This window comes from Leucobacter chironomi DSM 19883, assembly GCF_000421845.1.
Classification (GTDB): Bacteria; Actinomycetota; Actinomycetes; order Actinomycetales; family Microbacteriaceae; genus Leucobacter; species Leucobacter chironomi.
In genome coordinates, this window is the sequence record NZ_ATXU01000002.1 from 284,986 (window position 1) to 341,460 (window position 56,475).

53 protein-coding genes, 4 tRNA genes, 2 pseudogenes and 1 other annotated feature (2 of these 60 cut by a window edge) are annotated in these 56,475 nt (G+C 65.5%); of the genes and pseudogenes, 43 read left to right on the plus strand and 16 right to left on the minus strand.

The window, feature by feature from the left end; all coding sequences use genetic code 11:
* On the minus strand, positions 1-352 hold the 5' portion of the coding sequence (gene recO / locus H629_RS0103195) for a DNA repair protein RecO (protein WP_024355911.1). 371 nt of this gene lie to the left of the window's left edge; only the first 352 of its 723 coding nucleotides appear in the window; its start codon is at positions 350-352; its stop codon lies off the left edge, out of view.
* A 27-nt stretch (positions 353-379) separates the two neighbouring features.
* Between recO and H629_RS15770 the strand changes: the two are divergent.
* A pseudogene (locus tag H629_RS15770) lies at positions 380-706 on the plus strand (TRIC cation channel family protein); the annotation flags it as partial.
* Positions 707-796: 90 nt separating this feature from the next.
* Positions 797-1,336: pseudogene (locus tag H629_RS0103200) on the plus strand (trimeric intracellular cation channel family protein); the annotation flags it as partial.
* 85 nt (positions 1,337-1,421) lie between these two features.
* Here H629_RS0103200 and H629_RS0103205 read toward each other — a convergent pair.
* From H629_RS0103205 to thrS, 5 genes are all read right to left on the minus strand, one after another.
* A complete protein-coding gene (locus tag H629_RS0103205) occupies positions 1,422-2,477 on the minus strand; it encodes a 2,3-butanediol dehydrogenase (RefSeq protein ID WP_024355913.1) in 1,056 nt (351 codons plus the stop codon).
* A gap of 219 nt (positions 2,478-2,696) precedes the next feature.
* Positions 2,697-3,299 (minus strand): crossover junction endodeoxyribonuclease RuvC, encoded by a 603-nt coding sequence (gene ruvC, locus H629_RS0103210; RefSeq protein ID WP_024355914.1) that lies wholly within the window; start codon positions 3,297-3,299, stop codon positions 2,697-2,699.
* A 98-nt stretch (positions 3,300-3,397) separates the two neighbouring features.
* Complete coding sequence (locus H629_RS0103215) at positions 3,398-4,162, minus strand: YebC/PmpR family DNA-binding transcriptional regulator (RefSeq protein ID WP_024355915.1); 765 nt, start codon at positions 4,160-4,162, stop codon at positions 3,398-3,400.
* A gap of 274 nt (positions 4,163-4,436) precedes the next feature.
* The gene (locus tag H629_RS0103220; RefSeq protein ID WP_240471023.1) at positions 4,437-4,940 is read right to left on the minus strand and encodes an HIT family protein; all 504 of its coding nucleotides are present in this window, start codon (positions 4,938-4,940) and stop codon (positions 4,437-4,439) included.
* A gap of 41 nt (positions 4,941-4,981) precedes the next feature.
* Entirely contained in the window at positions 4,982-6,949 is a 1,968-nt protein-coding gene (thrS, locus tag H629_RS0103225) for a threonine--tRNA ligase (protein WP_024355917.1), read from the minus strand.
* A gap of 273 nt (positions 6,950-7,222) precedes the next feature.
* Here thrS and H629_RS15060 point away from each other — a divergent pair, with 273 nt between their 5' ends.
* The 6 genes from H629_RS15060 (at position 7,223) to H629_RS14710 (ending at position 11,458) form a co-directional block, all read left to right on the plus strand.
* Positions 7,223-7,528 (plus strand): helix-turn-helix domain-containing protein, encoded by a 306-nt coding sequence (locus H629_RS15060; protein WP_076623875.1) that lies wholly within the window; start codon positions 7,223-7,225, stop codon positions 7,526-7,528.
* Positions 7,529-7,649: 121 nt separating this feature from the next.
* On the plus strand, positions 7,650-8,432 hold the full coding sequence (locus tag H629_RS15065; protein WP_152485628.1) for a hypothetical protein: 783 nt from the start codon (positions 7,650-7,652) through the stop codon (positions 8,430-8,432).
* Complete coding sequence (locus H629_RS0103235) at positions 8,419-9,573, plus strand: XRE family transcriptional regulator (RefSeq protein WP_051137793.1); 1,155 nt, start codon at positions 8,419-8,421, stop codon at positions 9,571-9,573. Before H629_RS15065 ends, H629_RS0103235 begins: the two co-directional genes overlap by 14 nt.
* Positions 9,574-9,653: 80 nt before the next feature.
* Positions 9,654-10,163 carry a TIR domain-containing protein gene (locus tag H629_RS14705; RefSeq protein WP_076623878.1) on the plus strand — a complete coding sequence of 170 codons (510 nt, stop codon included), beginning with the start codon at positions 9,654-9,656 and terminating at the stop codon, positions 10,161-10,163.
* Complete coding sequence (locus H629_RS0103240) at positions 10,164-11,015, plus strand: macro domain-containing protein (protein ID WP_024355919.1); 852 nt, start codon at positions 10,164-10,166, stop codon at positions 11,013-11,015.
* The gene (locus H629_RS14710; RefSeq protein ID WP_076623882.1) at positions 11,012-11,458 is read left to right on the plus strand and encodes an HIT family protein; all 447 of its coding nucleotides are present in this window, start codon (positions 11,012-11,014) and stop codon (positions 11,456-11,458) included. Before H629_RS0103240 ends, H629_RS14710 begins: the two co-directional genes overlap by 4 nt.
* Before the next feature lie 84 nt (positions 11,459-11,542).
* Here H629_RS14710 and H629_RS15070 read toward each other — a convergent pair whose 3' ends face one another.
* The 3 genes from H629_RS15070 to mobF form a co-directional block, all read right to left on the minus strand.
* Positions 11,543-12,211, minus strand: a complete 669-nt coding sequence (locus H629_RS15070) for a hypothetical protein (protein ID WP_152485629.1) — start codon at positions 12,209-12,211, stop codon at positions 11,543-11,545.
* A gap of 1,397 nt (positions 12,212-13,608) precedes the next feature.
* On the minus strand, positions 13,609-13,965 hold the full coding sequence (locus H629_RS0103245; protein WP_024355920.1) for a hypothetical protein: 357 nt from the start codon (positions 13,963-13,965) through the stop codon (positions 13,609-13,611).
* A gap of 153 nt (positions 13,966-14,118) precedes the next feature.
* Positions 14,119-17,655, minus strand: a complete 3,537-nt coding sequence (gene mobF, locus H629_RS0103250) for a MobF family relaxase (protein WP_036084271.1) — start codon at positions 17,653-17,655, stop codon at positions 14,119-14,121.
* A 289-nt stretch (positions 17,656-17,944) separates the two neighbouring features.
* On the opposite strand from mobF, the gene H629_RS14715 reads away from it, so the two are divergent.
* Positions 17,945-19,141: a DNA cytosine methyltransferase gene (locus tag H629_RS14715; protein WP_076623885.1), complete on the plus strand. Its 1,197-nt coding sequence runs from the start codon at positions 17,945-17,947 to the stop codon at positions 19,139-19,141.
* On the opposite strand, the gene H629_RS15775 is transcribed toward H629_RS14715, so the two are convergent.
* Positions 19,090-19,314: an ABC transporter ATP-binding protein gene (locus H629_RS15775; protein WP_076623888.1), complete on the minus strand. Its 225-nt coding sequence runs from the start codon at positions 19,312-19,314 to the stop codon at positions 19,090-19,092. The two genes, H629_RS14715 and H629_RS15775, sit on opposite strands and share 52 nt — an antisense overlap.
* A gap of 99 nt (positions 19,315-19,413) precedes the next feature.
* Between H629_RS15775 and H629_RS0103260 the strand changes: the two genes are divergently transcribed.
* The 16 genes from H629_RS0103260 (at position 19,414) to H629_RS0103335 (ending at position 34,540) form a co-directional block, all read left to right on the plus strand.
* Positions 19,414-19,746, plus strand: coding sequence for a transposase (locus H629_RS0103260; protein ID WP_024355923.1), 333 nt, complete (start codon positions 19,414-19,416; stop codon positions 19,744-19,746).
* Positions 19,701-19,832 (plus strand) — a sequence feature (AL1L pseudoknot). (Overlaps the previous gene by 46 nt.)
* Positions 19,743-20,576, plus strand: coding sequence for a DDE-type integrase/transposase/recombinase (locus tag H629_RS15075; RefSeq protein WP_152485630.1), 834 nt, complete (start codon positions 19,743-19,745; stop codon positions 20,574-20,576). It overlaps the preceding feature by 90 nt. Before H629_RS0103260 ends, H629_RS15075 begins: the two co-directional genes overlap by 4 nt.
* Positions 20,516-21,865, plus strand: a complete 1,350-nt coding sequence (locus tag H629_RS0103270; protein WP_420835245.1) for an IS30 family transposase — start codon at positions 20,516-20,518, stop codon at positions 21,863-21,865. Before H629_RS15075 ends, H629_RS0103270 begins: the two co-directional genes overlap by 61 nt.
* On the plus strand, positions 21,846-22,181 hold the full coding sequence (locus H629_RS0103275) for an integrase core domain-containing protein (RefSeq protein WP_024355925.1): 336 nt from the start codon (positions 21,846-21,848) through the stop codon (positions 22,179-22,181). The genes H629_RS0103270 and H629_RS0103275 overlap by 20 nt, the downstream gene beginning before the upstream one ends.
* 199 nt (positions 22,182-22,380) lie before the next feature.
* Positions 22,381-22,956, plus strand: coding sequence for a TetR family transcriptional regulator (locus H629_RS14425; RefSeq protein WP_084705335.1), 576 nt, complete (start codon positions 22,381-22,383; stop codon positions 22,954-22,956).
* A 202-nt stretch (positions 22,957-23,158) separates the two neighbouring features.
* On the plus strand, positions 23,159-24,814 hold the full coding sequence (locus H629_RS0103285) for an ABC-F family ATP-binding cassette domain-containing protein (protein WP_024355927.1): 1,656 nt from the start codon (positions 23,159-23,161) through the stop codon (positions 24,812-24,814).
* On the plus strand, positions 24,811-26,073 hold the full coding sequence (locus H629_RS0103290; RefSeq protein ID WP_029746528.1) for an MFS transporter: 1,263 nt from the start codon (positions 24,811-24,813) through the stop codon (positions 26,071-26,073). The genes H629_RS0103285 and H629_RS0103290 overlap by 4 nt, the downstream gene beginning before the upstream one ends.
* A gap of 5 nt (positions 26,074-26,078) precedes the next feature.
* Positions 26,079-26,969 (plus strand): helix-turn-helix transcriptional regulator, encoded by an 891-nt coding sequence (locus tag H629_RS14730; RefSeq protein ID WP_076623895.1) that lies wholly within the window; start codon positions 26,079-26,081, stop codon positions 26,967-26,969.
* Between the two features lie 226 nt (positions 26,970-27,195).
* A complete protein-coding gene (locus H629_RS0103295; RefSeq protein WP_024355930.1) occupies positions 27,196-28,278 on the plus strand; it encodes an ArdC-like ssDNA-binding domain-containing protein in 1,083 nt (360 codons plus the stop codon).
* Positions 28,278-29,186: a bifunctional DNA primase/polymerase gene (locus H629_RS0103300; RefSeq protein ID WP_024355931.1), complete on the plus strand. Its 909-nt coding sequence runs from the start codon at positions 28,278-28,280 to the stop codon at positions 29,184-29,186. The genes H629_RS0103295 and H629_RS0103300 overlap by 1 nt, the downstream gene beginning before the upstream one ends.
* A complete protein-coding gene (locus H629_RS0103305) occupies positions 29,183-29,866 on the plus strand; it encodes a DUF2637 domain-containing protein (RefSeq protein ID WP_205547987.1) in 684 nt (227 codons plus the stop codon). The genes H629_RS0103300 and H629_RS0103305 overlap by 4 nt, the downstream gene beginning before the upstream one ends.
* 509 nt (positions 29,867-30,375) lie before the next feature.
* Entirely contained in the window at positions 30,376-31,245 is an 870-nt protein-coding gene (locus H629_RS0103315; protein WP_024355934.1) for a hypothetical protein, read from the plus strand.
* On the plus strand, positions 31,242-32,318 hold the full coding sequence (locus H629_RS0103320) for a ParB N-terminal domain-containing protein (RefSeq protein ID WP_024355935.1): 1,077 nt from the start codon (positions 31,242-31,244) through the stop codon (positions 32,316-32,318). Before H629_RS0103315 ends, H629_RS0103320 begins: the two co-directional genes overlap by 4 nt.
* A 78-nt stretch (positions 32,319-32,396) precedes the next feature.
* A complete protein-coding gene (locus H629_RS0103325; protein ID WP_024355936.1) occupies positions 32,397-33,089 on the plus strand; it encodes a hypothetical protein in 693 nt (230 codons plus the stop codon).
* A gap of 6 nt (positions 33,090-33,095) precedes the next feature.
* Positions 33,096-34,274, plus strand: a complete 1,179-nt coding sequence (locus H629_RS0103330; RefSeq protein ID WP_024355937.1) for a M23 family metallopeptidase — start codon at positions 33,096-33,098, stop codon at positions 34,272-34,274.
* The gene (locus H629_RS0103335; protein ID WP_024355938.1) at positions 34,274-34,540 is read left to right on the plus strand and encodes a DUF6112 family protein; all 267 of its coding nucleotides are present in this window, start codon (positions 34,274-34,276) and stop codon (positions 34,538-34,540) included. Before H629_RS0103330 ends, H629_RS0103335 begins: the two co-directional genes overlap by 1 nt.
* A gap of 34 nt (positions 34,541-34,574) precedes the next feature.
* Here H629_RS0103335 and H629_RS15080 read toward each other — a convergent pair whose 3' ends face one another.
* A complete protein-coding gene (locus H629_RS15080; RefSeq protein WP_152485631.1) occupies positions 34,575-35,684 on the minus strand; it encodes a hypothetical protein in 1,110 nt (369 codons plus the stop codon).
* A gap of 65 nt (positions 35,685-35,749) precedes the next feature.
* Here H629_RS15080 and H629_RS0103345 point away from each other — a divergent pair, with 65 nt between their 5' ends.
* From H629_RS0103345 to H629_RS14735, 12 genes are all read left to right on the plus strand, one after another.
* Entirely contained in the window at positions 35,750-36,040 is a 291-nt protein-coding gene (locus tag H629_RS0103345; protein WP_029746532.1) for a DUF6112 family protein, read from the plus strand.
* A gap of 30 nt (positions 36,041-36,070) precedes the next feature.
* Positions 36,071-37,471 (plus strand): conjugal transfer protein TrbL, encoded by a 1,401-nt coding sequence (locus tag H629_RS0103350; protein ID WP_024355941.1) that lies wholly within the window; start codon positions 36,071-36,073, stop codon positions 37,469-37,471.
* Between the two features lie 6 nt (positions 37,472-37,477).
* On the plus strand, positions 37,478-38,947 hold the full coding sequence (locus tag H629_RS0103355; protein WP_024355942.1) for an SCO6880 family protein: 1,470 nt from the start codon (positions 37,478-37,480) through the stop codon (positions 38,945-38,947).
* Between the two features lie 16 nt (positions 38,948-38,963).
* Positions 38,964-39,752, plus strand: a complete 789-nt coding sequence (locus H629_RS0103360) for a hypothetical protein (protein ID WP_024355943.1) — start codon at positions 38,964-38,966, stop codon at positions 39,750-39,752.
* Positions 39,749-41,227, plus strand: coding sequence for an ATP-binding protein (locus H629_RS0103365; RefSeq protein WP_024355944.1), 1,479 nt, complete (start codon positions 39,749-39,751; stop codon positions 41,225-41,227). Before H629_RS0103360 ends, H629_RS0103365 begins: the two co-directional genes overlap by 4 nt.
* A 181-nt stretch (positions 41,228-41,408) precedes the next feature.
* A complete protein-coding gene (gene dprA, locus H629_RS0103370; RefSeq protein WP_024355945.1) occupies positions 41,409-42,422 on the plus strand; it encodes a DNA-processing protein DprA in 1,014 nt (337 codons plus the stop codon).
* A 496-nt stretch (positions 42,423-42,918) separates the two neighbouring features.
* Entirely contained in the window at positions 42,919-45,507 is a 2,589-nt protein-coding gene (locus tag H629_RS0103375) for a hypothetical protein (RefSeq protein WP_152485632.1), read from the plus strand.
* 260 nt (positions 45,508-45,767) lie between these two features.
* Positions 45,768-46,250, plus strand: coding sequence for a hypothetical protein (locus H629_RS0103380; protein ID WP_240471009.1), 483 nt, complete (start codon positions 45,768-45,770; stop codon positions 46,248-46,250).
* Positions 46,247-48,031, plus strand: coding sequence for a type IV secretory system conjugative DNA transfer family protein (locus tag H629_RS0103385; RefSeq protein ID WP_024355948.1), 1,785 nt, complete (start codon positions 46,247-46,249; stop codon positions 48,029-48,031). Before H629_RS0103380 ends, H629_RS0103385 begins: the two co-directional genes overlap by 4 nt.
* A gap of 78 nt (positions 48,032-48,109) precedes the next feature.
* Complete coding sequence (locus H629_RS0103390; protein ID WP_024355949.1) at positions 48,110-48,574, plus strand: single-stranded DNA-binding protein; 465 nt, start codon at positions 48,110-48,112, stop codon at positions 48,572-48,574.
* 9 nt (positions 48,575-48,583) lie between these two features.
* Complete coding sequence (locus H629_RS0103395) at positions 48,584-49,189, plus strand: hypothetical protein (protein WP_024355950.1); 606 nt, start codon at positions 48,584-48,586, stop codon at positions 49,187-49,189.
* Positions 49,190-49,538: 349 nt separating this feature from the next.
* On the plus strand, positions 49,539-51,239 hold the full coding sequence (locus tag H629_RS14735; RefSeq protein ID WP_076623904.1) for a recombinase family protein: 1,701 nt from the start codon (positions 49,539-49,541) through the stop codon (positions 51,237-51,239).
* On the opposite strand, the gene H629_RS0103405 is transcribed toward H629_RS14735, so the two are convergent.
* From H629_RS0103405 to H629_RS15085, 3 genes are all read right to left on the minus strand, one after another.
* A tRNA-Val gene (locus tag H629_RS0103405) sits at positions 51,199-51,271 on the minus strand. The genes H629_RS14735 and H629_RS0103405 overlap by 41 nt on opposite strands.
* A 116-nt stretch (positions 51,272-51,387) precedes the next feature.
* Complete coding sequence (locus tag H629_RS0103410) at positions 51,388-52,407, minus strand: hypothetical protein (protein ID WP_024355952.1); 1,020 nt, start codon at positions 52,405-52,407, stop codon at positions 51,388-51,390.
* A 10-nt stretch (positions 52,408-52,417) separates the two neighbouring features.
* Complete coding sequence (locus tag H629_RS15085; RefSeq protein ID WP_152485633.1) at positions 52,418-52,636, minus strand: hypothetical protein; 219 nt, start codon at positions 52,634-52,636, stop codon at positions 52,418-52,420.
* On the opposite strand from H629_RS15085, the gene H629_RS0103415 reads away from it, so the two are divergent.
* The 3 genes from H629_RS0103415 (at position 52,607) to H629_RS0103425 (ending at position 52,896) form a co-directional block, all read left to right on the plus strand.
* Positions 52,607-52,679: transfer RNA gene (locus H629_RS0103415), tRNA-Gly, on the plus strand. The genes H629_RS15085 and H629_RS0103415 overlap by 30 nt on opposite strands.
* A gap of 47 nt (positions 52,680-52,726) precedes the next feature.
* Positions 52,727-52,797 (plus strand) — tRNA-Cys (locus H629_RS0103420).
* A 27-nt stretch (positions 52,798-52,824) separates the two neighbouring features.
* Positions 52,825-52,896 (plus strand) — tRNA-Val (locus H629_RS0103425).
* 212 nt (positions 52,897-53,108) lie between these two features.
* On the opposite strand, the gene H629_RS0103430 is transcribed toward H629_RS0103425, so the two are convergent.
* Positions 53,109-54,140, minus strand: coding sequence for a hypothetical protein (locus H629_RS0103430; RefSeq protein WP_024355953.1), 1,032 nt, complete (start codon positions 54,138-54,140; stop codon positions 53,109-53,111).
* A gap of 129 nt (positions 54,141-54,269) precedes the next feature.
* The gene (locus tag H629_RS0103435; protein ID WP_024355954.1) at positions 54,270-54,455 is read right to left on the minus strand and encodes a CsbD family protein; all 186 of its coding nucleotides are present in this window, start codon (positions 54,453-54,455) and stop codon (positions 54,270-54,272) included.
* Between the two features lie 155 nt (positions 54,456-54,610).
* On the opposite strand from H629_RS0103435, the gene H629_RS0103440 reads away from it, so the two are divergent.
* The 3 genes from H629_RS0103440 to H629_RS0103450 all read left to right on the plus strand — a co-directional run.
* Entirely contained in the window at positions 54,611-55,414 is an 804-nt protein-coding gene (locus H629_RS0103440) for a DUF1206 domain-containing protein (RefSeq protein ID WP_240471011.1), read from the plus strand.
* Positions 55,415-55,515: 101 nt separating this feature from the next.
* Complete coding sequence (locus H629_RS0103445) at positions 55,516-56,130, plus strand: flavodoxin family protein (RefSeq protein WP_024355956.1); 615 nt, start codon at positions 55,516-55,518, stop codon at positions 56,128-56,130.
* Positions 56,131-56,175: 45 nt separating this feature from the next.
* Positions 56,176-56,475, plus strand: the beginning of a protein-coding gene (locus H629_RS0103450; RefSeq protein ID WP_240471013.1) for a Pr6Pr family membrane protein. The gene runs 399 nt beyond the window's last position; the window shows 300 of its 699 coding nt (coding positions 1-300); the start codon lies at positions 56,176-56,178; the stop codon falls past the right edge of the window.

A 56,475-nucleotide genomic window follows, 5' to 3' on the forward strand; every position in this document is an offset into this window, starting at 1 on the left:
CCACGAGCAGGGCGTACTGCTCGCGCGACGGCGCACCCTCCGCGAGGCGCTCAGCGGTCTCCACCATGACGCTGCCGGCGCGGTAGCGATCGTAGTCGGCGCTGATCGCGGGACCGTAGGCGCCCAGCGTCTCGGCCTGCGTGATGGTGTCGAGACTGCGCCCCTCGAAGCACTGGATGTCGGCCACCATGAAGGGCTCGAGCCGCGCACCGAACTTCGACGAGGTGCGGCGCACGCCCTTCGCGACGGCGCGCAGCAGCCCGCGCCCGCGCGTGAGCAGCGTGACGATGCGGTCGGCCTCGCCCAGCTTGTGGGTGCGCAGCACGACGCCTTCTTCGCGGTAGAGGGGCACCCGACCATTCTCGCATTCGGCGGCCGCATGCCGGGTGCCGCGGGCTCGGGCTCGCCCCCCCCGGCGCATCCGCGATCCGCGATCCGCCGGGATCCCCGCCCCTCCCCGACTCCCGCCGAGGACGCCCTGCGCCGGTCCGGGCGAGTGCGCGAGAATGGACGGGTGCTCGACCAGACGTTCCAGACCCCGCTCGCCGCCGACCTCGTCGCGGTGGCCGCCGGCAGTCTGCAGGGCGCCCTCTTCGCGGCGGGATTCAAGCGCATCGACCTGCTCGGCGTCGCGTTCATCGGCGTGGCGACCGGCATCGGGGGCGGCCTGCTGCGCGATATGCTGCTCGGCACGACGCCCGCCGCGTTCTCGAACAACCTCTACCTGATCGTGGCGATCGGCGCCGCGCTGCTCGGCATGCTGCTGCCCCGCGTGTTCCGCCGCCTCGACCCGTTCATCTCGCTGCTCGACGCGATCGGCATCGGCATGTTCGGCGCCATCGGCACCACGAAGGCGCTCGCGATGGGGTTGCCGATCGTGCCCTCCCTCTTCATCGGCGTGGTCTCCGCCGTCGGCGGCGGCGCGCTGCGCGACGTGATGCTCAACCTGCCGATCGCCGTGATGCACGTTGGGTCGCTCTACGCGGTCGCGAGCCTGGTGGGGGTCTCGGTGCTCACCGTCCTGCTGGCCTTCGACGTGCCGGTCGTGATCTGCGGCGTCGTGTGCGTGGTCGTGACGACGGCCGTGCGGCTGCTCGCCGTGCGCTTCGGGTGGAGCCTGCCCGAGCAGCGCGCTCTCAGCCGGGTCAAGCTGCGCCGCCAGCGCCAGGTCGAGCAGGTCATCGACGAGGCCCTGCAGACGGGAGCCATCACGCTGCCGATCGTGCTTCCCGATCCCGCTGCCGCCCACGACACCGACGACGCTCCGTCCGACGTCGACGACGCCGGCGATGACGCCGAAGCCGGCGGGCCGCGGCCCCGCCGACCCCGCCGGTAGGCGCCCCGATGCGGCGAGGGGGCGGCACCGCCTCCGCGATGCCGCCCCCTCGCCCGCGGCGGGCTCCGCCGCGGATATCGTCGCCCTACGGGTGCACGATGATCTTCACCGCGGTCTCGTTGCGATTGATGAGAGTGTCGAAACCCTCGTCGATCAAGTCGTCGAGGGCGATGCGGCCCGTGATGAACGGCTCGAGATCCACCTTGCCCTCCTGCACGAGCCTGATCGTCGCGGCGTGGTCGCGCACGTACGCGATCGTGCCGCGCAGGTCGATCTCCTTGAGCACGAGCTTCTGCATGTCGAGCTGGGCGGGCTTGCCCCAGATCGAGACGTTCACGATCACGCCGGTCGGCTTCACTGCGTCGAACAGCTGATCAAGCACCGCGTTGACGCTCGTGCACTCGAACGCCACGTCGGCGCCGACGCCCCCGGTGATCTCGCGCACGCGTGCGATGAGATCCTCTTGCGAGGGATCGATGACGTGATCGGCCACGCCGGTCTCGCGCGCCTTCGCCTTGCGGGCGTCGCTCAGCTCGCTCATGATGACGGTCACACCCTCTGCCTTGAGCACCGCGGCCACGAGCAGCCCGATCGGGCCGGCGCCGCCCACGAGCGCGACATCGCCGGCGCTCGCGTCCGAGCGGCGAACCGCGTGGTGCGCGACCGACAGCGGCTCGATGAGCGCCGCCTGGTCGAGCGGGATGTCGCCGATCGGGTGCACCCAGCGGCGATCCACCACGATCTTCTCGCTCAGGCCGCCCCCGCCGCCCGCGAGGCCGATGAAGCCCATCTTCTCGCACAGGTGGTAGTTGCCGGCTCTGCAGGGACCGCACTCGTCGCACACGAAGTACGGCTCGACCACGACCGAGTCTCCGACGGCGAGATCGGCGACCCCTTCGCCGAGGGCGCTCACCGTGCCCGAGAACTCGTGACCGAGGGTGACGGGCGACTCCTCGTGCGACAGCGGATGCGGATGGCCCGGCGCGGGGCAGAAGATGGGGCCGTCGAGGTACTCGTGCAGGTCGGTGCCGCAGATGCCGCACCAGGCCACATCGATGGCCACGGCGCCCGGCCGCAGTTCCGGCTCCGGTACCTCCTCGATCCGAATGTCCTTGCGTCCGTGGAAGCGTGCGGCTTTCATCTGGGTTCCCTCCTGATCGCGTGCGCACGGAACCCGAGACGACGCCGGCCGATCGACGCCGGCCGTCGAGAGTTCCGTCTGGTGCTGGCCGAACCGGTCGATTCGGTCGCACTCGCCAGTCTACGCCGGTCACCCGCGCGGGGCTCAGGATCGCGTGGCGCTCGACGGCCGGGATCGCGTGACGCTCGACGGCCGGCCGGCATCGCCGAAGACGCGGGATCAGGACCGCGCGCCGCGCCGTCGCCCGAGCTTCGACTCGGCTTCGCGCCACGCGCGCTGCGCCGGCGTCTCGCCCGCCGGCGCAGCGGCGGAGCGATCGAAGCGCTCCATGCGCGTGGCGGCCCCGCCGCGGCCCAGGTGCCAGGCGTGGGTGATCGCAAGCGCGAGCGCGTCGGCCGCGTCGGCGGGTTTCGGCGGGGCTCCCAACCCGAGCAACCGCGTGACCATGGTCGTCACCTGCGCCTTGTCCGCACTGCCGTAGCCGGTGACCTGCGCCTTCACCTCGTTCGGAGTGTAGAGGGCGACGGGGATGCCCCGCTCCTCGGCGAGATACATGACCACGCCGCTGATCTGGGCGACGCCCATGACGCTGGCGACATTGTCCTGCGCGAACACGCGCTCCAGTGCGATGCCCGCGGGCTTCTCGCCGTCGAGGAGGCGCGCGATGCTCGCGCCGATGCGGTGGAGGCGCTCCGGCAGCGGCATATCAGCCGCGCTGCGCAGCACCTCGACGTGTTCGAAGGCCACCTTGCGCGAGGGGCCCGCGGTGACGATCCCGACGCCGCAGCGCGTGAGACCCGGGTCGATGCCGATGATGCGCATGCCGGTGGCCCTTCGTCGATCGGTGGAGAGTGCGGGGACGGCGACGGCCGGGCATCGGAAGCGCCGAGTGCCCGGCCGTCGCCGTGTCGAAGCGGAGCCTACTCGTCGTTCTCGAGCTCGGCCTGCACCTCGGCGGACAGGTCGAAGTTCGAGAAGACGTTCTGCACGTCGTCGCTGTCCTCGAGCGCGTCGATCAGACGGAACACCTTGCGCGCGGTGTCGGCGTCGATCTCGACCTTGAGGTTCGGCACGAACTCGGCCTCGGCCGACTCGTAGTCGATGCCGGCGTCGACGAGCGCGGTGCGGGCGGCGACGAGGTCGGACGCCTCGGTGAACACCTCGAAGGCCTCGCCGTTCGGGGTGGGCACGACCTCCTCGGCGCCGGCGTCGAGCACGGCCATGAGCACGTCGTCCTCGGTGGTGTTCGCCGCGGGGACGGTGAGCACGCCCTTGCGCGCGAAGTTGTACGCGACGCTGCCGGGGTCGGCGAGAGTGCCGCCGTTGCGGCTGAGCGCCGTGCGCACCTCGGCTGCGGCGCGGTTCTTGTTGTCGGTGAGGCACTCGATCATGAGGGCGACGCCGTTCGGGCCGTAGCCTTCGTACATGATCGTCATGTACTCGACGGCGTCGCCGTCGAGGCCGGCGCCGCGCTTGATGGCGCGGTCGATGTTGTCGCCCGGCACCGAGTTCTTCTTGGCCTTGTGCACGGCGTCGGCGAGGGCGGGGTTGCCCGAGAGGTCGGCGCCGCCGATACGGGCCGCGACCTCGATCACCTTGATGTACTTGGCGAAGGCCTTCGCTCGACGCGAGTCGATGATCGCCTTCTTGTGCTTCGTGGTCGCCCACTTGGAGTGTCCGGACACGGGAGCTCCTGTTCCTGTCGGTTAAAGTTCAGTAGATCATTCTAGGTTCGGTTCGGGTGTGTCTCGTGGATCGTCGCCGTTGCGAGCAGCGCCTGGGCGGGGTGCCTTGCAAGGCGGAGGAGGACGGTTTGCTGGGTGTAAATCTGATGCGGTCCCGGGCGTGATGAGCGGCGCGGCAGCGCTGCTCGCCCGGGCCGCCGCGCCCACAGGCGCGGACGCAGCGAGGCGCCCCGAACAGGCGCGCGCAGTAGGTCAAGGATCCGCGAGACACGCCCTAGGCGGCCGGCCCAGGGTCCACGGGCCAGGCGGCGGCGATCGATGCGCGCACGTCGCCGAGCAGCTGCGGCAGCGCCTTCGTCTTCGCGATGATCGGGAAGAAGTTCGCGTCGGAAGCCCAGCGCGGCACGATGTGCTGGTGCAGGTGCGCCGCGATCCCCGCGCCCGCGATCTGACCCTGGTTCATGCCGAGGTTGAAGCCCTCGCAGCCCAGCACTTCGCGCGCGACCCGCATCGCGGTCTGGGTGAGCGCGCCGATCTCGGCGACCTCCTCGGGAGTCGCCTCGTCGTACTGCGAGATGTGGCGGTAGGGGCAGACCAGCATGTGCCCGGTGTTGTACGGGAACAGGTTGAGCAGCACGTAGGCCGTCTCGCCGCGCGCCACGATGAGGGCGTCCTCGTCGCTGCGCGCCGGGGCGGCGCAGAACGGGCAGTCGCTGCGATCGGGCTGGTGGTGATCCTGCACGTAGACCATGCGGTGCGGCACCCACAGCCGCTGCATGTCGTCGGGGGTGCCGACGGCGGCGGTCTCGCTCAGGGTCTCTACTCGGTCCACGCCGTCGACACCTGCTCGTGGGTCTCGATCGCGCGCAGGATCCGGTCGACGGCCTCGTCGACCGGCACGCCGTTCAACTGCGAGCCGTCGCGGAAGCGGAAGCTCACAGCGCCCGCGGCCCGGTCGTCCTCGCCCGCGATGAGCTGGAACGGCACCTTCGCCTTGGTGTGCGTGCGGATCTTCTTAGGCATGCGGTCGTCGCCGTGATCGACCTCGGCGCGCACGCCGCGTTCACGCAGCTGCGCGATCACGCCGTCGAGGTACTCGCCGTACTGCTCGGCGACGGGGATACCGACCACCTGCACCGGCGACAGCCACACCGGGAACGCGCCGGCGTAGTGCTCCAGCAGGATCGCGAAGAAGCGCTCCACAGAGCCGAGCAGGGCGCGGTGGATCATCACCGGCTGCTTGCGGGTGCCGTCGGCGGCCGCGTACTCGAGTTCGAAGAGCTCGGGCTGGTTGAAGTCGAGCTGCACGGTCGAGAGCTGCCAGGTGCGGCCGATCGCGTCGCGCGCCTGCACCGAGATCTTCGGCCCGTAGAACGCGGCCCCGCCGGGGTCGGCGACGAGCTCGAGACCCGACTCCTCGCCCACCTCGCGAAGCGTCTGCTCGGCGACGGCCCACTGCTCCTCGGTGCCCACCGACTTCTCGGGATCCCGGGTGGAGAGCTCGAGGTAGAAGTCGTCGAGGCCGTAGGCGCGCAGCGTCGCGAAGACGAACTCCAACTGGCGCTTGATCTCGTCCTTCACCTGCTCGTCGGTGACGTAGATGTGCGCGTCGTCCTGGGTGAGGCCGCGCACGCGGGTGAGACCGGAGAGCGTGCCGCTCTTCTCGTAGCGGTACACCGTGCCGAACTCGGCCAGGCGCAGCGGCAGCTCGCGGTAGCTGCGCGCGCGGGCCCGGAAGATGAGGTTGTGGAACGGGCAGTTCATGGGCTTCAGGTAGTAGTCCTGGCCCTGCTTGACCACGTGGCCCTCGCCGTCGGTCACCTCGTCGAGGTGCATCGCCGGGAACATGCCGTCCTTGTACCAGTTGAGGTGCTGGCTAGTCTCGAACAGCGTGCCCTTGGTGATGTGGGGGCTGTTGACCACCTCGTAGCCGTTCCTCAGCAGCTCGCTGCGCATGAACGTCTCGATCTCGTGGCGGATGATGCCGCCCTTCGGGTGGAACACCGCGAGGCCCGAGCCGATTTCGTCGGGGAAGCTGAACAGGTCGAGTTCGACGCCCAGCTTGCGGTGGTCGCGCTTCGCGGCCTCCTCGAGCCGGGTCTGGTACTCGCGCAGTTCGTCCTTCGTGGGCCACGCGGTGCCGTAGATGCGCTGCAGCATCGGGTTCTTCTCGCTGCCGCGCCAGTAGGCGCCCGCCGAGCGCATGAGCGCCCAGCCGTTGCCGATGACGCGGGTGCTGGGCACGTGCGGGCCGCGGCACAGGTCCTTCCAGCACAGCTCGCCCGTCTTCGGGTCGACGTTGTCGTAGATGGTGAGCTCGGCGCCGCCGACCTCGACGTTCTCGTTGTCGGAGCCCTGATCCGCACCGCCCTTGAGCCCGATCAGTTCGAGCTTGTACGGCTCGTTCGCAAGCTCCTCGCGGGCCTCGGCCTCGGTGACGACGCGGCGCACGAAGCGCTGGCCCTGCTTCACGATCTTCTGCATCTCCGCCGAGATCGCCTTGAGATCCTCGGGGGTGAACGGCGCGGCCGGGTCGAAGTCGTAGTAGAAGCCGTCGCTGATGGGCGGGCCGATGCCGAGCTTCGCCTCCGGGTTAATGCGCTGCACCGCCTGCGCGAGCACGTGCGCGGCGGAGTGACGCAGGATGTTCAGCCCGTCCTCCGAGTCGATCGCGACGGGCTCGACCGTGTCCGTCTCGGTGACCGTCGTCGCGAGATCCTTGAGTTCGCCGTTGACGCGCATGGCGACGATCGAGCGATCGGTGAACAGGGAGAAGCCATCGGCCACTGGGGCACACTCCTTCGAGACGGAAGCACTAACCCCACGATTCTACCGGGTGAGCCGCGGTCGCCCGGGAACGACGAAGGCCCCCGATCTCTCGGGGGCCTTCGTGCTGCGGTGGGCCTTCCCAAGCGATTCTCAAACAAGCGCCCGGCGCTGAGATCGTTGATTTCCTGTGTGCTCAGGGGTTCCGAGCGGCGCGTACCGAGGGGGCGAAGTCCTAAGAGGCACGATTCGCGAGGCGCGGTCGCGAAAAATCCGGCGAAGTCTCAAACACGATTGACCATCGAGCAGCGCATGGAACTGGTCGCGGACTATGAGGCTGGGATGCCCGTCCGAATCATCGCCGTGAAGTACGGCGTGCATCGCGGAACGATTCCGGCCTTCGTCCTACGTTCTGGTGGACAGTTGCGGTCAACAGGGCTGAACAACGATCGCCGTGCGAGCGCGGCCATCCTCTACCGCGACGGGCACACGTTGCAGGAGGTCGCCGATCGTCTCGGCATCGACCCGAAGACCGTACGCAACGCCGTAGTTGCTGAAGGCGTAACCCTTCGTCCCCGAGGAAGGAGACCAACAACCTGAGACCAAGGGCAACAGGTTTGGATGCTGGGCTCGACACGCCGAAAGTCACAGTGACCGATTTCTGCGCAGTTCTAAAGCGCCAGTGCTAGGATTGAGGTGTCACCTAGCGTCAGGAGCGTCGATGAACGAGTTGCCCGAACCTTCTCCGTGGTTCAACCGTCACTTCGGAGAGCACAGCCAGAGTGTGATGCTTGCGCTCGCTAAGGCCGGTCGTGCAGCTCACGAGCGCTCCCTCGACGCCAAGACCGGAAGCCAACTGGCCTCGAACGAGGCATACGGCTCGTTTTGGGTGATCTTGCCTGAGGAGGTATCGGCTCACCTTGCATTCCTGCCTGGGCGCGAGGTGATCCGGCCGACAGGCAGCCGTTACGACCTGGTGGTTTTCGATGGCACCTTGATCTTTCCGGCCAAGTGTGGACGTGGATCGTCCGGCGCTGACCGAATTAGGCTAGGCCGCTCGGATTTCCGTCGCCGAGTTTTCTCCCTTGAAGACGACGCTAGCCGCAACATGCAGGAACAGTTGGAGTTCGAACTAGAACTAGGTGGTGACCTAGACGCCTCTGTCAAGGATGGTTCCTTCGGCTCCGCTACGCGGGCCTCCCTCGTTGCCTACGACGTGTCCGCTCGTGGCGGGCTCCAGCACGTCTATGTCGGCGAGGCGACTCTTGAATCATCCGGGCTCGTCACCTGGCACTATCGCGAAGAGTTGATGCTGCACCTGCTCGATGGAGAAGGAGTTGCCCTGGTTGGCCTTGGCGAGCCTTCCTCGGCACGATTCGATGACGCACCTCTTCCTGAGAGTGACCTAACGCTTCTGAAGCCGGGCGAACTGCCGAGTACCAACGTGGAGACCGAGGGCGTCCCTGACACGGGAACTGGGGGTGCATCAGATGATCTCCCGTGATTCGAGCAGACCGGTCGCGCCCCCCACTGATCTCGACATCGCAAAGACCTTCGATGGTGACCGTCTGCGGCAAGCTCGACAACTCGCGTTGCGCACGAAGCAGAGTCTCGCAGAACCACTTGGCGTCTCGGCAGCCGCTATTGGGCAATATGAATCCGGCGCCACGCCACCCCGCGCGGAACTCATCCCGCTTCTAGCCCGAGAACTTGACGTTCCGCGAGAGTTCTTCGCCGCCGGTCGGCCGCTCGCTCGGCTTGAGACAGCCGATGCCTTCTTCCGGAGCCTTCGAGCCACGACGGCGAAACAGCGCGCCAAGGCAGTGTCCTATACGGAGCAACTGTGGGAGTTGGTTCATGCAGTCGAGAAGCACGTCCGCTTGCCACCCGTGAACCTGCCCGGCTTCGTTGGCGGTGAGGTAGAACCTGGTGTATTCCCAAACGACCCAACAGCGGCCGCGCGGGCACTACGCAAGGCATGGAGGCTAGGCGCGGAACCGATCCCGCATCTCGTGCGCACCATCGAGAATCAGGGCATCGTCGCAGTCTTGGTCCCCTTCGCCGAAGACGAAGTTGCCCGCATCGACGCGTTCTCCACACTTTCGCTGTCGCGACCGATCATCGTCCTGTCACCTGACCGTGCGAACGACATCTACCGACACCGCTTCACCGCTGCACACGAACTCGGACACCTCGTCATGCATGGCGAACTCGCCGGCGGTGACCCCGCATTGGAACGAGAAGCGGACCGATTCGCCGCCGAGTTCCTGACACCAAGTTTGGTGATCCAAGACCTACTCCCTCGGCGGATCGACTTTCGAAAGCTGAACCAGTTGAGCGAACAATGGGGGGTATCCATCAAGTCCCTCATCTACAGGAGCAGAGAGGTCGGCCTGCTATCCGACGCCACCGCTCGGCGCGCATACATTCAGCTGAACCAGCTCTCAGAGCAAGGTGTGATCGCAACCCAGCCCGTTTACCAGTTTCCCGGTGAGGTTCCTTCGCTCCTTCGCCGCGCCGTCGAGATGGCCGAAGCAAACGGCGTCACCATCGCATCCTTGGCTCAGGAACTCGCCTGGAAACCAGCCCAAGTCCGCCGCATGCTCGGCGACGCAGACGAGCGGCCAACTCTAAGACTAGTTTGATTCAGCTCATCGACCCAGGACCGTCGATCTATCTACATCTTTCCGCAGCCCTACCCAGTTCCAGATTTAAAGAGGAAACAATGAGTTACCGCAATAAAACCTATGTCGCTTTCGCCAGCGAGGACATCGGCAAGTACCGTCTGATGGAAGCATGGAAAGCAAATCCCAACTTCGACTTCAATTTCTATGATGCTCACACCCTGTACGTTTCGCGCGATACGAGCCAGCCTGAAACGATCAAGCGTAATCTGCGCGAACGAATGAAGAACGCCAAACAGGTGGTTCTTCTCGGGAGTGGTGACGCTAGACGAAAAGGCGGAGACGGTGTCTCGTTTCTCGCGCATGAGATTAAGGTGATGATGGAGTTCAATCTTCCGGTGGTCATCGCGAATCTTGATAGTGGTCGTACCGTCAACAAGAACTTCATACCGGCACCGCTATTGAACGCAAACTATTACACGGTGTCAGTGTCGTTCCAGCCTAAGATCATCAAGCATGCGCTTGACGACTACGCAGTCCAGTTTGGAACCAGCAATAATTCGGGACCGCACCAGTATCCGTCCGGAACTTACGCGACGCTCGGCCTATAGATGAGAGACCTTGCACACGATCTGCGCACGTGGCGCTTCTGGCGTTGGTTCCTCATCCAAACGTTCTCCGCAGTCGGAGTTCTTGCGGTTCTGCTCGAACTGACCAACTTCATCTTCGGGAGTCTTCCGATCGAGGGGTGGCCGCTCGCCATCATCATTGCTGTCGTTTCGATCGGGTACGGACTTGTCCGTGCTTGGCCGCGCCCCATCCGGCAGGACTACAACTCACCGAACACGATGATTGAGATTGTGAAGGGCGATTTGTTCGCGCAGGACAGCAACATCGTGGTGGGTACCTGCGACACGTTCGATACGTCCGTTCCTAACATCATCGCGAAGAACAGCGTTCAAGGTCAGGCGCTCGAACGCCTCTACGGTGGCGATACGGATCAACTGGACCGCGAACTCGCCGCGGCGTTGCAGGGCAAGACGGTAAAGGCGACGATCCAGAAGCACGGGAAGACTGAGAAGTACGGCGTTGGGGCCGTGGCCACGCTTCGAAACGGTTCTCACCGCCTCTACTTCTTGGCGTACAGCGAGATGAACGAGGCTAACGAAGCACAGAGCACGCCGGATGGGATCTGGCGAAGTCTTGCGTCGTTGTGGGAAGAGGTCTCGCGGACCGCGAACGGAACTGCGGTAGCTGTCCCCGTCATCGGCGGAGGACAGTCCCGGTTGTCACAGGTCATGCCGGCGCAAGACTCGATCCGCTTTATCGTGATGTCCTTCATGTTCGCGTCGCGAACGAAGAAGGTGTGCGATCAGCTGCGAATAGTGGTGCATCCGAGGGATTTCGATCGCCTGGACAGGCTCGAACTCCAAGCGTTCCTGTCATCGATGAGGCCGTCGTGAGTGAGTCAGCTATTCGGCTTCCTGACGCGCAGCCGTGCGCGTTCTGCGCCTACCTCAAAGGAAGTCGACCGTTCACCTTCGTAACAAGGAACACGTTGACAGCGGTTATGGTTACGCAGGAACAGCGTGGGAAACCGCACCTTCTCGTCATCCCTACCAGGCACAGAGAGACCATTCTCGACTTGACAGACGATGAGTGTGCGGCGCTGATGGTCGAGGTAAGGAACGCAGCGACGGCTATCGATGCCGCTTACCAGCGTCCAGGTATCTCCGTCTGGCAGAACAACGGTGAGGCCGCAAGCCAGTCGATCAGGCACGTTCACTTCCACGTCGCAGGAACCCTGGACTCTGGCGGCACCGAATGGGGTCCCGTTGAAGAGCTCCCTCTCGCCAAGACAGAACTCATTGCCAAGCAAGTTCGAGCCCACTGGCCGTCTTCGTAGACGTCACGTTGACCGGACGAGATCACTAGGGAATCGTCATTCTCTAACGTCTGGCAGTGGGGTGTTTCGTGTCGCCGCTCAAAGCTATGGTGCGGGCGAAGGACTTATGATGTTGACATCCACAGGCGTTGGAGCATCGTCCAGGGGAACCGCCCAAGATACGGTGTGAGCGATCGCGAGCAGCGTTAGTCCGACTAGCGCGATTAAGAAGCCGTCACGGAAGACCGTGACCATCGCTCGGCGAGTCTTCGACGTCGTATGCACTGCCAGAACGTACTGTCGAAGCTCCTCTCGGCGGGGATCACGAAGGTGAATGAAGTCTTCTACCTGGACAACTCCAAGGACTTTGTTCGACACGGCAACACCGGCAAAAACCAGAACTGCCATGACGACAATGAGAACGCCGACCAACCAGATGACGAGCAAGCTGGTGGAGTTCGAGGCAACGGCCCAGAGTCGCTCGAAGGCGGCAGTGCTCAGTCCGATGGCCGCAATGATTGCTGTGAGTGCGAACTCTGCACGGCGCCGAACCGCCTCGATGCCCGCTGATTCGCTTTTCAGCCGCTCGTCATAGGACGAGCGCGCCAAGGGAAGGTTCCGTTTGGGGCACTCGTCTATCCACTTCGTTTTAGGTGCCGCTTCTTTTGGCATCCAAACTCTCCGGCCAGCGAAGAGACCCAGCGCCGTACTCACAACCATGCGAACTTCGGCGAATGTACGTCTTGTCTTGTCGCGAAAAGTCTGCTTTCTCATGTGGCCGCCACGAGTAGATCTGCGAGGGCATCAGTGACCGCAGTACCCACTCGCTCCGGAAGGAAGAGCCACTGCCCCGATGGGTTCACGTCGAGAAGGTACACCTCGCCATCAGGCGTTTGGACCCAATCTTGGCTCGAGTATCCGAGTCCGAGATGACTCGCAATTGTCAGCGCGCCTGTGGGCGCTATCGAGCTCGCGTCAGGGGCTTCTTTGAACGCAGAATGATTGCGTGAACGCCGCCGCCAGTCAGCGGGAGCAGTTAGGTCAACATCTAGCGTTGCCACCCAGCTACGATCGCCGACGGTGACAACGCGAAGATGCTTAGCAGCCGGTATCCGTTCCTGGACAATGAATGGCGCTGCGTTCAGAGCGTTAAGTCGAATGTCTGTAGGCATCATCGACTCGGCGTAGACCGTCATTGTTTCACCGTCCTGGATGAACTGGCCCGTACCGAGAGGCTTAACAATGACCTCGTTCGAGAAGGATGTCGCGACTGCCTCACTACTCGTCGTCACTAGGGTTCTCGGGTATGGAATACCAAGCCTGACGGCCGCCTTCCATTGCCAGAGTTTCGATTCAGCTCTGCGCAGTGCCACTGGGCTTGTTATCCAACTTACTTTGGAGTCGTCCAGAAGCCATGAGTACGCCGAATACCAAGTGCCAAGCTCCAAAGCTCTCAGTGAGCCTGCTTCGATGCCAAGACCCCAGTCTGCCCGGTGAAGACGTCGTAACCACCCAAATCGCGCATCGGTGAGGTCGCGCCAAGCGCCGTCAATTTTCACGGCGTAACCTTCATCGCTTAACGAAAGACCATCGCTCATGACTGACTCAAGGTCGAAGATCAGTGGGCGATATCCGCATCTTATGAGGGCATCCTCGACAGCTGCGATATGAGGATCATCACGTTCACCGATGAGGATGGGTGCTCTGGAACTCAACGAGGCCCGACGTAACTTAGGAGGAGCTGCGTGACTGCCTCATCGGTATCGGACGATTCAATCGTCTCTGTGATCGTTGCTGTCCCGCGAATACCATCGACACCGCTTTGCGGGTAGCTTGCTAACTCGGCAAACAAGGAGGTGGAGGCTTCTCTTGCCTGCATTAGCTCTCCATCAGAGACATCACCAGCGGGGAAAACCCGAACCCGTGATCAGATGTCTCGATTGTGTGCGTCAGCGTTGAAGGCTGCGGACGGGGCCTAGGTTCGGGCTCATTACGCTGCATGTCCACTGCCAGCAGTCCGAACAACGACGTGGATGTGTTCATTGGACTCCAATGGCGGTTTACGACAGGGAACTCTTGAATCTTACCGTGGATGTCGACAACAGTGCAGTGGAGATGGAGGTCTTTAGGATCACAGCGATGTCTCAGGGACACGAAGCGAGTCGAGCCGGTCAGGTCGCTTGCTCGGCCGACTCGGCCATTGTTCTTCGTTCGGCGCGTACGGCGGCTCCTTCCCGCAGGCGTGCGCGACCCAGCAGGATCAGGCTGACCGGCCCCATGATGATGAACTTCATTGTGTTCCACAGGCACAGGAAAACCAGGAGGTTGAGCCAGCCTGGACCACCGTCTGCGATCAGGGTGGTGAATGTGCTCGCGGCCAGGAGGTAGGGCGCGGCGAGGAGTATCGCTGGTACACCCCATTTCAAGCCTCGGCGGGTGCGGATGGCGTCGAGCAAGATGTTGGTGGGCATGTAGCGGCGCAGGAATGCGCGGGTGTGGACGCTGACGGTCCAGAGTTCGCGGATCATGACGGGGGTTTCCTCTCACATGCACGACGGATCGTCGGAAGCGGTGCGTGTGTGAGTGGCCTTGCGGCCTGCCCCGAGGAGCGTCATATCAAGGAGAAATCCGCCTCAACTACCAAGATACGACGCACCGGCGACATTCGGAAGGGCAATGGGTCACAGGCCCAGGCCCGCGCCCTCGCGCCGCGCAGTCCGAGATGGCTCGTCGTGTCGTTCGGCACTAGCGAGGTCGCGGAGTCTTGCGAGAGCGGCTTTCGCTCGTGCGGCGTCGATCTTCTGTGCGTCACTGTCGGGTGCCGGGCCGAGCGGCGTGCGTGTGGTGATGCCGTAGCGGTCCCGGTACGCGGCCACGGTTCTCGCCTGCTGTTTCCACGTGGCCACGGCTCTCGTCTCAGGCGGCATGTTTCCGAGTGCGAGCGCCCATTCGTGACGCTCGGTGAGGGCGTGGTCGAGGACGGCCACGGCGCGTTGTTCGATCAGCTCGCGTCGCTCCGTGAGGGCATTCCGCATCTCGGCGCTCATGGGCCCGGCGGCTTCGGGGATGAGGCCGGAGATCAGTCGGGGCGCCTTGCGGGTGCGCCCGGAACCTGCGGGTCTGGCGGTGGCTCGGGTAAGACGGTGGTGGATGACGGAGGCGATGTCGTCGGCGTCGCCGAAGCCGCGTGCTGCGACGAGCCGCGGGATGAGGGCGTCGATGTTGTGGTGGTTCGCTTCGGCTCTGCGGAGTTCGGCGGTGAGTGCCCCGAACGCGTCGGAGTGGATCGTGTCTTCTGCTTCGTCCGGGGTGAGGCCGGATTGACGGATGAGGGTGGCGAAGCGGTCGTGTTGGGCGGCTTGCGCGATCGTTTCGTACTCCGCCGCGAGCTGCGCCACCGACCCCCAGGCCTCCTGTTCGGCGATGATCGTCTCGTGCGCGGAGAGTTCCGCGCCGACGTGCTGCAGCACTCCATAGAGCACGCTCCGCGCGGTCGCATCCGGGTCATCCGCCGGGTGCGGGGTGGTGTGGTTGTCGTCGGGGAGGTCGGTGGCGACATATGCGAGGTTCGTGTGCCTGCCGCGAGTCATCGCGACATACAGGTTCTCCCTGGTCGTAGACGGATCAACAAGGACATGCGAGGTGTCGGTCGTGATGCCTTGCGCCCTATGAGCCGTCACTGAGTAACCCAGATCGACGTGATCGGAGACGTAGTCGGCAGGGAGAATCACGGTGCCGCGGCTGTCGGCGCGGCGGGCGGTGAGTGATCCATCGTCGCGGATGTCGGCAATGGTCCAGCGGTCACCGTTGCGCACCCATCCTCGCGGGGTGCGGAGGCGTCGGTCGTTCTTCCGGGTGATGATCGTGTCACCTACCCCGGCACGCGCGTCGCCTTGGAGGGCGACTTCGCGACGGGCATCTACTGTGCCGTCGAGGATGAGGTCGGCGCGGGCGCGCTGGTTCAGAGCGTGGACGGAGTCGTTGGAGTCCGCGATCAACACCGTCGAAGCACCGTTGAGGGTGTCGTTGCGCCAGGCGATGTAGGCGGCGTCGATCATCGCCTCGGTATCGCCGCCGGTGATGCGGCCATGTTCGGCGTAGGTGTCGATGGCCTCGGGGCGCCCGTGGCGGAGGTCAAGCGAGGCCGTCTTCTCCCACTCGTTGACGAAGCGGTGCACGTCGACCAGTTCCGGGGCATCGTCGCGGTCGTGGACGAGGAGGGAGAACGCGCCGCCTGCGGTGACGGATTGCAGTTGCGCCCAATCACCCACAAGCAACACCTTCGCACCCATCTCGGTTGCGTGCTCGGTGATGCGATCCATGGAGAGCGTGCCGGCGAGGGAGGCTTCGTCCACGATCACGAGCTGCCCCTTACGGAACGACGCACCCGCGTTCTGGTGGTCTTTCCACCACTTCGCCGTGTTCTCTGTTTTGATACCGAGGTCTTCGGCGAGGACCTGCGCTGCGACCGCTGACGGGGCGAGGCCGACGACGCTGCCACGCCCGTGCTCCCGCTCCCACGCAGTGCGCAGAGCTCGCATCGCCGTTGTCTTCCCAGCGCCGGCGGGGCCGACCAGCACATCGACTGCGCGGCCTGATGCCGCGACGGCGGTGAGCGCTGAGGTTTGGTCGGCGGCGAGGAGTCGGCCGTCGCGATCTGGGCGGCGGGTGACCTTCTCGATCACTTCGATTGGCACAGTGCGTGCGGTCATGGTTCGGGCGCGCTCGAGGAGTCGATCTTCTGCCGCGAGGATTTCCGGTGATGAGTACACCGTCGACGCGATCGGCCGGAACCTGCTGCTGTCATCAGAGCGGCGGAACACGGCCGGGCTCGATGCGAGCTCGGGCGGAGTCAGCTGGAGGGAGGCGCGCTCTGCGGCATCGACGACCATTCCGACTACGGCTTCGCGATCCCTCGTGGTGGCGAACCGGTAGGGCATGGTCTGGCGGGCAGCCTCGGCGGTGAGGTTCCACCTACGCCAGGTCGACCGCTTCTCACCGACTGCTCCAACCACACTGCGGCCCAGAGCGTCGATCACATCCAGGGGCACATCATCAGCGCGCAGCAGTCGCGGTGCATCGTTCGCGGTGACGGTGCGTGCCCAGTGGGTGGCGTCTTCACCGAGCAGGTGCGACGCGCTCTCCCGCCACTCGCCGGTGAGGTCAGCGAGCGAACGAACCTGCTTCTCCGGTCTGGTTGCCAACGTTGCTTGTGCTCGGAGCTTGATGACCGTCGCAAGCGATGGTTGCCTGCCGTGTCGGGCAACGTACTCAGCGATGAGCCGGTTCTTCCCCTCATTAATCTGCCGTGACCGGGATGAGAACTCCGCCACCAACCTCTCCGGCACCGTGCTGATCGCCCAGGCGGGGTTGCGGTCACGTCCCATGTCTCTGGCTTCCCACTCGACGCCGAACGCGCGGGTGAGGTGGTCGGCGAACGCGGCTTCGTGGAGTTCTGAGAGGGCGACGGTGGCGGCGTGGAGGGGCCGGCCGTCGAGGGAGCGCCATTTGCCGTCGTGGACGGTCTGCACCTTGTTCGAGATCACCACATGCGTGTGCAGATGCGGGTCACCCGCTCGCGAATCGTAGTGATCGAACGCAGTCGCGATCACCCCGGATACATCGGCCTGCGCAACCGCCCCGTTGCGGCCTGCCGCGCCGACGCGGGTTGCGGCAACCTCGCGTTCGATGAATGCAACCATTTCCGCAACCGCCGCGTGATGCGCATCCGCAATCAGCGATTGCGTCCCCGCGTCCGACACCGCCCACAGCACCGATGCGGACTTCGGAACCGAGAACGTGAAATCGAACCCCGCAACCGCCTTCCGCACCCCACGCGCACTCTCCTCAGCCGCGATTGTGGCGACCGCGTCGGCACGCTCGGTCACAGGAAGGTCTGCGTCGAGCCTCAACGTGCGGTGCTCAATGCGCTCGGTCACGGTCGGATACTTCCGATACGGGCTTCCGAGCGCTTGGCGTGTCACGGGGTCGCGGCCCTGTCCAATCAGACGTTGAAGCTGCAACTCAGAGACCTCGTCGCCGACGGTGATCGTTCTACCGCCGAGCGCGGGGACGGCTGATCCGAGCCATCGCCCCGGCGGGGTGCCTTCCTCCGTGTAGTACCTCGTCAACGGCGTTGAGAGCACCCGGTCACCGTCGCCGGTGGCGACGGTACGCAGAAGGTACTTGTAGCCGTCACCGGCGGACATCACCCGCATCGAAACCGTCACCAGCCGCCACCTCTCCTCACTCCGAAGGTGAGCTCCGCAGCCCGCGGCGCGGTGACTTCTGAGGTCACTTTCGGACGGTGGCGCGCCTCGCTTGCAAGACGCGTGACAACCCGTTCGAGCGAACCGTGAGGGATCGGCAGCGCTGGGCGCCGACGGTGCTGGAGCGAGGTGGGAGGCGTCGGCTGAGCGGCGGCGCGTGGGCGGTTCGTGCACCTGGTTGGTGACCAGCTCGGAGTAGCAGCACGGCTCCGGGATCACCGCTCTAGGAGGTTTACCCGTGGCCGACCAGACACTCACCGACCGGGTCGCTCTGCTGCGTGTCGGGTCGCTGTTCTCCGGCTACGGCGGACTCGATCTCGCTGTCGAAGAAGTCTTCAATGCCAGAACGATCTGGTTCTCCGAGATCAACGAGCCCGTCGCCCGCATCTTCTCCCACCACTGGCCCGAGGCCCCGAACCTTGGTGATATCACCGCCATCGACTGGAAAACCGTGCCGCCAGTGGACATCCTCTGTGGCGGGTTTCCCTGCCAGGACGTATCGACCGTCGGGAAGATGGCCGGTCTGAAGCCCGGCACCCGTTCCGGCCTCTGGGCACATATGGCGGCAGCGATCGACGCGCTGCAACCCGACTGGGTCGTGATCGAGAATGTCCGCGGGCTGCTTTCTGCACCAGCTATACGCGCAAACTTCGAAGGAGTCCACGATGAGCAACGCAACATCGCAAATGCAGCCCCCGACGGTGCAACCCCTCGCGATATGGAACGCGACCCGTGGCATCTGGGAGAAACCACAGCTCGACCTCTTCGAGCAGCAGGAGCAGTTTTGGGAGACCTGGCCGACCTCCGGTATGACGCGCAATGGATCGGTCTACCCGCTTCCGCGGTCGGCGCACCCCACCCCCGATACCGGGTCTTCATCCTTGCCCACCGCACTGTTTCGCACTCCACTGGCATCCGACGCAGCTCGCGGGGGCGAGAGCTTGCAACAGGTGAAAGCACGCCGCGGCACGATTGCGCTCAGCCACCAGATCATCGACCTTGCCTTGCACGGCCCGAATGGGTACCCACGTTCCGAGGAGTCAGAGAGCCTGTGGAGGTTGATCGAGGAATTCTTCGACGATGGGGACGTTACGCCGTGCCAGTGACTTACTGGACGCAGATCATCGGTCGGCCCGCACCGGCGCCTGCAATCCTGACCGACGCGACTGGCCCGCGGCCCGCACCGGCATTCGTGGAATGGTTGATGGGTTTACCGTCTGGTTGGGTGACTGATGCGCGTCACGAACTCACCACGAATAGTCAGATCACGGCGCTCGGGAACGGAGTCGTCCCCAGGCAAGCGGTTTCGGCCATCTCCAGTTTGTTAAACACCTGGCTGGAGGAGCATCGACCGAGGTCATCCGATCGAGCGGTAAACCCATATCAAGCTGTAGTAGATAGAACCGGGGTGGAGACGGGGGTAGCCGGGAGTTGAGTTAGGGTTCGGCCCGGTTCTGGGACCGACGCAATCAGCGAGCGAGTGTACGGGTGTTGGGGATTTCCCAAGACTTGTGAGCTGGGTCCTTGCTCGCACGCCTCACCGCGGTACAGCACCAATACACTCTCGCAGAGCGAACGCACCACGCTGAGATCGTGCGAGACGAACATCAGTGCCGTTCCGTGCTCCAAGGTGCTGCGATGCAGCAGGTTGAATCGGCCTGGGTTTGGTGGAGGGCATGATCTAACACGAAAGAGAGAATTGAGATCATGCCAGCACCGAAGAAGTACGACCCCGAGACCCAAGCCCGAGCGGTCCGACTCTATGACGAGCGCATTGCTCAGGGCGGTATCTCCCAAGCGGGCGCCCGCCGAGAGATCGGTGGGCTCCTCGATATCAATCCCGGGACCCTGAGAAACTGGATCCGCCGCGAACACGGCGAAGGCACCACCCCGCCCGCGTCAGCAGCTGCCGAGCCGGCGAACGAGGAGATCACCCGGTTGCGTCGCGAGGTCTCGCAGCTCAAGCGTGCGAACGAGATCTTGAAGACCTCGGCCGCGTTTTTCGCGGCAGCGGAGCTCGACCGCAAACTCGGACAGTGATCGCGTACATTCGCGAGTATCGGGACCGGTTCGGGGTCGAGCCGATCTGCGCTGTGCTGCGTGAGCATGGCGTCCAGATCGCCCCGTCGACGTTCTACGCATTCCAGGCCCGTGGTTTCGGCCTCAGCGATCGTGACCTTTCAGATGCGTACCTCGCGAACCAGTTGTTCGATCTCTGGGTACGCAACCGGCGCCTCTACGGGCGGAGGAAGCTCTGGAAAGCCGCACGCCGAGCGGGGAGTACTGTCGGCCGTGATCAGGTCGAACGCCTGATGCGACTCCTCGGGGTCAGCGGGATCCGGCGCGGCAAGCGCACCACGGTAACCACAACAGGAGACGCGAAAGCTGCCCGGCATCCTGATCACATCCAACGGCGGTGGGCGTGGCCGTCGCGTCCGGATCAGTGGTGGGTCGCGGACTTCACCTATGTGTGGACCCCGAGAGGGTTCTGCTACGTCAGCTTCATCACCGATGTGTTCTCCCGCAGGATCCTGGGGTGGCGGGTCATGACGGCGAAGACCACGACGTTGGTGCTCTCCGCGCTCGAGCAGTCGCTGTTCACTCGTCGGCGCACGAATGTGGAGTTCACGACGACCGGGCTGCTGCACCACTCCGACGCGGGCTCTCAGGGCGGATTCAACTGGTCGTCGCAACACCTTGATCATGGAGGTGTTGCGCGATGGCGACGAAGTACTGGTCTGCGAAGACGAGCGAGGTTCCTGAAGGGGCTCGACGCCAGTGGCGCGCGGATCGCGCGTTGCGGCCGCCGATGCGCTCGCCTGGGCGGCCTGAGCCGTCTCGGGCGGTGCAGCGGCAGTTCTGGCGTCTGATCGCGACGGGCATCAACACGGCCGAGGCGGCACTGAAAGTGGGCGTGTCTGTGCCGGTCGGGAGCCGCTGGTTTCGCCACGCTGGCGGCATGCCACCGATCTCACTGGCCGAGCCCACCGGTCGTTACCTGTCCTTCGAGGAGCGCGAGGAGATCGCGCTGCTGCGCGCCAAGCAGATCGGGGTGCGTGAGATCGCACGCAGGATCGGCCGTGACCCGGGGACGGTCTCTCGCGAGTTGCGTCGGAACGCGGCCACCCGTGGCGGGAAGCCGGAGTACCGGGCCTTGGTGGCGCAATGGAAGGCGCAGCAAGCGGCGAAGCGTCCGAAGATGGCGAGGCTCGCGACGAACGACAGGTTGCGCGAGTATGTCCAGGAGCGGCTCGCCGGCAAGGTCCGCAGGCCCGACGGCAGCATCGTCGTTGGGCCTGAACCGCCGGCATGGAAGGGGCTGAACAAACCGCACCGGCAGGACCGACGGTGGGCGACCGCGTGGAGCCCGGAGCAGATCTCCCACCGGCTGAAGGTCGACTTCCCGGATGATGAGTCCATGCGCATCAGTCACGAAGCGATCTACCAGTCGCTGTTCATCCAGGGTCGTGGCGCGCTGGGGCGCGAGCTCGTCACCTGCCTGCGAACCGGCCGCGCACTCCGGCGGCCACGGGCTCGAGCACAGAACCGACCGCAAGGGCATGTCACCGCGGACGTCGTGTTCTCGAAGCGTCCCGCGGAGGCCGCGGACCGCGCGGTTCCTGGGCACTGGGAGGGCGACTTGATCATCGGCACGGGCCGCTCCGCGATCGGCACGCTCGTTGAGCGCAAGAGCCGCTCGACCCTGCTGGTGCATCTGCCGCGGCTGGAAGGCTACGGCGAGACACCGCCGGTCAAGAACGGTCCCGCGCTGGGCGGCTACGGCGCTGTCGCGATGAACGCCGCGCTCATCGCGTCGATGACGAAGCTTCCCGAACAGCTCCGCAAGACACTCACCTGGGACCGCGGCAAGGAACTCTCCGCGCACGCCCAGTTCGCGCTCGAGACGGGCACGAAGGTGTTCTTCGCCGACCCCCACTCGCCCTGGCAGCGGCCAACGAACGAGAACACGAACGGGTTGCTGCGTCAGTACTTCCCGAAGGGCACGGACCTCTCACGATGGTCAGCGGAAGACCTCGAAGCAGTCGCTCTCGCGTTGAACAACCGTCCCCGCAAGAGCCTCGACTGGAAGACCCCGGCCGAGGTGTTCGAGGAGCAGCTACGCTCGCTTCAACAACCCGGTGTTGCATCGACCGGTTGAACCCAGTCAGTACACGTCGCTGGCGTTCACCGAGGAGTTGCAAGACGCCGGGATTACCGGGTCGATCGGGTCGGTCGGTGACGCGCTGGACAACGCGTTGATGGAGTCCACGATCGGGCTCTATAAAGCTGAGGTGATCTGGCACGAACGGGCCGTGTGGGAGTCTTGGCAGCAGGTCGAGCAGGCGACGGCATCGTGGGTGCAGTGGTACAACGCTGAGCGGCTCCACTCCAGCCTCGGCGATGTGCCCCCGGTCGAGTACGAAGAGATCTACTACGATCGATCATGCAGGAGCGGCGAGGCTGCTGCTGCGTAACACGGCCCTCCAGAGAACCCAGGCCGATTCAATACAACCCGTTGTTGGGAGAGACATGCGGGCCGAGAAGAGGAAGTGGTCGCCAGTTCGGCGGGGCAAGAGCGGTCATGTGATCCATCATGCATAAGTGGCACATATGCCAGTTTGCGTGAGGGTGAACAAGGGATGAACATGCCCCATGGCGGCCATAATGGAGGCGATGACGAACCAAACCGGAGCGCGTGCGCGACACAAGACCACTACGCGCCGCGCGATCCAGACAGCGGCGATTGAGCTGTATGAAGAACGCGGGTACGACGAAACGAAGGTCGAAGACATCGTTGAACGCGCAGGAGTATCTCAGCGAAGCTTTTTCCGCTATTTCCCTTACAAAGAACTCACACTCTTCAGCGACGATCACACAGAGCATCTCGCTGAGCTTGTACTTACAGCGCCTTCACACTTCAACGCGATCGAGACGCTTGACTGGGCGACTGCGCAACTCTTCTTGATCCCGACGACCGAACTGGACAGGCGACGACAGGCGATTCGCAATCAGCTTGGCGACGATGCGCGCGTTCAGCGCCAACTCGCCTACCTCCATGAGTCACTTAGCATCCGGCTGCGCGATGCCTACGTTCGCCGCCTCGGCATAGACCCCGCCGACACATCTGACTTGCGTCCACAGATTCTCGTGGGGCTTTACCTCTCTCTCGCTACTGAGGTGTCGGGCCGGTCACAATCACCGGAAGAGACGCGCCAGCGGTGGCTTGCGTCGCTTCGCAGTCTGCTTTGAGAGGTCGGCACTGCTATCGACCTTATGGGGTACACTGGAAGCATGCATTTGTATTTCCTGTGACGGTTGAGTAGGCCTACCGCGCTCGTTGAGCAACTCCGAGCTAGCGACGGCCGCTCGTTCTGACCCTGGAAGGGTCCCCGTCATTTGCGTGCCCGCTGGCTGTTTGGCTCGTCGCGGTGCGCCTTGCTGAAGGATTTGAATGCTTACCCCTACTAACCGTCATCCGGCGCGCCATCGCGCGCAACTCACCGCTTCCGACGTCTCCGTAATGCGAGGCGTAACCCCGGTGCTCAACCATGTCGATCTCGTCGTCACTCCCGCGTCCCGTGTGGCGATCGTCGGAGAGAACGGGCGCGGAAAGACCACACTTCTGCACGCGCTCGCGGGCACGCTGGTACCTGATAGTGGAACGATCCAGCGCATCGGCACGCTCGGGCTCGCTGAACAAGAGATGGACTCCACCGACAACCGAACCGTTGGGCAGGCCGTCGCGGAGGCCATCGCCGAACCGCTCGCAGCGCTGGCCACACTCGACGACGCCGCTGCCGCTCTCGCGGAAGGGAGTAGCGAGGCCGCAGAGCAGTACGCTGCGGCCTTGGAAGATGCGGAAGCGCTCGACGCTTGGGATGCCGAGCGCCGGGTACAAATCGCGCTCGAAGCACTCGACGCCGAAACCGACATGACGCGGTTGCTCGCTGATCTGTCTGTGGGGCAGCGATATCGAGTGCGGTTGGCCTGCCTGTTGGGGGCTGAAGATGATTTCTTACTGCTGGACGAGCCCACCAATCACCTCGACCGCAGCGGACTTGATTTCTTGACCATGCAACTCCGCACGCGCAACGGTGGTGTCGTCATCGTCAGCCACGATCGCGCGCTGCTCTCTGACATTGCGGAGACGGTGGTCGACCTCGATCCGACACCTGATGATCGCCCCCGCATCTACGGCAACGGGTACGCGGGATACCGAGAAGGGCGCGTGGCCGAGCGGGAACGCTGGGAGCAGGAGTACGACCGCCAGCAGCAGGAGCAAGCCCGGCTGCAGGACAGTCTCAGCGCTGCACAGAACCGACTCGTATCGGGTTGGCGACCGGAGAAGGGGTCACCGAAGCACGGCCGCGCGACGCGCGCGGGCGGGCTGGTGCAGAGCGTGCACCGACGCCAGGAAGCACTCGAAGCACACGCGGTGACGGTACCTGAACCACCGCAGCTCTTCCAGTTCCCCGACCTGCCCACACGAAAAGGGGCGGTGCTACTAAACGTCGACAACGTGAGCCTTGCCGGGCGGTTAGCGCAGCCAGTGTCGTTCGAACTCTCGCACCGCGGCAGGCTCGTGGTCACCGGCTCGAACGGGGCCGGAAAGTCGACGCTCCTGAGTATCGCGGCGGGCGAACTACTGCCAGATACGGGAACAGTGCGGACATCCCGTGGCACGCGTTTGGGTTTTCTTCGTCAGGAGACGATGCTGCCGCCTGATCGCCGGGCGAACGAGGTATACGCCCGACACCTCGACGAACTCGTCGGTCAAGGAACGCTTCAATCATCTGAGGCGGTCGGTCTCGGTCAACTTGGACTGCTGCGATCGCGCGAGGCAGGCAAACGAGTGGGTGAACTGTCGATGGGTCAACAACGACGCCTCGATCTGGCGCTCGTACTCGCGGCACGCCCGCACGTGCTACTACTAGACGAGCCCACCAACCACCTCTCCATCGCGCTCGTTGACGAACTCACCGAGGCACTCGGGGCTACCCAAGCGGCCGTCGTACTGTCGACCCACGATCGGCAACTCCTGCGCGATGTCGCCCAATGGCCTCATGTACATCTGATGGCGATGGCTGAAGGCGAGGCACTGGTATGAGCAACACCATCAAGCTACGCGCACTCCGCCCATTGGCATCACGTGATTACCGTCTCCTGTTTGCCGCCGTCGGCATCGAGGTATTCGGGACCGGTATGTGGACGATCGTCATGGTCTTCCAAGTACTCGCACTCGATGACAGCCCACTTGCCTTGTCGGCGGTTGCAACCGGAATGAGTCTTGGCCTGTTTGCGTTCTCCGTTCTCGGTGGGGTTGTCGCAGACCGGTTCTCCAAACGGCGGATTCTCATTACAGTGCAGGGCTCAACGGCCGCGATCATGACCGCCGTGGCGGTCCTGTCGCTCACCGGGAATATCGAACTTTGGCACGTCGCCGCAGCCTCGTTCGCGATGGGTGCCGGGAGCGCCTTTTTCTACCCTGCGTACAGCGCTTACCTACCTGTGGTCCTTCCGCCGGAGCAACTCCTGGCCGCGAATGGGCTCGAAGGGGCGCTCCGTCCATCGATGGGGCAAGGGCTGGGCCCGGCCCTCGGTGGAGTCATCGTCGGTATGTTCTTCCCCGCTATCGGAGCGGTCATCGTCGCGGCTTCGTACGCGATTGCTTTCGTCATCACGTTGTTTCTTAGCCGTCGTGACGAACACACTGAGCCCACTCCTCCCGAGGATCGCCCGAGCGTCTGGGGTGACCTTCGTGCGGGGGTTGCCTACGTGGCTCGTACACGCTGGTTGCTTTGGACGCTGATCTTCGGGTCTTCGCTTGCGCTCATTGTCCAAGGCCCGATCGAAGTTCTCCTCCCGTTCCTCACCCGCGACCGATTCGAGGATGCTGAAGCTACTTTCGGGTTCCTTCTGGCCGCCTATGGGATAGGTGGGGCTGTCGGTTCGCTGATCGTGTCGTCGTTGAAGCTTCCTCGTCGGTACTTGACGTTTATGATCCTGTGCTGGGGTGGAGGAACACTACCTCTTGTGGTCATTGGCGTTGCCGACAATTTGATCCTCATGCTCTCCGCGCTCTTTGTCGTCGGTGCACTCACCGGGGCTGGCGTTGTCGTGTGGGGAACATTGCTGCAACGGTTGGTGCCGCTCGACATGATCGGCCGAGTCGCCAGCCTCGACTTCTTCGTTTCGATCGCGTTCATGCCGGTCTCAATCGCCATCGCAGGGCCGCTCTCACTGTTGGTTCCCATCCCCATCATCTTTGTGATTGCGGGAGTCATTCCGCCAGCTCTCGCGTTGATCGCATTGCTGGCCGGGCGCATGCGCCAGACCGAGGACAGTCAACCACTAGACGCAGACTGACCTCGATGGCTCTGGGAATATCCCGGACGTTCGGCTTCGAGCCTTTAGTGGCTCGAAGCCGAACTTTTCGTACCGCTGGCCCGATCTCCGCAGAAGACTGCGCGAGGCTGATCTTCGTGCGTGCCGGATCGGTTCTGTTGCACAACGAGCTGGGTGTGCAACAGGCGAACGTTGGAGACGTCATCACATTGGGGTCAAATGCCATGTTCGGCTATGAACCGGAAGGCTTCGTGACCGTGACAACGATCTGCCTTGATCTCGACTACGTTATCGACCAAGTGTTCTGGCAACATGCCGCCAAGTTCACCGACCGGCTGGAGGCAAGAACCTTTTACGAACTGGAGTATGTCAAGCCTGCTCAACTTCTTCGGATTGGCGAACATCGAACGGAAATGCTCGCGCCTTGGCTGGACAACCTTGTTGCGTTGAGTCTCGACGGGTTGTCGTCAGACCGCTTTCACCGGGCGCAATCGTTGCTTTCCGCAATCCTCGACGTCGTCTTTACTTACCACAACATGGAGACTGAACCTGTCGGCGCCGTCCGGCCTGCGCGTCGCGAAGCCCTACATGTTTCGGGCCTGCTCGCCTCTGATCTCTCGCGCCGCTGGTTAGCCTCTGAACTTGCTGAGGCGGTGTACCTCTCAGAATCACAGCTGCGACGGGTGTTTTCAGAAGCCTTTGGGAAACCACCGCTTGCATACTTGACGACACTCCGAACGCTCAGAATGGCGCAGCTGCTGAGAGACACGGCTATGCCGATCGCAGAGATTTCTTTCACGGTGGGGTGGCGTGATCCTGACTTCGCTGCCCGTCAGTTTCGTCGGTATGTTGGGCGTTCACCAAGTGAGTACCGACGATTCGAGCAGAGCCGAAACTCGCAACCGTACCCGGAGTGAACACGCAATCCCGCACGGCGAAACGATCGTACTTACAGAGTGGCTCAGTGGGATCACCGCTTATGCGATAGACCAAGTCTGACCACGTCGGGTTCAGTGATGCACCTGGCGGTCGCACACTTTAATGTCCGTCGTCCGTCTCGATTGCGTTTCCTGAGCTCCTTCGCGCACCTTCTGGTCGCAGAGGTCACCCGTCGTGTGTGGGTGTCTGCGGGAGGAGGATGCAATGACAACGGTCGAGGAGGCGCGGGCGGCGCGGGATGCGAAACTCGACGCCCTGCACGAACAGCTCACTGGCGCGGTGGAGTCGTTGGTATCGGGCGAGGATTGGAAACGAGCGTTGGAGTTCGCGGCTCGGTTCCGTGCCCGGTCGTTCAACAACACGCTGCTGATCTTCGTGCAGCATCAGGCGGCGTTCGAGTCGGGCCGGGTGCCGGAACCGGTGCCGTCATATGTGGCGGGCTTCAAGCAGTGGCAGGCACTTGGCCGGCAAGTCTCAAGGGGCCAGTCGGGGTACATGATCCTCGCCCCTGTGACGGGCCGGTTCGCGTCGTTCACGCCGAAGGTGGCGGAGTCGTGGCGCAGGCTCGGCCGGTTCGAGAAACCGAAACCGGGTGAGGCAGTGCGCTCCCGCATGGTCGGCGTCCGCCCCGCCTACGTCTGGGATGTCTCCCAAACTGCCGGCGACCCGATTCCCGCGCCGCCATCACCGCGGCTGCTGGAAGGCGAAGCGCCCGACGGGCTGTGGGAGGGCATCGCACGTCTCGTGGAGGCGGAGGGTTTCAGCGTGTTGCGGGTGCCGCATGAGGGCATGATCCACGGTGCAAACGGTCTCACTGACTTCGGTGCGCGGTCGGTGGCGGTTCGGGAGAACATGCCCGAGGCGGCACAGGTGAAGACTCTCGTGCACGAGCTCGCCCATGTGCTGCTGCACGGGCCGGACAACGTGGATGCGACGGGGCATCGCGGGATTGGTGAGGTGGAGGCGGATTCGGTGGCACTGATGGTCGCCGCAGCGCACGGCATGGACACCAGCGACTACACGGTCCCGTATGTGTCGGGGTGGGCGGCGACAGTGCCGGAGAAGTCTCCGGTCGAAGTCGTCCAGGCCACCGGCGAACGAGTCCGAAAAACCGCAGCTAGCATTCTTGATCAGCTCCCCACCGTGCAGATCGGCAACGGTGACCCTCCTGGCCTCACCCGGGACGCCCCAGCGAACAAACGCTCCGATCCGGTGGTCGAGGCGACTGCTGATCCGTTGGCGGAGGGACCGCGCCGCGCGGTGGCGTTGTCGGTGAGGAGCCTGTGATGGGTGCCGTCGATCTGTTCACCGAAGTCGGCGGGATGCCGCTCTCGGAGGCAGCGGCGCGGTTCGCTGCGGCGGGGGTGCCGATGTTCCCATGTGTGCCTGGTGAGAAACGCCCTTTGGTGCTCCGCGGGTTTCATGATGCCACCGCTGATCCGGCGCAAGTCGCGGAATGGTGGTCAAGGTGGCCGTCCGCGAACATCGGCATCCCCACCGGTGCCGTGTCCGGGGTGGAGGTTGTCGATGTCGACGTGCATCCGACTGGCACCGGATTTCCTGCTTTCCGCGAAGCGCACCGTCAAGGCCATGCCGCGGGGTGGGCTGCGCTCGTGCGCACCCCCTCCGGTGGCCTCCACGCTTACTACCCGGTGAACCCTGACCGTGCGCAGTCGTCCTGGCAGGCCGCGCGGGCGCATGTTGATTTCCGTGGTGACGGCGGCTACATCATCGCGCCGCCGTCGAAGGTGCTGCGCCCCGGCGGGGTGCGGGCACCGTATCGGCTGATCGTCGCATCAGGTGATACCCCGGTGCCAGTGGATGCGGTGCGGCTGCGCGAGTTTCTGGACCCGCGCACTCCGATCTCTATCGACCGTGCGCGTGCTGCTCGGTTTGAGCGGCGGGGGTCGGATGCGAAGGTGCTCGCCGGCTGGGTGGCGGGGCGTGGTGAGGGTGAGCGGAACCGGGGCCTGTTCTGGGCCGCGTGCCGACTCGCAGAATCCGGCACCCCACTCGACGCAACCCTCGACGCCCTGGGCCCTGCGGCGGAGCACGCGGGACTGGGGCCGCGGGAGATCATGGCGACGATCCGCTCCGCCTACCGCACCACCCACCTCGCGCCCCGCACATCCGTAGAACCCGTGGAGGATGAGCGGCGTGTGGTGCGCGGATCGCCAGGGCGGGTGATCTCATGAGCACCACCGAAACGGTCTCGCCCCGGGGTCGCCGGTTGGCGGTGGTGACAGCGATCACCGGCACCGTGTTCATCGCAGCCGGCGCGTTCTGGCTGTCCTTCACGGCACTTGCCGATCTTGCCCGACGGTCTGGGATCGATGCGGGTCAGGCGTGGGCGTGGCCGCTGATCGTGGACGGCATCATCGTCGTCGCGACCGTCGCCGTCGTCGCCCTCGCCAGCCAGTCCCGCCCGACGTGGTACCCCTGGACGCTCCTTGCAGCGGGGGCAGTGGTGTCGGTAACGGCGAATGCGATCCATGCGATCATCGCCGCCGACACCGATGTTCCCAGCCTCCTGGCTGCGTCGGTTGCGGCGATCCCGCCGCTGGTGCTGCTGTCGATCACGCACCTCACCGTCATCCTCACCCGCACCACCACACCGGACGCAGGCGTGAATGCGATCGAGGATGCTCCGGTCGAAGCCACCACTTCCTCGGGGCCGGTCGTCGTGCCGGAAGTTGAGCAGGCGCACGCAGTGGAGTTGCCGGTGGTGTCGGTGAGCGAGCGGCGGGCGGAGGCGACTCACTTGCGGGAGGTGGAGGGGTGGTCGAACAAGCAGATCGCCCGGCACCTGGGCGTGCACCCCTCCACCGTCGGCCGTTGGTTCACCCCGGCTATTAGCAAGGAGAAGACCTCGTGAACGAGAACGCAGAGACGAGCCGCACGGAACTACCGGAGACACGGCCCGAGATGGTTGAGGGTGGGGAGGCGGAGCGATCGGCGTTCGCCGTGCACCGCGACCCCTCCCTCACAGGAACTGCTACTGACCCTGGTTCGCGGGTGGGGCGCGGGATCGCGTGGGTGCGTCCGACTGATCTGATCGCGTCGAGTACCGCCAGGTTCGCGGGCCGCGGCATCAACTTTCAGACAGAGCTCGCGCACCGTGCCCGCCGCGCGCCGGGTCAGACCTACCGGATGACCCGTGACCGTGCCCGTGACATCCGGGATCGCCGAGCGGACCGAGCTGTAGCTGCGGGGCCTGCGGTGTTCGAGTCGTTCGATGTGTTCGAGCCGCAGGATCGGCCCCGCTCGTCGTCGTGGGTGCGGCCGTCCGGGATCGGGCTGGGGTGAGTCGCCATGTGCAGACGACAGTGGCGCGACGGGGTCGGTGGGGAGCCGGTGCGCACCTTCCTGTCAGGAGGTGCCACTATGCCACAACGAAACACTCCACGCCGCGACCCTCGCGGGCGTGGGTTTGAGAACTCAGAACGACTCCGCGAACTCCTCACCCGTCTCAACACTGCGGGCCCCGATGCCTGGCGGACGGACCCCGAGGCGGCGGCACTTATGCAGCACGCCGCCCAGAAATACGGCGCCCTCGCACGCAAGCACGACCTCGACCCGTGGGAGGCAGCGACCGCGGCGTTTGAGGCGATGCGCACGGCCTCGGTGCGGCGGGCGGATGATCCGTGGGCGGTCGTCACCCGCGCCGTGCAGATCACCTGCATCGCAGAAAACCGTGCCAACGGACTCTTGTGCTCCGTGCATCAGGCGCGCAGACCCAGGTACTCGAGTTTCCATGACGCCGAACGCTTCTCCGACCGCGAAAACCCTCTCACCGACTACCACCCTGCATTCCGCGCCGACCCTTTCGCAAGTGATGGCGAGGATGACGCCGACGACGAGGTGGAAGTGTCAGGGGCGACAGGCGTGGAGTCGGCGGTCGAGGACACGATCGCGCTGCTGTGCTGGTACGGGTGGGAACCAGAACTCGCCCGTGCCGCGGTCGAGTGCGTCTGCGCCCGTCTCGCAGAATCCGTTTCACGAGCAGGGGCATATGAATCGCTCCGACGCGATCGGCACGCCCGAGCCCTGCTCGATATCCCCGCCCCGTCCTGGTACCGGCTGCTGCGCATCATCCTCGGATCACCGGACGCAAGTCTCACCGGCACGAATGCGAGCCGTGGCGTGTTGCTGCGTCTCCTGATTGGCGAATCACTCCGGCACCTGCTCGCCGATGTTGACCTCGCGGTCGCCGTCACGGTTGCCGCGCCCGGGGTGATGCGGGGCCGATCATGAGCGAGCCGGGGCATATTGAGCTGGAACGGGCCGTCGAGTCGATCTGGGTCGGTCGCCGCCACCGTGAAGACTACGGCGACCTCGATCCCTTGGTGGAGTCGATCGCGCGGGATGGGCTATTGCAGCCGATCACGATCACCCCGGACGGGATGCTGATCTGCGGCGCCAGACGTTTGGCCGCGATCCGCCGGCTCGGATGGAAGACGGTGAATGTGTGGGTGCGCTCCGGCATCTCCAGCCACCTCGGGCAACTCCTCGCCGAGCAAGACGACAACCTCCTCCACAAGCCGCTCACCCGCACCGAAGAAGCTACTCTCTACGCCGAACTGAAAGCCCTGCTGGTCGAGGACGCGGCAGGTCGACAGGAAGCGTCACGGTTCACCTCGAAACAAGAAAACCCCAGGTCACACGGTGGGGCCACGGTGGCCCCACCGTCAGCCGGGAGTATCGGGAAGACCCGCGAGCAGGCCGCGATCATGGTCACAGGCCGCAACGCGTACACGTCGATGGAGCGCATCAACGAACTGCAACGCCTCGCCGCTGACCCCGGCCAGCCCGATGACGTACGACAGCGGGCGCGGGAGGAACTTGACCGGATTGACGCGGGCGGGTCAATCACCGGAGCCCGGCATCGCATCCGCGCCGCGCAAGCCCTCGCCGAACTCGACGCCCTCGCCAGCGACCCTGCACAACCGGTAGGCATCCGCGACACCGCAGCCGCAGGAGCTGCGCGTCTCCGGGAGCTTGAAGACACGGCACGACCGACCGACCTGGAACGTCTCGCGGAACTCGCTGTCGAGCGCGCGAGAACGGCGACGAAGAAGCGCCCCGCCCAGCTCGCCTCAGCACGGCTCCACGCGGTTGAGGAGCAGCCCCGGGAGTTCCTACCTGTGCGGTCGTTCGTCTACCTCTGGGATGAACTCTCCACCTGGACCGAACGCTACCACCCCGAAGCCATCGGCCCGGCCTTATCGGGTGAGCAGTGGGCGGTATTCGAGGCCGCCGTCACCGCGACGGTCGCTTTCCTGGATACCGCCCGCACTGCACGAAACATGCGCCGCGAAACAGCCTGACCCTCCGCCGTTTCCCTGCCTCTGAGTGCCGTGGTGCACCTGTCTGGTGATCCGAATCTCGTCGGGAAGGACACCAGGATGGACCCCACCGCTCGCCGCCGCACCGTACTCATCGCTACCATTGCCGGCGGCCTCATCCTGCTCGTCCTCATCGGCGTCGGCCTCTACGGACTCATCCGCGGACCCCAAACCACCGAACCCGCTGAACGTACTCCGACGGACGGCCCGACGGCCACGAGCCCGGCACTCGTCCCGGCAGAACCGGAACCTGTGGTCGCGCTCGGCGGGCCGGAGGAGTTCGCGGCAGCGGTCGCGGAGGCGCTGTTCGTGTGGGATACGACCAGCGGGTATGGGCCTGCCGATTACGCGCAGATGCTCGCCGATGTCACCACCGACACCGAAGCCGACGCCGCAGCATCCGATGTCCGTGCCTACCTGCCGACGCCGGAAGCATGGGCGCAGCTCCGCACCCACCAAACCCGGCAGTGGATCACCATCGACACCATCGAAATCCCCACCGCGTGGGAGGACGCGGTGGCGCAGGCGGCGCCGGGGCAGATTCCTGACGGTACGGTCGCGTACACGATCACTGGCACCCGCCACCGCACCGGCTACTGGGGCACCGACCCCGTAACGGCAACGCACCAGGTCGCGTTCACCGTGTTCCTCACCTGCACCCCCGAACAAACCTCTGCACCGCCGCCCGCTGATCCGGCCACCGGCACCTGTCTCTTGTTGCGGTTGTCGCAGCTCGACAACCCGCTGCGGTGACCAGCCATGCTCAAAAAACTCCTCGCCACCCTCGCTGTCGCCGCCGTCTGTTTCGGCCCCGCGACCGTGCTCCTCTCCGTCGCCGTCCTCGCAAACCCTGCCGTCGCCGCGTGCGCGCCGGGGTCGTTGATCGTCGGGCCGATCCCGGACTCACTGACCGCAACAACGAAGAACGGTGAGACGGTGACGCTGAATCGTCAGCAGCTCACCCACGCCGCAACCATCATCACCGTCGGCAGCCAAACGGATGGGGTGGGGCGTCCGGGGGTAGTGATCGCATTGATGGCAGCACTCACCGAGTCGCACCTGCGGATGCTCACAAACACCGGCACCTACCCCGAATCCGCCGAATACCCCAACGATGGAGATGCCTCCGATCACGACTCTCTTGGCTTGTTCCAGATGCGGCCGCAAGCCGGGTGGGGCACCGTCTCCGAACTTATGGACCCGAACTATCAAGCCCGCGCGTTTTACGGCGGACCGGCCGGACCCAACTACCCCTCACCGAGAGGGTTGCTCGACATTCCGGGGTGGCAGCAACTTGACCCAGGCGAAGCAGCTCAGGCCGTTGAGGTGTCGGCATACCCGGATCGGTATCAGAACTATCAGCCCGTCGCTGAAGCGATCCTCACCGCCCTCACCCGCCCCGCACCATCAGGCGGCGGCAACCGTGGTGAGGTGGTGGTGCCGGAGACCACCAGAGTCGTGTTCCCGTTGCCGGAGGGTACCTGGGTGCGGACCAGCCCGTTCGGGTGGCGGATCGATCCGGTCACCTTCGAGGAAGCATTTCACTCCGGCAGCGACTACGGGGCCGCCGACGGCACCCCGATCTACGCCGCTGCAGATGGGATCGTCACCCACGCTGGCTACACCGGCAGCTGGGGCGGACTCATCATCATCGAGCACACCGTCGGTGGAGAGCGCATCGCCTCGTACTACGCGCACATGTGGGAACACGGCATCTACGTCACCGAAGGCATGACCGTCACCGCCGGGCAACACATCGGTGATGTCGGCTCCTCCGGGAAATCCACCGGCCCCCACCTGCACCTCGAAATCCGGCCCGGAGGCGAAGGGCAGCCCGCGATCGACGCCGACCAATGGCTCACTGACCAAGGCGCCGAAGGCATCACCGGCGGCACCACCTCGCGCGCATCCTGCACCTTGACTGGTGGTGGGCGCTGATGGGCGTGTTTCCTGACTTCGGTGGCGTCGGTGCCACCGGCGACCTCCGTACGGTGATCGGTGCGCTGCTGATGTTCGTGCTCATCATCGCGGTGCTCATGCTGATTGTCTCCGCGATCGTCTGGGCCATCTCTTCATCGACCGGCAACCCGCATACCGCGACGAAGGCACGGATCGGGGCCTGGGTTGCGCTCGGAACCGCAGCCCTCGCCGGAGCCGGCGTCGCCTGGGTCAACTTCCTCCTGGGCGTCGGTGAGACGCTATAGAAGCAAGCTCTCGTCTCCGGCTTTGCCCGTTGAGTTAGGAAGCGCGTAGGTCTCGCCAAGGCTGGCGAGAGACCTGACCGATCACGTCGCCGCTCCTTTCGAGCAGAGCGGCCATTGATCGATATCTCGAAGCGAATCCCTCGGGGTCAACGGTCGGATTAGCGCTCTTCCAACTGGCCATCGCTTGGTTGAAATCTCGCTGGATGGACGGCGATACACCCGGCAGATAGTTTTCAGCCAGTCGGCACTCGAGTTGATTCCACAGATCGATGTACCGATGTTCAAGATCGCCAGCCTTCTTCGCCAGGCCGCCCGGATCATCGTAGACGCCGAAGTACATCATCTTGCGACGAGCGTGCGGGATCGATTCGACCTTCGCCTGTGCTGCTTCCATCTCACTCTTAGCCTGCGCCAGATCCTTGAAGTCTCGGTCGAGGAGATGAGGGATCAAAGGCAAGGCGAGGTCATGAGACGGGATAGCGATGCGCTGGACAGCATCGATGGTTTCGGGGCGGATTGCGAGCGACAGGACACCTGTTCCTTCGTGGACGTTGAGGTACCGGACGGCGTCGAGGTCATCGCTGTCGAGGTCGCTGATGCTCAGCTGCGCTGCCTCATCGTGGTTTTCGTCTCGATAGCCCGGGTTGATGCGGCCTGGTTGGAGTTGAATCGCGACACGGTAAAGGTAGAACTGGGAACCGCCGTCGTGCTCGTCGTGCATGCGTCGGAGCATGTTCTCGATTGCTGTCTCGTACGTGCCAAGGTGTAGCGCCTTCGTCGTGTGAAACGAGACGTAGTGATCCCGCTTTATCGGACGATGGTCGTTCTGTTCCATGTCCTCGACAAACCGGCGTGCGTAATCCGGCGACGGCCATTCCGGCTCAGTGCTCGTGTGGTACCACGCAAAGCGGCTCACAGCCTCATCATCAAGCGCAGGATCGTCTTGATCACGGAGTGCGGCAACGGCGATCCCGAAGTGGATGCTGGCGCCACAGTGCGCGCACATCATGTGAGCCCCATCGGCCTCCGCGAAATAGTCCTCCGCTGACAGAACCGAAACGCTCCCGCAGACGCAGTTCATTGCGTAGCCGTAGTCGAAGCCGTCACTCCGCTCTACAAGAACTGATTTATCAAGGTTCCCCATCCAACACAGCGTATCGAGGGACGCGGGGTGCACCTGGCTGACAAGTCCGCCATTCCCCGGCGCTTATGAGCAGAAGGAGCACCCCTGTGATTGATATCGATCCGAACGGTACCGGGCTTCCCGGTATCGAGCAGTTGCGCATCATCGTCGGCGCGGTCATGACCGTCGGCCTGATCCTCTCCGTCCTCGCCCTGATCGTCTCCGCGATCGTGTGGGGTTTCGGCGCGAACAGCAGCAACCCACACCTCGCGTCGCGCGGGAAGGTCGGCGTGCTCGTGTCTTGTGGGGCGGCGATCATCTGCGGCGCGTCGGTGACGCTCATCAACTTCTTCTGGGGCGTCGGCCAAGCCGTCTGACCCCATCGCGTACGAGGGAAGGACGATGCGGTGAGTGTGTGTGATGTGCCGGTGATCTCGGCCGTGTGCGACACCGTCGGGCAAGGAGCAGCGACGTTGATCGCGGCCCCGTTCGACTGGCTCGCCCAGGCGATGGGCGGGGCGGCGGCGTGGCTGTTCGAGGCGGTCTGGGCGGTGTTCGACACCACCACCCTCGTCGACGTCACCGACGAAGGCTACGTCGGGGTCTACAACATCCTGTTCGGGGTCGCAGTGTTCATGGTGCTGATCTTCTTCTGCCTGCAACTGATCACCGGCCTCATCCACCGCGACCCCACCGCCCTCACCCGCGCCGCCCTCGGAGCCGCGAAAAGCATCCTCGGCTCGTTCGTAGCCATCGGCCTCACCGGGCTGTTGCTGGAGATCACGGATCAGCTCGCGGTCGGGATCGTGCAGGCCACGGGGAACACGATGGAATCCATTGGCGACCGCATCACCCTGCTCGCAGCGGGGTTCGCGGGGATTAACATCGCCGCCCCCGGTGTCGGGGCGATCGTCACGATCTTCCTCGCCGGCCTCGCCATCAGCGCGGCTGCGATCGTGTGGTTCTCGCTCCTGATCCGCAAAGCGCTGCTGCTGGTGGCGATCGTGTTCGCCCCGATTGCTCTCGCCGGGTTCTCGTGGGATGTCACCAAGGGGTGGTTCGGGAAATGGGCGACGTTCGTGATTGCCTTGATCCTGTCGAAGCTGGTGCTGGTGGTGATCTTCCTCGTCGCGATCACCCAGGTCTCTGCTCCGATTGAGCTTGATCTGGCGTCGATCAGCGACCCCATCGCGGGTGTGGTGTTGATGTTCATCGCTGCGTTCGCCCCGTACATGACGTACAAGTTCGTCACGTTCATCGGCTTCGATATGTACCACTCGATGAGCGCGGAACAAGAAGCCAAGTCCGCCGTCAACCGCCCCGTCCCCGTGTCGTCACCGCCGAAGACGGACGGGGCGAAGAAGGTGCTCGACGGCGCGGGAGATAAGGGCGGTGGTGCGGCACCATCCGGTGGAGGCACACAGTCTGCAACGACTGCTACGCCCGCTGCAGGAGGGGGTGCAGCGGCAGGTGGTGGTTCCGGTGCCGCGGCCGGTGCGGGCGGCGGGAGCTCGGGCGGCGGTGCTGGCGCAGCCGGTGCCGGAGCTGGCGGGGCTACTGCTGCTGCGGGGCCTGCGGCAGCGGTCGTCGTTGGGGCTCAGGTGGTGGGTGCGGCAGCGACCGCGGGGCCAAAACTTGGCGGCAAGGTCGGTGATGCTGCGGAAGGGCACGCGGCAGGGGCCGGTGAGACCGTGCAACCCGCACCACCACCGCCCGCACCGAGTCACACGCCGACCGCACCATCGGCACGACCGGCACCATCGCCGCCGCCTGCGCCGTCGCCGAAGCCGTCTGCCGGGAAGGAGTAAGAACTGATGTCGACTCAACAGAACACGAGCAGTGCAGGGTTCGGGTTGCGGGCGGTGCAGTTCTCCCGCCTCACCCGCCGCGGCATCCTCCTCGGCCTCTCCCTCCCGCAACTCATCGTCCTCGCCACAGGTGTCCTCTCCATCGTCGGTGCCCTCTACGCCGGCGGCGGGATACTGCTGGCCTGGACCACACCCATCTGGCTCCTCTCCGCCGTTCTCGCCTGGACCCCGGTCGGGGGCCGGAAACTCATCGAATGGGTGCCCGTCACCTTCCGGTGGGCGGCGCGCACGCAGGCGCGGCAGACGGTGTTCCGGCGGAGCGTCGTGAAGCCTCGCCCTGCGGGCACGCTCGCCCTTCCGGGTGATGCGGTGTCGCTGCGGGAGTGGGAGGACCCGGAGACGGGTGCAGCGATGATCCACGACCCCCATCACCAGACCCTCACCGCGATCGTCGGCGTCTCACATCCCGCGTTCGTGCTCCTCGACCCCGGCGAGCAGGAACGCCGCGTCGCCACCTGGGGTCGGGTACTCGCCACCACCTGCCGGTCCGGGCGGATCGCCCGCCTGCAAGTGTGCGAACGCACCCTTCCCGATGGGGGTTCCGGGCTGGTCGAATGGTGGCAACGCCACGGCACCGATGACGGCTCCTGGACCTCCACCGTGTACCGGGAACTCATCGACCGTGCCGGTCCCGCCGGGGAACGCCACGCCACCACCATCAGCCTCGCCCTCGACCTCAAAGCCTCAGCCCGCCAAGTACGCACCAACGGCGGCGGCATCAAAGGTGCCGCCGCCGTCCTCCGGCGGGAGATGACGACGCTCGTGACGGCGTTGCGGGCGGCGGAGCTCACGATCACCGGGTGGCTCACCCCCGCACAGGTCGCGGTGATCCTCCGCGCCGCCTACGACCCCGCTACCGCCGCGATCCTTGAACGGAATAGCGACATCGGGCGCTCCCTTGCGACTGCGGGACCGGTCGCGGTCACCGAGTCGTGGGATCGGCTCAGGTCGGATTCCGCGCACCATGCGGTGCTGTGGGTGTCGGAGTGGCCGCGGTCGCAGGTGTATCCGGGGTTCCTCGCCCCGGTGTTGTTGTCGTCGGGGATTCAACGTTCTTTCTCGCTGGTGTGCACGCCGATCCGGTCGGATCAGGCAGCTCGTGACATCAGGAAGAAGAAGACCGAACTGATCTCGGACGCTGCGCAGCGGCAGAAGATGGGACAGATCGAAGACGCCTCCCAAACCGCCGAATACGGTGACGTACTCCAACAAGAAGCCGACCTCACCGCCGGCCACGGCGTCCTCCGCTACACCGGCCTCATCAGCATCTCCGCCCCAACCCCGGAAGAACTCGACACCGCGGTCGCCGCAATCGAACAGGCCGCCATCCAAGCCTCCTGCGAGACCCGGCGCCTGGTCGGGCAGCAGGCACAAGCCTTCACTGTCGCAGCGTTGCCGCTGTGCCGCACCGTCTGAACGACAGGAGCCCGTCATGTCGACCTTCCAGAACCCGACCGTGGACGCCGCCGAAGCGTCCGAAGCGCTCCGTGGGCTCGCACACGCCTCCCGGGTGTTCGAGGACCCCGCCGACACCTATGCCGTGCTCGGTGATCTGCTTGCTGGGGTGCGCTCCCTCCGGCAAGTGCTCGACCAGCTCGCCACCGCCCACCTCAAGCACCGGGTGCGCGCGCACGACGACGCCGGGGATCAGACCGCCGGTGCGACCGACGCTCTCGCCGCGACCGCTGAGCTGCAGCAGGCCGCGGCGTTGCTGGACGGGGTACACGACCGGGTGGATACGGCAATGGCTGCCTCGGGGCGGATCTCCTGGTATCCCGCCCCTACAGCACCGGGGCCGGTGTCGCGGTGGGTGAGCGTCGTGTTCTTGGAAGGCCAGGACGCCGACGAGGTGCTGACGATCATCGACCGCGACGGCGCTGATACCGCTATCGAGCACCTGGCCGGGTTCGACATGGGCGAAGAGACCACACAGGCTGCACTCGTCAACGGGTACGTCTACGACACCATCCCCACCGGCCCCCTCGACCGCACCACCACCACAGGTACTTACACGCTGACGTACAACCATGACCACGGGCACGTCTCCCTACACCGCGCACACCCGGAGGCTCAGGAACCGACCGCTGAGGCTCCGACACCGAGGCGGGCACCAGCACAGTCGCGGGCACGTCGGCCGGCCCCACGGGTTGAGGAGGATGATGACTGGTTCGCGCCGTCGCAGTCGCAGTCGTCGTCGGTGTCTCGGGGGCGGGCGCTGTGAGCGAGCCCCAGAAGCTCCATACAGCGGCGTTGGTCAAACCGGCCGGGGAACGCCGCCGACAGCGGAAAGTGCGGAAGCACGCCGCTGCGAAGATCGAGACCAACGCCCGCAGAGCCGAGCAGACAGCGGAGCGTGAACGGGTCGCGGCCGAGCGTGCCGAACGCCGCAACACCACCTACCTGCCCGCCGCCGGCGAACCAGGCGCGGCAGCGCTGCGAACACCGGGGCGGTTGCGGTTGCCGCGGCACCAGGACACGTCCGCGACACTCGCGGGCGCGTACCCGTTCCTTGCCGAAGGTGGCCTCGGCGCCGACGGCGTGTTCATCGGCCAAGATCTGTACTCGGGCGGATCGTTCGTCTACGACCCCTGGACCCTGTACGCCCGTGGTGTCATCACCGCACCCAACATCGTCCTGGCCGGGATCGTCGGCTCCGGGAAGTCCTCACTCGCCAAGAGCCTCTACACGAGGTCGATCCCGTTTGGTCGTCGCGTGTATGTGCCTGGGGATCCGAAGGGTGAGCATACGGCGGTTGCGGAGGCGGTTGGTGGGCGGGCGATCGTCCTCGGGCATGGGCTTCGCAACCGGCTCAATCCGCTTGATGAGGGCCACCGCCCGTCTGGGGTGAGTGATGTGGAATGGGCGGCGCAAGTCGCGTCGCGGCGCCGTGAACTTATCGGTGCGCTCGCAGAGACTGTGCTGGACCGGGTGTTGTCGCCGTTGGAGCACACCGCGATCGACCTCGCTCTGAGAGATACCGTCCGTTCCAGCGACGTGCCAATCTTGCCGATGGTGGTCGACCGCATCCTCGGCCCCGACTCTGCGACCGACACGGATGGCCGGCTGGCGGAGGATGGCCGGCTCGTCGGCCACGCCCTCCGCCGTCTCGTGGCGGGTGATCTTGCGGGGTTGTTCGATGGGCCGTCGACGGTCAGGTTCGACCCGTCACTGCCGATGGTGAGTTTGGACTTGTCGCGCGTGGCGGAGAACAGCACGTTGATTTCGGTGTTGATGACCTGCTCCAGCGCGTGGATGGAGTCGGCGCTGATGGACCCGAACGGTGGGCACCGGTGGGTGATCTACGACGAAGCCTGGCGACTCATGGCCTACCCAGCGCTCCTGCGCCGCATGGACGCGCAATGGCGGTTGGCGCGGCATTACGGGATCGCGAACATGCTGATTTTCCACAAGCTCACCGACCTCGACAACGTCGGCGACTCCGGCTCCGCGATGCGCGCCCTCGCGAACAGCCTGTTGGCGAATGCGGAGACGAGGATCATCTACCGGCAAGAACCCGACCAGCTCGGAGCCACCGCCGCAGCCCTTGGACTCACGGGCACCGAACAGAAACTCCTCCCCGGGCTTGGCACCGGGCAAGGACTCTGGCGCATCAAAGAACGTTCCTTCGTCGTCCAGCACCAACTCCACCCCGCCGAGCTCGCAGCATTCGACACGACCGCGAGGATGAAGGGCTAAATGCTTAGGTTCAGGATTTCTGAACCTTGATTCCGCGTGATTCGGCGAGTCTCAGCCGATTGGTGGGGCGTTGTGAGGGTGTAAGTTCCGGCGCCCTCCGATCCTCTCGTGATGACTGTTTCGGCGTGCTGGTTCGTACCTATCCCTCGATTGATTCACCATGAACGAGGGAGCAGCACTAATGGATACGATCAACGAGCTGGCAGCAGATGAGCGCACAGCGAGGATCATCCTCGCGGTCGCGTCCGAACCAGGTGACGCGGTGACGGGGCGGATGATCCGCACCGTCGGCGCATCCGAGACCATCGCCCGCGTCCTCGCCGATGAAGTCCCACCCCGGCCGGATGGTGACACCTGGCAGCGGCGCCTCGCACCACGCATCGACCTCGCGCAGACGCGACGGGTGCTTGCTGAGACGGAGCGGCCTGGGATGCGGGTGTTGATCCCTGGCGATGCTGAATGGCCTGCCGGGGTCGACGCGCTCGGTGATGGTGCACCGGTGGCGTTGTGGGCGAAAGGTGACATCGGGCTGCTGAGCCGGCCGGTGTGGGATCGCCTCACCGTCACCGGGGCCAGGGCGTCCACCGCTTACGGGGAGCACGTCACGACGGAGTTGGTGCAGTCGGCGGTCGCCGACTCCCGTGTGGTGTTTTCGGGCGGCGCGTATGGGATCGATGGTGCCGCACACCGTGCCGCACTCGCCTCCGATGGTTCAACGGTCGCGGTGCTCGCAGGCGGCCTGGATCGGCCGTACCCCGTGGGGCATGCTGATCTCTTTACTCGTGTCGGCAAGGACGGGCTGTTGCTCTCGGAATTGCCGCCGGGTGCGGCTCCGACGAAGTGGCGGTTCCTGCAACGCGGCCGGCTTCTCGCCGCGCTCTCCGGGAGCGTCCTCATCGCGGAAGCCGGCTACCGTTCCGGCACCCTCCACACCGCCGCCCGCGCATCAGAGCTCGGCCGTCCGGTCGGTGCGATTCCCGGGCCGATCTCGAGCGCCACGTCCACGGGGTGTCATCGGTTGCTGCGTGACGGGCTCGCCGCGGTGGTGACTGGCTATGACGATGTGCGGGAGTTGCTGCATGGGGTTCGTGATCGGGCTCACCGTGCCGTGCAGGAGCGTGCGGGGCTCGAGTCCGACCCCCTCGATGCTGGGCCGCCGGCGCAGGGTCGGGATTTGCGGGGGCCGGTGTTGTGAGGCGGGTGGTGCACCTGGTGTGAAGGCGGCCGGCTCGTGTCGCTGATGAACAAACACCAGGAGGTATCTCGTGTCAGGATCACTCGCCCACATCACGCAGCCGGAGGCTGCGCCACCCAGAACGGGGGTGCGTCGCTGGCTGTCAGCACTGCTCGCGCTCCTGGTCATCGCGGGTTCTTTCGCGCTCGGCCCCCAGGCTGCCCATGCTGGCAGTGAAGGGGTTGGGTACTGGTCAGATGGTGCGTTCCTTGGTGCGTACAACACGGATGTGGATGGCCGGCAGGCGTACTGCGCGGACTTGGACGCGGACCCGCCCTACGGCAACACATCGGGGCCGGAACGGATCACGTCACTGGATTCGTTGTCGCGGCAGCAGCTTGCCGAGTTGAACTATGTGATGGATCGGTGGGGGCAGTCGGGCGATCCGAATGTCACCGCCGCGGTCGCGCTGCATGTGTGGTCGGTGGCGAGCCCTGGCCGGTATAACTCGCACGGCATGTCCGGTGACGATTACTACATTGCCCGCGCCCCTGCGTCGGAGCGGGGAACGATCCTCGCGAACCTCGCCGCGATGCGGCAGGAGGCTGCTGCAAACGCGGTCACCGACCCGTCACTGTCGCTATCGCTTGAGATGTCGGATCAGTACGCGGGCACCCTCACCGTCGCCACCCACCCCGCAGGACTCACCGGCGCGGCGACCTTGTCGGATGCGGTCTTCGCTGACCGTTCCTCGGCGCGCACGATCGGCACCGGAGCGCACCCGATCACCGGCACCCCCGCAGACGGTGTCCCGTCCTACCGGGTCGGCGCATCGATGAACATCGATGCAGCCGGATATGGTGCAGCCCTCGATCTCTACACGACCCCAGGGAAGCAGCGCCTCATCGCCGCCGTCACCGGGTCATCCACCGGGCTCTCGGCGTCGGCGGAGTCGCCGCTGATCGAGCTTGATTTCCAGCCGGAGATCACCACCCAGGTCACCTCCCGCTACGTCGCTGAGGGTGATGCGTTCGTGGATGGGCTCACGGTGTCGGTGTCGAAGGGCACCTGGATTCACCTGGGCGGCAACCCGATTGAAGTGACGGCGACCGGCACCCTGTATGGGCCGTTCGATGAGCAGCCGACCGAAGCCGACACCCCACCCGTAGGAGCCCCCGTCGCAGGCACCGAGACGGTGACGTTGACGGGTACGGGGTCGTATACGTCGCCGGGCACGATCGTTGCGCCGGAGTCGGGGGTCTACACGTGGGTGTGGAGCATCGACAAGGCCGCGCACGGTGAGAACGCGAAGTACCTCACCGACTCATTCACCGACCGCTTCGGCCAAGTCACCGAGACGTCAGTGGTGCCGTTCCAACCCGACGCTATTTCGGAAGCAGACCAGCGCCTCGCCGTCCCCGGCGACGCACTCACCGACACGATCACCGTCAGTAGCAGCAATGGTGCGTGGTTGAAGAAGGACGGCGCTTTCATTCCGGTGGTGTTCGAGGGCACCGCCTACCAGGTACCCGGCACGCTACCCCCGGCACAGAACGCCGCGATCGACCCGAACGCGGTGCCGCTCGGCACCGTCACGGTCACCGCCGACGGCCCCGGCGTCTACACATCGCCGCCAGTCATCGCACCAACGGGCGGGTTTGTGACCTGGGTGTGGGAGGTTCGGATAACTACGCAGCCGGAGTGGGTGCGCGACTACCTCGCCACAGACTGGGCCGACGAGTACGGGATCAGCGTGGAGACGACGTCGGTGCGGTGGCCTGTCACGGTGACCTCGCTGATGCGGGAGTACAACGTGCACCCCGGCGGACGCGCCTTCGATGTGATCACCGTCACGGGGTTCCCGGCGAACCACGGCGATTTCGCCGGCGACGGCTACTGGAATGCCGACGTTGACGAACTGCATCACACCGTCTACGGCCCCTTCGCCACCGACACTGAACTCACCGACGCTCTCGACCTCACCAGCGCGCCGGTGCTGGCGGAGCTTGTGACGCCGGCACGGAATGGGGTCTACAAGCTCGGGTACACGGATGAGGACAAGATCGTGCCGACCGAGCCCGGCTTCTACGTCCTCGTCACCACCTTCACAGGCGATGACCGGGTGCAGCCGTATGCGTCGTCTCCGGCGGATGTGCTGGAACGCTTCTACGTCCCACCCACCGGGACCGACGTCCCCGTGTCGGTGGTGACGCAGGCGACATCGGAAGCGTTCGTCGGTGAACCGTTCTCGGATACCGCGCTCGTGCAGGGCACGAAGATTCCCGACGGCGCCTATCTGGTGTTCCGCGCCTACGGCCCCCACCCGGCCGACGCCGGAGCCGTGTGTGAGGTGCCGTTCTACGAGAGCGAGGAGATCCCGGTCACCCAGGCCGGTGTCTACCGCTCCGGCACCACCACCGTCACCGAGCCGGGGAACGTGTACTGGGTCGAATCCCTCTACAACGCCGACGGCGAGATCATCGCCGAGGGTGTGTGCGGTGCGCCGGGTGAGACGACGGTCGTGAAGGATCAGCCAGAGGAGCTGACCGTGAAGACCAACGCTGTCTCGACCGTGGAACTGGGTGATCCGGCGCATGATGTCGCGACCGTCACCGGCACCGTCCCCGACGGGGCACGCCTGGTGTTCGAGGCGTACCGGCAGGACAGTGACATCGCGAGCTGCACCCCGAAAGAACTCGTCTTCACCTCCACAGTCATCGAGCTAAATGGTCCGGGTGAGTATCGCTCCGACGAGGTGATCTTCGAGACGGCGGGCACCTACTACTGGGTGGAGACCGTCACCGGCAAGGACGGCACGATCCTGCACCGTGGGGTCTGCGGCGCACCGGATGAGACCACCACCGTCACCGACACCCCGGAACAGCCAAGGACTCCGGACACTCCGGGTGAGCTTGCGCACACCGGCGGCGGCGGCGACTGGTGGCCGATCGGACTTGCCGGTGGGCTGATCGCCGCGGTCACCGGTGGGGTGCTGCTGTTCGGGCGTCGCCTCGCGATCGCCCGCGAACGCACCGGATACGTCCGTGACGAGGACCTGTCGTTCGAGGAGTTCAAGGCCCAGTTCGAGGGAGCAAAGGAGGACTAACCACAGACTGCTGACCTGCCGGCACCCCCATGGCGGGTCGGCACGGGAGGGCACGAACCACCCCCAGGTTCGTGCCCTCCCACCTGCGTTCCCGGGGGCGGTGCGGGCGCACCTGCATGGCGACACCACTGCACTCCACGGAGAGGAACCGTTCTGTGACGCCGAAGCCCCGCTACCGCCGCACCCACCCCGACCACCAGCCCCCACGCACGGTGAAAGCATCGAAGTCTGAACCAGGAGGGCCGGTCGTCGTGCCGGTGGTGGAGTTCACCATCACCGCTAATGGTTCGATGACAGTCACCGTGGACGGAGAGGCGTATCAGCCGGAGCCCTTCGCACCGGGCTGGCGGCGCGAAGCGTTCCCGACAATCCTCGACGCCCTCACCGCCCAGTATCGGTCGCCGCTGCGGGTTCAGGTACACGAGGCCGACGGGTCAACGTTCACCGACATCATCACCCCGCCCCGCGAACGCCCGACCCCGAAACCCTGGCAGCCCACAACACCTGCGGCGGTGTCGCCTCCGGTGCCAGCCGCGCAGCCGGTGCTGCATCAGGTCGCAGGGGCGGGGTTCGTGCCGGGTGAGGATGTCGCCGTCGCGATCATCCACGCCCACACCGACGCCAGCACCGACGGCACCGCCCGCACCCTCCTCACCGCAGATCAAGCAGCCCTTGCGGTGACGGGTGAAGTGATCCTCCTCGGCCGCATCTCCGGCACCCTCAGCATCGGGCGAATCCGATGAGTACGCCGCGGCAGGGTGGTGCGTTTGGGGATGAGCTGGCGAACTTCGGCATCATCGCCCTCATCGCCGCCGCCGTCATCGCCGTCCTTCTCCGCGTCGCAGGAACCGTCACTGCCTGGGTCACCGGGGCCGTGCAGCCGGCGGGCGGGGTCGAAGCCGGCCTCGGCGTGCTCCTGCACCCCGCAGACCCCGGCAGCGCCCTCGGCACCGACGGGCTGAACCCGGTGGCCTACTGGATCGTCGCCGGCATCCTCATCATCGCGGTTGGGAGTGCGGGGTGGTGGGTGTGGCGGTTCTTCCGTGAGCAGTCGCGGCAGACGAAGGTCGACCCGTACCGGATCGTCGGGATCGCCACCCGCACCGACGTCACGACCGCAGCATCGGAGAAGGCGCTGTTGCGGCGGGCCGGGCAACTCCGACCCTCCATCCAGAACCCGGCCGTCACCGATGTCGGCTACCTCCTCGGCGCATCCAGAAACGTAAACGTGTGGGCGAGTGTGGAGGACTCGATTCTGCTGATCGGGCCACCTCGTTCAGGGAAGGGGCTGCATGTGGTCATCAACGCGATCCTCGACGCCCCCGGAGCCGTCGTCACGACCTCCACCCGCCCCGACAACCTCACCGCAACCTTGAAAGCGCGGAGCGCGGAGGGACGGCCATTGGTGGTGTTCGACCCGCAGCACCTCGCCGAAGGCGTCCCCGCAGGACTCCGATGGTCGCCAATCCGGGGATGCGAGGATCCGCTGACGGCGATGATCCGCGCCACCGGACTCGCCGCCGGTACCGGCCTTTCTGCTGGCGGTGTTGAGGGTGGGGACTTCTGGGAAGGGAAAACCCGCACCGCTCTCCAAGCTCTCCTCCATGCCGCTGCTCTCGATCACCGGACACCGGCTGAGTTGTTCCGGTGGACCCTCGATCCTGCCGCAGCGTCCGATGCGGTCGCGATCCTCACCGCGAACCCGAAAGCGGCGACGGGGTGGGCGGATTCGTTGCAGGCGATGATCGACGCAGACCCCAGAACCCGCGACTCCATCTGGCAAGGCGTGTCCCTCTCCCTTGCCGCCCTCGCAGACCCCCGCGTCCTCGATGCCGTGAGTCCCGGCCCGGAGGAGCGCTTCGATCCGGAGGAGTTTCTGCGTAAGCGTGGCAGCGTGTATCTGCTGGCGACGGGTGCGGGGGCGAACAACAGTGCCGCTCTGGTGTCGGCATTCGTGGAAGACCTCGTCGAAGCCGCCCGCCGCCTCGCCGCCAGATCACCCGCAGCCCGCCTCGACCCACCCCTGCTACTGGCGCTGGATGAGATCGGAAACCTTGCTCCGCTACCGTCGCTTCCGACGTTGATGGCAGAAGGTGGGGGTACGGGGATCACGACGATGCCGGTGCTGCAATCGCTCGCGCAGGCGCGGGAGAAGTGGTCGGATAACGCGGCCGGCGCGATCTGGGACGCCAGCATTGTGAAGATCATCCTTGGTGGCGCATCCAACTCCCGTGACCTTCAAGACCTCGCCACCCTCATCGGGGAACGCGACGAGATCACCGACTCCACCACGATCGGTGACCACGGCTCCCGCACTGCACAACGCTCCATCCGCCGGGTGTCGATCATGCCGCCCGACGTGATCCGCACCCTTCCATTCGGTACCGGCCTGATCCTGCTGCGCGCCGCACCGCCGATCGTCGCGAAGCTGCGTGCTTGGACGCGCCGCAAGGACGCGAGTGAGCTGCAGACGCAGCGGCGGTTGGTGGAAGAGCTGCTGCAAGTCGGCACCCCGAACACCTGAAAGTGACGAGGGGCCGGTGAGTGCACCTGAGTGACAGAGCACCCCGACCGGGGCTGCCGCTGTCACGAGGAGTGTCCAATGGCTATCCACACGCAAGAGTCTCTGTCCGGGTTCATCGCTTCCGAACCGCACCTGTCGTTCACCGAGAAAGGCGACGCGCGACTGTTCGTGAAGATCGGGCAGGAACACTACCGCAGGGAAGACGATGGCTCGTTCACGCAGACCGAGACTACCTTCCATGATCTCGTCGCGTTCCGGAAGACCGCCGAACGCGCCCACCAGCGTTTCGCGAAAGGCGACAAGTTCGTCGCTGAGGGCTACACCCACCACTACGACCGCACTGGCGACACCGGACAGACGGTCAGAGCCGAGGAGTTCGTTGCAAAGAAGATTGGGCACGACCTCGCCCGCACCCGCTACACCGTCGATCGCCCCCGACGCACACAGGCAACGGACTCGCTCGATGCCGGACTTGAGGACGCCGCACTGTCCACGGATGCCCCGCGCCGCGCGTCCGCGGGTGCCGCAACGGTCGGAAGGTGAGAGCGGATCATGGTCGATGAACTGCCCGACACGGGTGATAGCGACGCTGGTGAAATGGCGGAGGACGAGTTCGATGAGAGCTACGATCCCGACACCGACACCTCTATCTCTGACGACGACACAGCGGGTCCGCCTGGACCGGTGAACTGGAACCTCCTCACCGCCGATGCTGCGGAAGAAGAATGGCTCGCACTCAACGAATGGGTGCACTGGCTGCGCCACACCTACGGCCTCCCCGTTGCCGTCTGCCCGCCGTTCTGGCACCGCCACCCAGCCTTGGTGTGGGAACTGTCCGCGTTGCACATCCACTGGCTGTGCGCGATCCACCCCGAAGCGAAGGGCAGCGCGATGCTCGTCTGGCACCGCGACTTCACCGAAGCCCAAGAACGCCTCCGGCACTGGACCGCCGCCTGCGGCACACGCCTGACCACTGACCGCCCCACTCGCCGCATCGCCTGGCCCGGCGAACCGGATACAGGCCCCATCGAAGACATCGTGATCTCGAACCGAGAGGAAGACTTCGTTGAGTTCATGCACGCCGATGTGGAAGCGCGCCGGCGTGCCGAGGATCAGTTCATCGCAGGGCTCGTCCTGAGAACGGGGGAAGTGCCATGAGCAGGGGTGACCGCAGGCGGGGTGAGGACAGACGCTTCACCGTCGAGGCAGTGCCGCGCAGTCAACCTGACTTGCATAAGCTCGCGCAGGTGTTCCTCGGCATGGCCGTCAGCAGATCGAAGACGAACGACGCGCCCACGCCGGATGCCACCGATCCTGGGCGTTCTGAGCCCGACAAAGTAGAATAGAACCGACGCCACGACCTTACCGGGCCGGGTGCGCAGTCTCTTTGCCCTTGTGGCTTACCCCGGTTCCTTTCCGGCGGACGTGTTTCCCATTTACGAGTCGCACCGCGTGACGCTTCGCCGTCGCGTTGGCTCCCACCCATCGGTGAGAGGAAACACGACTCATGACTCTGGCACCCCCAGCACCACCCACCAGCATCGACCGGCTCGGCGAGACCACCACCCTCGCTGTCTCCTACCTTCGTGTCTCCACCAAGGAGCAGGCAGAGCGCGGTGGTCGTGACGAGGGATTCTCGATCCCCGCGCAACGCGACGCGAACCTCCGCAAGGCCCGCGATTTGAACGCGATTGTCGTGGAGGAGTTCATCGACGCGGGTGAGTCCGCGCGCAAGGCCGACCGGCCAGAGCTGATGCGGATGATCGAGTACGTCACGACGCACCAGGTCGCGTACTGCATCGTCCACAAAGTCGACCGGCTCGCACGCAACCGTGCCGACGACGTAGCGATCCACCTCGCGCTCAAAGACGCTGGAGTGATCCTCGTGTCCGCAACGGAGAACATTGACGAGACCCCGTCAGGGATGCTGCTGCACGGCATCATGTCCACGATCGCAGAGTTCTACTCCCGCAACCTCGCCAACGAGGTGGCCAAGGGCATGACCCAGAAAGCCGCCACCGGCGGCACCGTTGGTCGTGCCCCCATCGGCTACCTCAACGTCCACAAGCGTGACGAACTCGGCCGCGACGTTCCCACCGTAATCCCGGACCCCGACCGCGCTGCTTTGGTGCGGTGGGCGTTCGAGGCGTACGCGACGGGGAACTACTCGACCTCGATGCTGCACAGCGAACTTGTTGACCGTGGCCTCACGACCGTGCCGACCCCGAAGCGGCCTGCGAAGGCTCCGGGGCTGTCCACGATCCAGCAGATGCTCTCCAACCCCTACTACAAAGGCGACGTGATCTTCCGTGGCGCCCGCTACGACGGACTCCACGAACCGCTGGTGAGCGCGGAACTTTGGTATCGAGTGCAGAACGTCCTCACCGCACGCCAGGTGTCCGGGGAGAAAACTCAAACGCACGAGCACTACTTGAAGGGCTCCGTCTACTGCGGTGACTGCGGTTCCCGACTGATGGTCACTCATGCGAAGAACGGCAAGGGCGTCGTCTACCCCTACTTCATCTGCGCAGGCCGGCACTCCAAGCGCACGAACTGTGTCCGTCAGGCGATGCCGATCGAGCACATCGAGCGACAGGTCGAGGACTACTACCGGCGGGTGCAGATACCCGAGCACGTCGTCACCGCGCTGCGGCACATGCTCGTGCGCCAGTTCGATGACCTCCACGCCGCAAACAAAGCAGAACGGCACACCCACGCCGTCGAGCGTGACCGGCTCCGTGACGAGCGCCGGAGCCTGCTCCATGCCCACCACGCCGGTGCCGTCCCGCTGGACCTCCTCAAAGAAGAGCAAGACCGCATCGGGCGCCGGCTCGCATTCCTCGATGCGCAGATCGACGCGGGGCAGATCGAGTACGACCAGGCCAAGGCGCACCTTGAAGACTGCCTCACCCTGGCCGGTGACATGCACGTGATCTATATGAGCATTGACGACTCATTGCGACGCATCTGCAACCAAGCGTTCTTCGAGCGCATCCACGTCTACGAGGTCGAGAACGCCGACCGGGTGGAAGCGGAGCCGGGTGAGCCGTTCGACACGCTGCTCGACCCGGCAGTCCACGCGGCAGCGCTGGCCTATGAGGCCAGCGTGCGCGCGGGTGAGGATGTCAAACCTGCAGATGTCGCATGTTTGAACATCGACACTTGGGTGGGCGATACCAGACTCGAACTGATGACCTCTTCCGTGTGAAGGAAGCGCGCTACCAACTGCGCCAATCGCCCGTGTGATCCGGATCACTGATCCGTGCCAACCCGATCGATCTTACACGGATCATCGGGCGCCTGTGCCACTCGCACCGCGAACGGCGAGATCATGCGGATCGCGGCCGATTCGAGGCTCACTCGGTCGGGCGTGTCGTCACCGGCGCGAGATCGCTGTTGAGCTGCCGGTCGAGCTCCGTGCTCAGCTCGCCCAGCTGCTTGAGCTGAGCGCCCAAGCCGTTGTAGTAGTCGATGTCGGCCTGCAGGGTCGTGAGGGTCTGCTCGAGCGCGTCGCGGCGTTCCGCGAGCTCGCCACGGATACGGTCGAACTCGCCTGGGTCGTCGGAGAACTCGTAGCGCTCATTCCGCGCGCTGAACTCGGCGGCGTCCTCGTTGAAACGGCGCACATCCTCGTCGTAGGCGGCTTTGCGCGTCTCGATGTCGGCCCTCAGTGTCGTCATCTCCGCCTGGAGGGCGTCGGCCTGCTGCTGCAGATCGACGAACACCGAGTGGTACCTCTCGAAGATGTCGATGAGCGATCCGCGATCCGCGAACCACCGCGCGTAGTGCTCCTCCAGCCAGTCGGGCAGCTCGCGCACCTCGGTGCCGAGCACCGAGTGCAGCTCGTTCGCGAAGGCCGCCTCCGAAAGGTGCTCGTAGACCTGCATGCGTTCCCGCAGGGCCGGATCGTGCTCCGCCAGCTCCTCGTAGGCGGCGCGCAAGCGCGGCGCGAGCACCGCACGATCGCCCTCCCCCAGGCGGGCGTACGTGGCGTGCAGCAGTTCGTGCGCCGCGGTGACCTCGACGACGCCCTGCACGCGCTCGTCGGTGACGTCGAAGAGGTGGATGCGCTCGCCGGTGAAGCAACCGAGCACGTGACCGTGCTCGGAGTGATCGACATCGGCGCACTGCTCGTTGAAGTTCTGGCTGCCGTCGATGGTCGGCTGCGTGGCGAGGAAGACGCGTTCGCCCGAGGAGGTGAGATCGAGCTCATCCATCACCTCCACCACCCGCGGATGCGGCTCGAAGCCCATCGCGGCGAAGTGGTCGCGGATCTCCTGGCGGTGCGAGAACGCGAACACCGCGACTGCCGCCACCAGCAGGACGCACAGCAGCGCGATCCCCCGCTTCAGAGCCGATCGCCCGCGCTTGCCCATGCACACCACGCTAGCCGGGATCGGCTCCGACGGGGCGCATATCCGGCATCGGATGACGTCGAAAGTCGCGAAAAGAGGGCGAAAACGAGGCGGAGACAGGCGGCGCGCCCGGGCGTTCGAGCCTGATTTGCGTCGCACCGGGGACCCGCATATAGTTATTCAGGTCGCCACGGCAGCGGAAACGCAGCAGGGCGGCGATGCGGATGTAGCGCAGTTGGTAGCGCATCACCTTGCCAAGGTGAGGGTCGCGAGTTCGAGTCTCGTCATCCGCTCGAGTGGCCGAGTTTTCTCGGCCGCTTGTGGTGTCAACCACCACTGCGGTGGCGTGGCCGAGAGGCGAGGCAGCGGCCTGCAAAGCCGTATACACGGGTTCGAATCCCGTCGCCACCTCGCTTACAATTCAATAAGCCTGAACAGGCGCGATTGGCGCAGCGGTAGCGCGCTTCCCTGACACGGAAGAGGTCACTGGTTCGATCCCAGTATCGCGCACAGCAAGACCCCCTCGACGAGGGGGTCTTTTTTGTTGCGCGTGATACCGGGCTCTCCCCCAGCGACCTCGCGGATCCCGCAAACGCTGACGCGTTTGCCCTCAGGGATCCGCGCTGGTTCGATCCCAGTATCGCGCACAGCAAGACCCCCTCGACGAGGGGGTCTTTTTTGTAGCGCTCGATACCGGGCTCCGCTTCGATTTCGTGCTTCGTCTACTCCGCGGTGTTCACGCGCTGACGTTCGCGCTGCCCGTGGGTCAGCATCCTGATGTCCGCATCTGAGTCGAAGCTCGACCCGAGCGCTCCGGCGACGGTTCCGAGCGAGGCGCTCAGCACCGCGATGTCCACGTAGTTCGAGAAGCGCGCCTCCGATCCGAGCACGCTGCTCATGAAGTCGGGGTCGATCACGATGAGCCCGCTCAGCAGGATGATGACGACGAGCGAGGCGTAGAGCGCGAGCACGCACAGCAGCAGCGTCAGCACCGTGGAGAGGTTGTAGAGCAGGATCACCTCAGTGAGGCTCGCGTACCGGGGGCGATCCCACAGCCGGTTTCCGATCAGCAGCCACCCCACGATCACGATGATCGCGAGCCCGCTGATGACCGCGAGGCGAAGCGGGCTGAGCACCGCCGACATCTGCCAGATCGAGTTGTAGAACACCCCGAAGGCGCCCGCCGCGGCCGCAGCCGCGAGCGCGCTCGACAGCTTGGGCACGATCCGCCACGGGTCGTTCGCGAGCACCATGCCGAACACGGTGCGGGCTCCCCCGGTGAGCCGGTGCGCCTGCAGCAGTCGGTTGGCGTTCTCGGCGCATCCTCGCCACCGCGCCCACGCGATGCCATGCCGCGCCTCATCCTCGGCCGGCGCCGCGCGCATCTGGCGTGCGCACGAGACCAGCACGCGCAGCAGGCGACCGTTCGTGGCCCCCGCCCCGAGGGTGGGCAGTGAGACGACCGCGACGTCGTCCGAGGCGAGCACTTCGGCGACGAGCGGCCGGCCGCCCCGGTGCCGCGGGATCTCGGTGACCACCATGACGATCTCGACGTCCTCGTACTCGGTCGAGAGCCGCTTCACGTCGGAGACGTCGAGTGTGTCGTCGGGATCGATGCGGATCAGCTCGGTGCGCACCCGCACCGCCACCGGGGCGGTCAGCACGCGTTCCAGCTCGGCCTCGAGCCGCGTGCGAATGCGGGAGACGCGGCGGGAGGGCTGACCGGGGTCGGCGACGACGAGCACGCTCAGCACTTCGTCTCCTCGAGGATTCGGGCACGTGCGCCGACGACCCCGCGCCGCGCACCGCCCCGCAAAGCCCCGGGAACGCAGCGGTCCCCGCGAACCCCTTCCGGGATCCGCGGGGACCGCGCGCGACGGAGGTCAGCGATCGAAGACATCCTTCGCGGCGTCCTTGGCCTTCGCTGCGGCGTTCTTGAGGTCGCCCTTCGCCTGATCAGCCTTGCCCTCGGCGACCTTCTCGTCATCGCCGGTCACGTTGCCCAGGGCCTCCTTGGCCTTGCCCTTCGCCTTGTCCATTCCGGCGGACAGCTTGTCCGATGCACTCATGTGGAGCCTCCTTCGTGTTGACGAACCCCACTCTTCCAGTCGGCGCGGATCGTCTCCAGGGGGTTGCCCGCTCCGTCCATCTGTGCCATGCTCCGCGGCCGAGCCGGCAGCCCAGGTCGTGCTCGGGTAGCGGCCGCACCGGCTACGCTCGAAGCGTGAAGCCCGGGGTGAGATCGGCGGCGCGCAACGCCGAGCGCAAGACGCCGCTTCGCGTGCTCGCCCGCAGCGGCTACGTCGCGAGCGGCCTGATCCACCTCATCATCGGCGGCATCGCTCTCGCGCTCGCGTGGAGCGGGCGGGGCGAGGCGGATCAGGCCGGCGCGCTCGCGGCGCTCGCCTCGGCGCCGCTCGGCTTCGCCGCCCTGTGGGTGGTTGCGGGGCTCCTGTGGGCGCTGGGCGTGTACCACGGCATCCACGGCGTCGCGCTGCGCATCGAGCAGCGGCCGAAGCGGTGGGCTCGCCGGGTCGCCGAGTGGGGACAGGCGGTCCTCTTCATCGGTATGGGCGTGGTCGCCGCGGCGGTCGCTGTCGGAGCGCGTCCGGATCCCGATTCGAGCGCCCGCGAGGCGAGCCGCGGGCTGCTCACCTTCCCGGGCGGGCCGGTGCTGCTGGGGCTCATCGGGGCGGGTGTGGCGATCGGCGGCATCTCCTGGGTCGTGATGGGGGTGCGGCGCAGCTTCCGCAAGCGGGTGGCGCTGCCGCCCGGTCAGTTCGGCACGGTGATCGCCGGCATCGGGGTGCTCGGCTTCGTGGTGAAGGGTGGGGCGCTCACGGTGGTGGGCGTGCTGCTCGTCGATGCGGCCGTGCGGCGCGACCCGCAGGCCGCGGGCGGGCTCGATGCGGCCATCGAGTCGCTGCGGGATCTCCCGTTCGGCGGCGCGCTCGTCGCGGTGATGGGCGCGGGCTTCATCGCGTACGGCGTGTTCTGCGTGTTCCGCGCCCGCTACGCCGAACTGTAGCGCGCCGCCGTGCGGGCGCAGCTGGGCCGGCAGCGCTAGCGCCGATCCGCCGGAAACGGAAGCCCCTTCCCCGCGGGTGAGCGCGTGCCTACGGTGGGGCCATGACTGCATCGCTGACGGCCCTGATGATCAACTGCACGCTCAAGCCCTCGCCGGGGCTGTCGAGCGGCGACGTGCTCGGCGGCCAGGTGCTCGCCGCGCTGGGGCGGCACGGCGTCGTCTCGGACACGGTGCGGGCGGTCGACTCGCGCATCCTGCCGGGGGTCGAAGCCGACATGGGTGAGGGCGACGAGTGGCCGCGCCTGCGCCGGGCCGTGCTCGACGCCGACATCCTCGTCTTCGTGACGCCGACGTGGCTGGGCCAGCACTCGAGCGTCGCGCAGCGGGTGCTCGAACGCCTCGACGCGGAGCTGGGCGAGACCGACGGGGCCGGCCGGCCGATCTTGTTCGACCGCGTCGCGATCCCCGTCGTCGTGGGCAATGAGGACGGCGCCCACCACATCACGGCGATCCTCGCGCAGGCGCTCGGCGACGTCGGTTTCACGATCCCCGCACAGGCCTCCGTGTACTGGAACGGCGAGGCGATGCAGAAGACCGACTACCGCGAACTCGATGCGACGCCGGAGCCCGTGGCCACCGCCATCGAGACCGCCGCCGCCAACGCCGCCCACCTCGCAGGACTGCTGCGCGGGGCCCCCTACCCGTCGCAGGCGTAGCCGCTCCGAGGTGCGGGCCGGCGTGGTGCGGCTATGCTGACGCGCATGCCGACCGCACGCACCGCCTCCGCTCCCGCAGAGCAGTCCACGGCGTCGCCCGCGGCCGCGCCCCTCGCCGCACCCGGGGTGGGCGCCGCCCGGATACTGGCCGGGGCGGCGGTCATCGCCGTGCTCGGCTACGCCTACGTCGAGGGGATCGGGCATGGCCGCAGCAACCCCTTCGACTACTTCGGCTACTTCACCAACCTCACGAGCCTGCTGACCGCAGGGGCGCTCATCATCTCCGGCGTCGGCGCGCTGCGGGGGCTGCCGGCACGACCCTGGCTGGTGTACGCGAGGGCCGCG

What these genes read in the sequence shown, in the direction of transcription:
- H629_RS0103205 (WP_024355913.1), bottom strand. Translation starts at nt 2,477, where the DNA reads ATGAAAGCCGCACGCTTCCACGGACGCAAGGACATTCGGATCGAGGAG.
- ruvC (WP_024355914.1), bottom strand. Translation starts at nt 3,299, where the DNA reads ATGCGCATCATCGGCATCGACCCGGGTCTCACGCGCTGCGGCGTCGGG.
- H629_RS0103220 (WP_240471023.1), bottom strand. Translation starts at nt 4,940, where the DNA reads ATGCAGCGGCTGTGGGTGCCGCACCGCATGGTCTACGTGCAGGATCAC.
- H629_RS15065 (WP_152485628.1), top strand. Translation starts at nt 7,650, where the DNA reads ATGAACGAGTTGCCCGAACCTTCTCCGTGGTTCAACCGTCACTTCGGA.
- H629_RS0103235 (WP_051137793.1), top strand. Translation starts at nt 8,419, where the DNA reads ATGATCTCCCGTGATTCGAGCAGACCGGTCGCGCCCCCCACTGATCTC.
- H629_RS14705 (WP_076623878.1), top strand. Translation starts at nt 9,654, where the DNA reads ATGAGTTACCGCAATAAAACCTATGTCGCTTTCGCCAGCGAGGACATC.
- H629_RS0103240 (WP_024355919.1), top strand. Translation starts at nt 10,164, where the DNA reads ATGAGAGACCTTGCACACGATCTGCGCACGTGGCGCTTCTGGCGTTGG.
- H629_RS15070 (WP_152485629.1), bottom strand. Translation starts at nt 12,211, where the DNA reads ATGAGAAAGCAGACTTTTCGCGACAAGACAAGACGTACATTCGCCGAA.
- H629_RS0103245 (WP_024355920.1), bottom strand. Translation starts at nt 13,965, where the DNA reads ATGATCCGCGAACTCTGGACCGTCAGCGTCCACACCCGCGCATTCCTG.
- mobF (WP_036084271.1), bottom strand. Translation starts at nt 17,655, where the DNA reads ATGCGGGTGATGTCCGCCGGTGACGGCTACAAGTACCTTCTGCGTACC.
- H629_RS15775 (WP_076623888.1), bottom strand. Translation starts at nt 19,314, where the DNA reads ATGTTCGTCTCGCACGATCTCAGCGTGGTGCGTTCGCTCTGCGAGAGT.
- H629_RS0103260 (WP_024355923.1), top strand. Translation starts at nt 19,414, where the DNA reads ATGCCAGCACCGAAGAAGTACGACCCCGAGACCCAAGCCCGAGCGGTC.
- H629_RS0103270 (WP_420835245.1), top strand. Translation starts at nt 20,516, where the DNA reads ATGCGCTCGCCTGGGCGGCCTGAGCCGTCTCGGGCGGTGCAGCGGCAG.
- H629_RS14425 (WP_084705335.1), top strand. Translation starts at nt 22,381, where the DNA reads ATGACGAACCAAACCGGAGCGCGTGCGCGACACAAGACCACTACGCGC.
- H629_RS0103285 (WP_024355927.1), top strand. Translation starts at nt 23,159, where the DNA reads ATGCTTACCCCTACTAACCGTCATCCGGCGCGCCATCGCGCGCAACTC.
- H629_RS0103290 (WP_029746528.1), top strand. Translation starts at nt 24,811, where the DNA reads ATGAGCAACACCATCAAGCTACGCGCACTCCGCCCATTGGCATCACGT.
- H629_RS14730 (WP_076623895.1), top strand. Translation starts at nt 26,079, where the DNA reads ATGGCTCTGGGAATATCCCGGACGTTCGGCTTCGAGCCTTTAGTGGCT.
- H629_RS0103295 (WP_024355930.1), top strand. Translation starts at nt 27,196, where the DNA reads ATGACAACGGTCGAGGAGGCGCGGGCGGCGCGGGATGCGAAACTCGAC.
- H629_RS0103300 (WP_024355931.1), top strand. Translation starts at nt 28,278, where the DNA reads ATGGGTGCCGTCGATCTGTTCACCGAAGTCGGCGGGATGCCGCTCTCG.
- H629_RS0103305 (WP_205547987.1), top strand. Translation starts at nt 29,183, where the DNA reads ATGAGCACCACCGAAACGGTCTCGCCCCGGGGTCGCCGGTTGGCGGTG.
- H629_RS0103315 (WP_024355934.1), top strand. Translation starts at nt 30,376, where the DNA reads ATGCCACAACGAAACACTCCACGCCGCGACCCTCGCGGGCGTGGGTTT.
- H629_RS0103320 (WP_024355935.1), top strand. Translation starts at nt 31,242, where the DNA reads ATGAGCGAGCCGGGGCATATTGAGCTGGAACGGGCCGTCGAGTCGATC.
- H629_RS0103325 (WP_024355936.1), top strand. Translation starts at nt 32,397, where the DNA reads ATGGACCCCACCGCTCGCCGCCGCACCGTACTCATCGCTACCATTGCC.
- H629_RS0103330 (WP_024355937.1), top strand. Translation starts at nt 33,096, where the DNA reads ATGCTCAAAAAACTCCTCGCCACCCTCGCTGTCGCCGCCGTCTGTTTC.
- H629_RS0103335 (WP_024355938.1), top strand. Translation starts at nt 34,274, where the DNA reads ATGGGCGTGTTTCCTGACTTCGGTGGCGTCGGTGCCACCGGCGACCTC.
- H629_RS15080 (WP_152485631.1), bottom strand. Translation starts at nt 35,684, where the DNA reads ATGGGGAACCTTGATAAATCAGTTCTTGTAGAGCGGAGTGACGGCTTC.
- H629_RS0103345 (WP_029746532.1), top strand. Translation starts at nt 35,750, where the DNA reads ATGAGCAGAAGGAGCACCCCTGTGATTGATATCGATCCGAACGGTACC.
- H629_RS0103355 (WP_024355942.1), top strand. Translation starts at nt 37,478, where the DNA reads ATGTCGACTCAACAGAACACGAGCAGTGCAGGGTTCGGGTTGCGGGCG.
- H629_RS0103360 (WP_024355943.1), top strand. Translation starts at nt 38,964, where the DNA reads ATGTCGACCTTCCAGAACCCGACCGTGGACGCCGCCGAAGCGTCCGAA.
- dprA (WP_024355945.1), top strand. Translation starts at nt 41,409, where the DNA reads ATGGATACGATCAACGAGCTGGCAGCAGATGAGCGCACAGCGAGGATC.
- H629_RS0103375 (WP_152485632.1), top strand. Translation starts at nt 42,919, where the DNA reads ATGTCCGGTGACGATTACTACATTGCCCGCGCCCCTGCGTCGGAGCGG.
- H629_RS0103385 (WP_024355948.1), top strand. Translation starts at nt 46,247, where the DNA reads ATGAGTACGCCGCGGCAGGGTGGTGCGTTTGGGGATGAGCTGGCGAAC.
- H629_RS0103390 (WP_024355949.1), top strand. Translation starts at nt 48,110, where the DNA reads ATGGCTATCCACACGCAAGAGTCTCTGTCCGGGTTCATCGCTTCCGAA.
- H629_RS0103395 (WP_024355950.1), top strand. Translation starts at nt 48,584, where the DNA reads ATGGTCGATGAACTGCCCGACACGGGTGATAGCGACGCTGGTGAAATG.
- H629_RS14735 (WP_076623904.1), top strand. Translation starts at nt 49,539, where the DNA reads ATGACTCTGGCACCCCCAGCACCACCCACCAGCATCGACCGGCTCGGC.
- H629_RS0103410 (WP_024355952.1), bottom strand. Translation starts at nt 52,407, where the DNA reads ATGGGCAAGCGCGGGCGATCGGCTCTGAAGCGGGGGATCGCGCTGCTG.
- H629_RS0103435 (WP_024355954.1), bottom strand. Translation starts at nt 54,455, where the DNA reads ATGAGTGCATCGGACAAGCTGTCCGCCGGAATGGACAAGGCGAAGGGC.
- H629_RS0103445 (WP_024355956.1), top strand. Translation starts at nt 55,516, where the DNA reads ATGACTGCATCGCTGACGGCCCTGATGATCAACTGCACGCTCAAGCCC.